The 57,671-nt window shown below is 41.5% G+C and carries 61 protein-coding genes (1 of these 61 only partly in view); 27 read left to right on the forward strand and 34 right to left on the reverse strand.

Features of this window, described 5'->3' with window-relative positions; genetic code table 11:
• The first annotated feature begins 308 nt into the window (after positions 1-308).
• Together ABWV45_RS13960 and ABWV45_RS13965 are read left to right on the forward strand one after the other, a co-directional pair.
• The gene (locus tag ABWV45_RS13960; protein ID WP_353352329.1) at positions 309-863 is read left to right on the forward strand and encodes a MarR family winged helix-turn-helix transcriptional regulator; all 555 of its coding nucleotides are present in this window, start codon (positions 309-311) and stop codon (positions 861-863) included.
• A gap of 90 nt (positions 864-953) precedes the next feature.
• Entirely contained in the window at positions 954-1,475 is a 522-nt protein-coding gene (locus ABWV45_RS13965; RefSeq protein ID WP_353352330.1) for a MarR family winged helix-turn-helix transcriptional regulator, read from the forward strand.
• Between the two features lie 5 nt (positions 1,476-1,480).
• On the opposite strand, the gene ptsP is transcribed toward ABWV45_RS13965, so the two are convergent.
• The gene (ptsP, locus tag ABWV45_RS13970) at positions 1,481-3,727 is read right to left on the reverse strand and encodes a phosphoenolpyruvate--protein phosphotransferase (protein WP_353352331.1); all 2,247 of its coding nucleotides are present in this window, start codon (positions 3,725-3,727) and stop codon (positions 1,481-1,483) included.
• A 382-nt stretch (positions 3,728-4,109) separates the two neighbouring features.
• Here ptsP and ABWV45_RS13975 point away from each other — a divergent pair, with 382 nt between their 5' ends.
• On the forward strand, positions 4,110-4,448 hold the full coding sequence (locus ABWV45_RS13975; RefSeq protein WP_353352332.1) for a PBPRA1643 family SWIM/SEC-C metal-binding motif protein: 339 nt from the start codon (positions 4,110-4,112) through the stop codon (positions 4,446-4,448).
• A 108-nt stretch (positions 4,449-4,556) separates the two neighbouring features.
• On the opposite strand, the gene ABWV45_RS13980 is transcribed toward ABWV45_RS13975, so the two are convergent.
• The 11 genes from ABWV45_RS13980 to ABWV45_RS14030 all read right to left on the reverse strand — a co-directional run bounded on the left by ABWV45_RS13980 (position 4,557) and on the right by ABWV45_RS14030 (position 14,503).
• Positions 4,557-4,928, reverse strand: a complete 372-nt coding sequence (locus ABWV45_RS13980; RefSeq protein WP_353352333.1) for a DUF4345 family protein — start codon at positions 4,926-4,928, stop codon at positions 4,557-4,559.
• Between the two features lie 134 nt (positions 4,929-5,062).
• Complete coding sequence (locus tag ABWV45_RS13985; RefSeq protein WP_353352334.1) at positions 5,063-5,758, reverse strand: hypothetical protein; 696 nt, start codon at positions 5,756-5,758, stop codon at positions 5,063-5,065.
• A 9-nt stretch (positions 5,759-5,767) separates the two neighbouring features.
• Positions 5,768-6,271, reverse strand: a complete 504-nt coding sequence (locus ABWV45_RS13990) for a DUF2878 domain-containing protein (RefSeq protein WP_353352335.1) — start codon at positions 6,269-6,271, stop codon at positions 5,768-5,770.
• A 4-nt stretch (positions 6,272-6,275) separates the two neighbouring features.
• The gene (locus ABWV45_RS13995; protein ID WP_353352336.1) at positions 6,276-7,058 is read right to left on the reverse strand and encodes an SDR family NAD(P)-dependent oxidoreductase; all 783 of its coding nucleotides are present in this window, start codon (positions 7,056-7,058) and stop codon (positions 6,276-6,278) included.
• A 104-nt stretch (positions 7,059-7,162) separates the two neighbouring features.
• On the reverse strand, positions 7,163-8,428 hold the full coding sequence (locus ABWV45_RS14000) for a class I SAM-dependent methyltransferase (protein WP_353352337.1): 1,266 nt from the start codon (positions 8,426-8,428) through the stop codon (positions 7,163-7,165).
• A 28-nt stretch (positions 8,429-8,456) separates the two neighbouring features.
• The gene (locus tag ABWV45_RS14005; RefSeq protein WP_353352338.1) at positions 8,457-9,311 is read right to left on the reverse strand and encodes a DUF1365 domain-containing protein; all 855 of its coding nucleotides are present in this window, start codon (positions 9,309-9,311) and stop codon (positions 8,457-8,459) included.
• The gene (locus ABWV45_RS14010; protein ID WP_353352339.1) at positions 9,308-10,567 is read right to left on the reverse strand and encodes an NAD(P)/FAD-dependent oxidoreductase; all 1,260 of its coding nucleotides are present in this window, start codon (positions 10,565-10,567) and stop codon (positions 9,308-9,310) included. Before ABWV45_RS14010 ends, ABWV45_RS14005 begins: the two co-directional genes overlap by 4 nt.
• A 33-nt stretch (positions 10,568-10,600) precedes the next feature.
• Positions 10,601-11,068, reverse strand: a complete 468-nt coding sequence (locus tag ABWV45_RS14015) for a nuclear transport factor 2 family protein (protein ID WP_353352340.1) — start codon at positions 11,066-11,068, stop codon at positions 10,601-10,603.
• 9 nt (positions 11,069-11,077) lie between these two features.
• Positions 11,078-12,049, reverse strand: a complete 972-nt coding sequence (locus ABWV45_RS14020) for an acyl-CoA desaturase (RefSeq protein WP_353352341.1) — start codon at positions 12,047-12,049, stop codon at positions 11,078-11,080.
• Positions 12,046-13,503 (reverse strand): deoxyribodipyrimidine photo-lyase, encoded by a 1,458-nt coding sequence (gene phrB, locus ABWV45_RS14025; protein ID WP_353352342.1) that lies wholly within the window; start codon positions 13,501-13,503, stop codon positions 12,046-12,048. The genes ABWV45_RS14020 and phrB overlap by 4 nt, the downstream gene beginning before the upstream one ends.
• 4 nt (positions 13,504-13,507) lie before the next feature.
• On the reverse strand, positions 13,508-14,503 hold the full coding sequence (locus ABWV45_RS14030; RefSeq protein WP_353352343.1) for an NAD(P)/FAD-dependent oxidoreductase: 996 nt from the start codon (positions 14,501-14,503) through the stop codon (positions 13,508-13,510).
• Positions 14,504-14,672: 169 nt separating this feature from the next.
• Between ABWV45_RS14030 and ABWV45_RS14035 the strand changes: the two genes are divergently transcribed.
• Together ABWV45_RS14035 and ABWV45_RS14040 are read left to right on the forward strand one after the other, a co-directional pair.
• Positions 14,673-15,269 carry a sigma-70 family RNA polymerase sigma factor gene (locus tag ABWV45_RS14035; protein WP_353352344.1) on the forward strand — a complete coding sequence of 199 codons (597 nt, stop codon included), beginning with the start codon at positions 14,673-14,675 and terminating at the stop codon, positions 15,267-15,269.
• Entirely contained in the window at positions 15,236-15,871 is a 636-nt protein-coding gene (locus ABWV45_RS14040; RefSeq protein WP_353352345.1) for a ChrR family anti-sigma-E factor, read from the forward strand. The genes ABWV45_RS14035 and ABWV45_RS14040 overlap by 34 nt, the downstream gene beginning before the upstream one ends.
• 66 nt (positions 15,872-15,937) lie before the next feature.
• Here ABWV45_RS14040 and ABWV45_RS14045 read toward each other — a convergent pair whose 3' ends face one another.
• Positions 15,938-16,480, reverse strand: a complete 543-nt coding sequence (locus ABWV45_RS14045; RefSeq protein WP_353352346.1) for an adenine phosphoribosyltransferase — start codon at positions 16,478-16,480, stop codon at positions 15,938-15,940.
• Positions 16,481-17,149: 669 nt separating this feature from the next.
• Here ABWV45_RS14045 and ABWV45_RS14050 point away from each other — a divergent pair.
• Entirely contained in the window at positions 17,150-17,980 is an 831-nt protein-coding gene (locus tag ABWV45_RS14050; protein WP_353352347.1) for a mechanosensitive ion channel family protein, read from the forward strand.
• A 13-nt stretch (positions 17,981-17,993) separates the two neighbouring features.
• Positions 17,994-18,734 (forward strand): DUF481 domain-containing protein, encoded by a 741-nt coding sequence (locus tag ABWV45_RS14055; RefSeq protein WP_353352348.1) that lies wholly within the window; start codon positions 17,994-17,996, stop codon positions 18,732-18,734.
• A 70-nt stretch (positions 18,735-18,804) separates the two neighbouring features.
• Here ABWV45_RS14055 and ABWV45_RS14060 read toward each other — a convergent pair whose 3' ends face one another.
• The 6 genes from ABWV45_RS14060 to ABWV45_RS14085 are packed head-to-tail and all read right to left on the reverse strand — an operon-like array spanning position 18,805 to position 26,099.
• Positions 18,805-21,933 carry an efflux RND transporter permease subunit gene (locus ABWV45_RS14060; protein ID WP_353352349.1) on the reverse strand — a complete coding sequence of 1,043 codons (3,129 nt, stop codon included), beginning with the start codon at positions 21,931-21,933 and terminating at the stop codon, positions 18,805-18,807.
• Positions 21,926-23,407, reverse strand: a complete 1,482-nt coding sequence (locus tag ABWV45_RS14065) for an efflux RND transporter periplasmic adaptor subunit (RefSeq protein ID WP_353352350.1) — start codon at positions 23,405-23,407, stop codon at positions 21,926-21,928. Before ABWV45_RS14065 ends, ABWV45_RS14060 begins: the two co-directional genes overlap by 8 nt.
• Before the next feature lie 54 nt (positions 23,408-23,461).
• Entirely contained in the window at positions 23,462-23,809 is a 348-nt protein-coding gene (locus ABWV45_RS14070) for a hypothetical protein (RefSeq protein WP_353352351.1), read from the reverse strand.
• A 58-nt stretch (positions 23,810-23,867) separates the two neighbouring features.
• A complete protein-coding gene (locus ABWV45_RS14075) occupies positions 23,868-24,731 on the reverse strand; it encodes a sterol desaturase family protein (RefSeq protein ID WP_353352352.1) in 864 nt (287 codons plus the stop codon).
• On the reverse strand, positions 24,724-25,638 hold the full coding sequence (locus ABWV45_RS14080; RefSeq protein WP_353352353.1) for a CobW family GTP-binding protein: 915 nt from the start codon (positions 25,636-25,638) through the stop codon (positions 24,724-24,726). The genes ABWV45_RS14075 and ABWV45_RS14080 overlap by 8 nt, the downstream gene beginning before the upstream one ends.
• On the reverse strand, positions 25,638-26,099 hold the full coding sequence (locus ABWV45_RS14085) for a flavodoxin family protein (protein ID WP_353352354.1): 462 nt from the start codon (positions 26,097-26,099) through the stop codon (positions 25,638-25,640). Before ABWV45_RS14085 ends, ABWV45_RS14080 begins: the two co-directional genes overlap by 1 nt.
• Before the next feature lie 88 nt (positions 26,100-26,187).
• Between ABWV45_RS14085 and ABWV45_RS14090 the strand changes: the two genes are divergently transcribed.
• Entirely contained in the window at positions 26,188-26,457 is a 270-nt protein-coding gene (locus tag ABWV45_RS14090; RefSeq protein ID WP_353352355.1) for a GNAT family N-acetyltransferase, read from the forward strand.
• Positions 26,454-26,705 (forward strand): GIY-YIG nuclease family protein, encoded by a 252-nt coding sequence (locus ABWV45_RS14095; protein ID WP_353352356.1) that lies wholly within the window; start codon positions 26,454-26,456, stop codon positions 26,703-26,705. Before ABWV45_RS14090 ends, ABWV45_RS14095 begins: the two co-directional genes overlap by 4 nt.
• Before the next feature lie 20 nt (positions 26,706-26,725).
• Here the strand turns inward: ABWV45_RS14095 and ABWV45_RS14100 are convergent, their stop codons facing one another.
• Positions 26,726-27,418, reverse strand: a complete 693-nt coding sequence (locus ABWV45_RS14100; protein WP_353352357.1) for a M48 family metallopeptidase — start codon at positions 27,416-27,418, stop codon at positions 26,726-26,728.
• The gene (locus ABWV45_RS14105) at positions 27,415-27,648 is read right to left on the reverse strand and encodes a DUF3820 family protein (protein WP_353352358.1); all 234 of its coding nucleotides are present in this window, start codon (positions 27,646-27,648) and stop codon (positions 27,415-27,417) included. Before ABWV45_RS14105 ends, ABWV45_RS14100 begins: the two co-directional genes overlap by 4 nt.
• Before the next feature lie 124 nt (positions 27,649-27,772).
• Between ABWV45_RS14105 and ABWV45_RS14110 the strand changes: the two genes are divergently transcribed.
• The 3 genes from ABWV45_RS14110 (at position 27,773) to ABWV45_RS14120 (ending at position 28,943) form a co-directional block, all read left to right on the forward strand.
• A complete protein-coding gene (locus ABWV45_RS14110) occupies positions 27,773-28,156 on the forward strand; it encodes a rhodanese-like domain-containing protein (RefSeq protein ID WP_353352359.1) in 384 nt (127 codons plus the stop codon).
• A 9-nt stretch (positions 28,157-28,165) separates the two neighbouring features.
• Positions 28,166-28,600 carry an OsmC family protein gene (locus ABWV45_RS14115; protein ID WP_353352360.1) on the forward strand — a complete coding sequence of 145 codons (435 nt, stop codon included), beginning with the start codon at positions 28,166-28,168 and terminating at the stop codon, positions 28,598-28,600.
• Between the two features lie 70 nt (positions 28,601-28,670).
• On the forward strand, positions 28,671-28,943 hold the full coding sequence (locus ABWV45_RS14120) for a late competence development ComFB family protein (RefSeq protein ID WP_353352361.1): 273 nt from the start codon (positions 28,671-28,673) through the stop codon (positions 28,941-28,943).
• Positions 28,944-29,238: 295 nt separating this feature from the next.
• On the opposite strand, the gene ABWV45_RS14125 is transcribed toward ABWV45_RS14120, so the two are convergent.
• From ABWV45_RS14125 to alr, 3 genes are all read right to left on the reverse strand, one after another.
• Positions 29,239-29,862, reverse strand: coding sequence for an acyloxyacyl hydrolase (locus ABWV45_RS14125; RefSeq protein WP_353352362.1), 624 nt, complete (start codon positions 29,860-29,862; stop codon positions 29,239-29,241).
• Between the two features lie 243 nt (positions 29,863-30,105).
• Positions 30,106-31,614 (reverse strand): malate dehydrogenase (quinone), encoded by a 1,509-nt coding sequence (gene mqo, locus ABWV45_RS14130; protein WP_353352412.1) that lies wholly within the window; start codon positions 31,612-31,614, stop codon positions 30,106-30,108.
• Between the two features lie 227 nt (positions 31,615-31,841).
• Positions 31,842-32,915, reverse strand: a complete 1,074-nt coding sequence (gene alr / locus ABWV45_RS14135; RefSeq protein WP_353352363.1) for an alanine racemase — start codon at positions 32,913-32,915, stop codon at positions 31,842-31,844.
• A gap of 226 nt (positions 32,916-33,141) precedes the next feature.
• Between alr and ABWV45_RS14140 the strand changes: the two genes are divergently transcribed.
• On the forward strand, positions 33,142-34,236 hold the full coding sequence (locus tag ABWV45_RS14140; protein ID WP_353352364.1) for a DnaT-like ssDNA-binding domain-containing protein: 1,095 nt from the start codon (positions 33,142-33,144) through the stop codon (positions 34,234-34,236).
• Complete coding sequence (locus ABWV45_RS14145) at positions 34,199-34,810, forward strand: replication protein P (RefSeq protein WP_353352365.1); 612 nt, start codon at positions 34,199-34,201, stop codon at positions 34,808-34,810. The genes ABWV45_RS14140 and ABWV45_RS14145 overlap by 38 nt, the downstream gene beginning before the upstream one ends.
• 5 nt (positions 34,811-34,815) lie before the next feature.
• On the opposite strand, the gene ABWV45_RS14150 is transcribed toward ABWV45_RS14145, so the two are convergent.
• The 3 genes from ABWV45_RS14150 to rnr all read right to left on the reverse strand — a co-directional run bounded on the left by ABWV45_RS14150 (position 34,816) and on the right by rnr (position 39,774).
• Positions 34,816-36,255 carry a sensor histidine kinase gene (locus ABWV45_RS14150; protein WP_353352366.1) on the reverse strand — a complete coding sequence of 480 codons (1,440 nt, stop codon included), beginning with the start codon at positions 36,253-36,255 and terminating at the stop codon, positions 34,816-34,818.
• Positions 36,256-36,407: 152 nt separating this feature from the next.
• Positions 36,408-37,142, reverse strand: coding sequence for a 23S rRNA (guanosine(2251)-2'-O)-methyltransferase RlmB (gene rlmB, locus ABWV45_RS14155; protein WP_353352367.1), 735 nt, complete (start codon positions 37,140-37,142; stop codon positions 36,408-36,410).
• 13 nt (positions 37,143-37,155) lie between these two features.
• Complete coding sequence (rnr, locus tag ABWV45_RS14160; RefSeq protein WP_353352368.1) at positions 37,156-39,774, reverse strand: ribonuclease R; 2,619 nt, start codon at positions 39,772-39,774, stop codon at positions 37,156-37,158.
• 190 nt (positions 39,775-39,964) lie between these two features.
• Here rnr and ABWV45_RS14165 point away from each other — a divergent pair, with 190 nt between their 5' ends.
• Positions 39,965-40,669 carry a hypothetical protein gene (locus ABWV45_RS14165; RefSeq protein WP_353352369.1) on the forward strand — a complete coding sequence of 235 codons (705 nt, stop codon included), beginning with the start codon at positions 39,965-39,967 and terminating at the stop codon, positions 40,667-40,669.
• An 8-nt stretch (positions 40,670-40,677) separates the two neighbouring features.
• On the opposite strand, the gene ABWV45_RS14170 is transcribed toward ABWV45_RS14165, so the two are convergent.
• Genes ABWV45_RS14170 through pomA form a run of 3 tightly spaced genes read right to left on the reverse strand, consistent with a single transcriptional unit; the run spans position 40,678 to position 43,053 of the window.
• On the reverse strand, positions 40,678-41,250 hold the full coding sequence (locus tag ABWV45_RS14170; RefSeq protein WP_353352370.1) for a hypothetical protein: 573 nt from the start codon (positions 41,248-41,250) through the stop codon (positions 40,678-40,680).
• Positions 41,251-41,264: 14 nt separating this feature from the next.
• Positions 41,265-42,254, reverse strand: a complete 990-nt coding sequence (locus tag ABWV45_RS14175) for a flagellar motor protein MotB (protein WP_353352371.1) — start codon at positions 42,252-42,254, stop codon at positions 41,265-41,267.
• 40 nt (positions 42,255-42,294) lie between these two features.
• Complete coding sequence (pomA, locus tag ABWV45_RS14180) at positions 42,295-43,053, reverse strand: flagellar motor protein PomA (RefSeq protein WP_353352372.1); 759 nt, start codon at positions 43,051-43,053, stop codon at positions 42,295-42,297.
• Between the two features lie 137 nt (positions 43,054-43,190).
• On the opposite strand from pomA, the gene ABWV45_RS14185 reads away from it, so the two are divergent.
• The 4 genes from ABWV45_RS14185 (at position 43,191) to ABWV45_RS14200 (ending at position 46,732) form a co-directional block, all read left to right on the forward strand.
• Positions 43,191-43,430, forward strand: coding sequence for an exodeoxyribonuclease VII small subunit (locus ABWV45_RS14185; RefSeq protein WP_353352373.1), 240 nt, complete (start codon positions 43,191-43,193; stop codon positions 43,428-43,430).
• Positions 43,430-44,317, forward strand: coding sequence for a (2E,6E)-farnesyl diphosphate synthase (gene ispA, locus ABWV45_RS14190; RefSeq protein ID WP_353352374.1), 888 nt, complete (start codon positions 43,430-43,432; stop codon positions 44,315-44,317). Before ABWV45_RS14185 ends, ispA begins: the two co-directional genes overlap by 1 nt.
• An 81-nt stretch (positions 44,318-44,398) precedes the next feature.
• Positions 44,399-46,267, forward strand: coding sequence for a 1-deoxy-D-xylulose-5-phosphate synthase (dxs, locus tag ABWV45_RS14195; protein ID WP_353352375.1), 1,869 nt, complete (start codon positions 44,399-44,401; stop codon positions 46,265-46,267).
• An 81-nt stretch (positions 46,268-46,348) separates the two neighbouring features.
• Entirely contained in the window at positions 46,349-46,732 is a 384-nt protein-coding gene (locus tag ABWV45_RS14200; RefSeq protein WP_353352376.1) for a DUF5329 family protein, read from the forward strand.
• On the opposite strand, the gene ABWV45_RS14205 is transcribed toward ABWV45_RS14200, so the two are convergent.
• Complete coding sequence (locus tag ABWV45_RS14205) at positions 46,715-47,326, reverse strand: retropepsin-like aspartic protease family protein (protein ID WP_353352377.1); 612 nt, start codon at positions 47,324-47,326, stop codon at positions 46,715-46,717. The two genes, ABWV45_RS14200 and ABWV45_RS14205, sit on opposite strands and share 18 nt — an antisense overlap.
• 52 nt (positions 47,327-47,378) lie before the next feature.
• Between ABWV45_RS14205 and ABWV45_RS14210 the strand changes: the two genes are divergently transcribed.
• Entirely contained in the window at positions 47,379-48,053 is a 675-nt protein-coding gene (locus tag ABWV45_RS14210; RefSeq protein ID WP_353352378.1) for a zinc metallopeptidase, read from the forward strand.
• Position 48,054: 1 nt separating this feature from the next.
• Here the strand turns inward: ABWV45_RS14210 and ABWV45_RS14215 are convergent, their stop codons facing one another.
• Complete coding sequence (locus ABWV45_RS14215; RefSeq protein WP_353352379.1) at positions 48,055-48,537, reverse strand: phosphatidylglycerophosphatase A family protein; 483 nt, start codon at positions 48,535-48,537, stop codon at positions 48,055-48,057.
• A 130-nt stretch (positions 48,538-48,667) separates the two neighbouring features.
• On the opposite strand from ABWV45_RS14215, the gene ABWV45_RS14220 reads away from it, so the two are divergent.
• The 3 genes from ABWV45_RS14220 (at position 48,668) to ABWV45_RS14230 (ending at position 51,870) form a co-directional block, all read left to right on the forward strand.
• Positions 48,668-49,555 (forward strand): sterol desaturase family protein, encoded by an 888-nt coding sequence (locus ABWV45_RS14220; RefSeq protein ID WP_353352380.1) that lies wholly within the window; start codon positions 48,668-48,670, stop codon positions 49,553-49,555.
• Between the two features lie 64 nt (positions 49,556-49,619).
• Positions 49,620-50,864 carry a glycosyltransferase gene (locus ABWV45_RS14225; protein ID WP_353352381.1) on the forward strand — a complete coding sequence of 415 codons (1,245 nt, stop codon included), beginning with the start codon at positions 49,620-49,622 and terminating at the stop codon, positions 50,862-50,864.
• A gap of 181 nt (positions 50,865-51,045) precedes the next feature.
• Entirely contained in the window at positions 51,046-51,870 is an 825-nt protein-coding gene (locus tag ABWV45_RS14230; RefSeq protein WP_353352382.1) for a DUF6279 family lipoprotein, read from the forward strand.
• A gap of 38 nt (positions 51,871-51,908) precedes the next feature.
• Here the strand turns inward: ABWV45_RS14230 and ilvA are convergent, their stop codons facing one another.
• Positions 51,909-53,420: a threonine ammonia-lyase, biosynthetic gene (gene ilvA, locus ABWV45_RS14235; protein ID WP_353352383.1), complete on the reverse strand. Its 1,512-nt coding sequence runs from the start codon at positions 53,418-53,420 to the stop codon at positions 51,909-51,911.
• A gap of 104 nt (positions 53,421-53,524) precedes the next feature.
• Between ilvA and rpiA the strand changes: the two genes are divergently transcribed.
• The gene (gene rpiA, locus ABWV45_RS14240) at positions 53,525-54,202 is read left to right on the forward strand and encodes a ribose-5-phosphate isomerase RpiA (RefSeq protein ID WP_353352384.1); all 678 of its coding nucleotides are present in this window, start codon (positions 53,525-53,527) and stop codon (positions 54,200-54,202) included.
• Between the two features lie 95 nt (positions 54,203-54,297).
• Here rpiA and ABWV45_RS14245 read toward each other — a convergent pair whose 3' ends face one another.
• Complete coding sequence (locus ABWV45_RS14245) at positions 54,298-54,813, reverse strand: hypothetical protein (protein WP_353352385.1); 516 nt, start codon at positions 54,811-54,813, stop codon at positions 54,298-54,300.
• Between the two features lie 23 nt (positions 54,814-54,836).
• On the opposite strand from ABWV45_RS14245, the gene ABWV45_RS14250 reads away from it, so the two are divergent.
• The 3 genes from ABWV45_RS14250 to nspC form a co-directional block, all read left to right on the forward strand.
• Positions 54,837-55,256, forward strand: coding sequence for an FMN-binding negative transcriptional regulator (locus ABWV45_RS14250; protein WP_353352386.1), 420 nt, complete (start codon positions 54,837-54,839; stop codon positions 55,254-55,256).
• A gap of 615 nt (positions 55,257-55,871) precedes the next feature.
• The gene (locus ABWV45_RS14255) at positions 55,872-57,083 is read left to right on the forward strand and encodes a saccharopine dehydrogenase family protein (protein WP_353352413.1); all 1,212 of its coding nucleotides are present in this window, start codon (positions 55,872-55,874) and stop codon (positions 57,081-57,083) included.
• A 102-nt stretch (positions 57,084-57,185) separates the two neighbouring features.
• Positions 57,186-57,671, forward strand: the beginning of a protein-coding gene (nspC, locus tag ABWV45_RS14260) for a carboxynorspermidine decarboxylase (protein ID WP_353352387.1). It continues 705 nt past the right edge of the window; the window shows 486 of its 1,191 coding nt (coding positions 1-486); the start codon lies at positions 57,186-57,188; its stop codon lies beyond the right edge, outside the window.

Consider the following 57,671-nt stretch of genomic DNA (forward strand, 5'->3'; position numbering starts at 1 on the left):
AAAGGGCTTTTTATTACATTATTAATGTATTAACCAAGAAGCGGTGCATTGGCTTGTATATAAATGCATGGCCTCAAGTACAATTAATAACGGCCATTCCGTGAAATTATGCCCTATGGTAAGGCTTCCTGTGCTTCATGGTGCAGCACCAGAATTGAAAGGCACTATAAGCATTCGTGGAGATGCATGAGTGTGATTAATTGTCACGATATTACGGGGAATGGGGTTGCGGATTAAAAAGGCGCTTGATCTGCCCTCAGAGGTTATACATCGTGACTAATGCGGATATACATAATAAGAAGAACGCTATGAATGAAGCTAAGCTAACCTTTCAAAATCCAGCTCAAAATGGCTTACGCTCACAAGACAAGCAGTTTGATCAGCGCGTTGAAGACGTTCTCATAGCCCTTCGACGTGTGATCCGAGCGACAGACTTGCACTCGAAATATCTGGCAAAAACCACAGGACTAACTGCCCCTCAAATTATGGTACTGCAAAGTATCCGCAATATGGGGCAGGTCACCATTGGTGAGATTGCGCATAAAGTAAGCCTGTCACAGGCCACCGTCACAAGTATTTTGGATCGCCTAGAAAAGCGTCATCTGGTTTATCGAGAACGCTCCCTCACAGATAAACGTAAGGTTCATGCCTATTTATCGGAGGAAGCCGAGCGTGTTTTACACGATGCCCCACCCCCTCTGCAGGATCAACTTGCACGGCAATTTGACCAATTAAAAGAGTGGGAGCAAACGCTACTGATATCATCATTGCAGCGAGTAGCCCAAATGATGAATGCACATGAAATTAATGCCGCACCAGTACTGGATATCGGTAAGCTTGACCGTCATGACGTACACCAATAAACCACTGCTCTTTGGTGGCAAGAGTAATAATTGGTCTAATACCAAGAGCAGGATATAATAACTGCTTACCTGAAATTAAAGGACACGGCTTTGAGTCAAATTGATGAAGTATTGGTTGCTCTGCGGCGTGTTATTCGCGCCACAGATTTACACTCTAAACACTTAGCAAAAACCACAGGCTTAACGGCCCCACAGATATTATTACTCCAAGCCATTCGCAATAAGGGACATGTAACCATTGGTGAACTTGCTAATGATATTAGCCTTAGCCAAGCCACCGTTACAACAATCCTTGATCGCTTAGAAAAACGTGGTTATGTCTATAGAGAACGCTCAACTACCGATAAGCGTAAAGTGCACACTTACCTAACCGATACAGGGGCAGAAGTACTGCAAGATGCACCTATGCCATTACAGGATCATTTCGCCCGTCAGTTTGGTGACCTACAAGAATGGGAGCAAACGATGATCATCTCTTCCTTACAACGAGTTGCACAAATGATGGATGCGCAACACATTGATGCCTCACCTGTATTAGACATTGGCATATTAGATCGCCAAAGCAATCCAACTGAAAGAGCTATCGGTTACGACGAGAAAAAGGCTGACTAACAGCCTTAGCCCTGTTGAGAATGCATATATTCATTAAAACCAATGTCTTCAAGCTTTTGCTCAACCAGTTGTCGAATGGCAATATTGCTGTCACACGCCAGCGCCGCAATGAGCACCTGCTTACTTTGAGATAAAGACATACAGCGAATCAAATACTTAATTTTCGGTAATTTTGCCGCACTCATAGATAGACGCTTAATACCCATGCCCATTAGCAACACCACCGCAATGGGGTCCGCCGCCATTTCGCCGCACAAGCTCACTTTTAAGTTATGATCTTTGGCCAATTTTACGATTCGGTTAACCTCATGAATCACCGCAGGGTGAACGTGATCGTATCGACCAGCGACTCTGGAATTATTTCTATCCAAGGCTAATAAGTACTGACTTAAATCATTGGAGCCAATGGAAATAAAATCAATGTATTTAGCCCATAACGGTATTTGAGAAATAGCCGCAGGGACTTCAACCATGACTCCAACTTTTGGCCGAACAATTGTCAGGCCCTCTTCTATTAGCTGGTTAATCGCATCATCAAGCAACTCAATAAATGTGGTCACCTCACCGGTAGAGATAACCATTGGCAACAATATATGTAGGTTATTATGCCCTTGTGCCGCACGTATCATGGCTCGTACTTGGGTCATCAATAACTGGATGTTATCTAAGGTAAAGCGAATGCCGCGCCAACCAAGGGCTGGGTTTTCTTCATGATGAATAGGAAAGTAAGGTAACTGCTTATCTCCGCCTATATCCAAAGTACGCATGTAGACTGGTTTGTTTTCATAGGCTTGCAGCACACGCTCATAAACCTGTACTTGTTCATCTTCACTTGGGAAACTGTCGCGTACCATAAAGGGAATTTCTGTGCGGTATAACCCTACCCCTTGCGCCCCACTTTTTAATCCCGGACTAATATCAGCTAACAAACCTGTATTGGTAAGAAGCTCAATGGTTTCACCGTCGATTGTTTGAGCCGGTAATTCTTTTAATAATGAGAGCTGCTTGTTAAGGCTTTTTTCTTTTTCAATGAGGGTTTTAAATTCTGTGGCCACCACACTACTTGGGTGCAGGATAATTTGCCCTTCATTACCATCGATAATGGCCGTGTCACCATCATGGATACTTTTTAATGTTCCTGTACCCATAACCGCTGGAATCCCCATGGCATTGGCCAGTACTGAGGTATGCGACAAACTAGAACCTTCATAACACACGATACCAACTAACTTGTTATCAGGTACAGATGCCATATCAGAAACACTAACTTGCGCCCCCATTAAGACAACAGGGCCATCTATGTGATTAACATCAATGCTTTTTGCGCCCCGCCACACGTTATAAAGCTTATTGCCTAAGTGTAAAATATCCTCGGCGCGGGCTCGGAAGTAGGCGTCTTCCATAGCGTGAAAAATGTCATGGTAATGGCCAATGGCAAGTTTTAAGGCATAAGGTAGCCAGTGGCCTGCGCGAATCTCCATAACAACTTTGTCAATTAATGCGTGATCAGCAAGTAGCATTCGATAGGCATCAAAAATAGCCGCTACCGCATCAGGCAGATCAGACCCCAGTGCTTTTTGTTCATGTTCAATATCTTGTTTCACATCTTCTAGAAGTCCATGCCATTTTGTAATGGCGTCTTCTATGTCGTCACATTTCGCATCAGGAACATTGTTTAACTCCCCCGTTAAACACAAACGAATTTGACCAATACTAATACCCGGCGCACCCTTAACACCGTTATGACGATCATTTTGATCTTCAGTTTTTGCCTCTAGGGGAATATCCGATACTATCAAGGCTAACTGCGAAGCCAGTGCCACCAAGAAGCCTTCATTTTCTTTACTGAGTAATTCTTCCTTGCGACTTTGCACAACTAAAACACCGATGACCTTGCCAAACATCACCAAAGGCACACCACAAAAACTGACAAATTTTTCTTCTTGGGTTTGTGGCAGATAATAATAGTGCTCATGAGAGGCCGCATCAGCTACATTTACGGGGTGACGACTTCTGGCTACCAAGCCCACTAAGCCTTTACCCTTTGAAATGGTGATATTGCCTTTGTGCTTTAAGCCATGACTCGCCAACAGCACCATATCTTGCTGGTCATTAGTGCGATATAAACTGCAAACATCCACTCCTGCTACATCACTAATTGAGTCTACAATCAACGACATCTGCGCTTCAGGCGTATCGGCCAAAGCCACCTGCTGCACAATACGCGTTAACTGTAGAATGGTATTACTCATGATTCACCTTACCAACTGAATGAAATTGAAGGGTCTAATTGTAACAGTTTTAGCCCCTTTCTTTTTTAGCAATCACCAAATAACTGAGCTAATACCGCTAAAATTGCGAAACGGATTGTTCCGAAACTGTTTCCAAAAGAGTGTGTACCCAGATATTAGTATTGGTAAATTCGTTACTTCCACCACCAAGGCTACACAGTAGAGCAAACTGGGTATACCACAGCCTAACTCACATCATTTAAAGGTGCATTAAGCATAAATGGTCAAAACCAGTTAGGATCTTTAGCCATAAATACACTACAATGTACGCAAAACAGGCTAAGTCCTCTGCCCGCCTTATTAAGGGCGATTCTGGCCAGAATCTTCTAATAAATGGTGAATCATGTCCAAATTCTTCTACAAAGGTACTCAAATGAAAAAGCCGGCGCACGCAAGCCCAGGCTTTGAAACCAATAAAAATATTCGTTTAGGCACAGATAAAGCACCTGCCAATATCACCGTACCCACAGAAGAGCGAAAACTTGAGCTTATTAGCGTCTTTGAAGAAAATGGCTGGGCCAGCATTATTACGGTAGATGCCAACTCAGAAGAGAACATTCGTGATTTAGAGATCCTGCAGGATCGTAAAGAAGTAACGGCAGCCACCACAACAAAACTGGCTAGTCGTAATGACCCTTGCCCTTGTGGCAGTGGTAAAAAATATAAAAAGTGCTGCGGATAGCAGTCTTTAAATGAGCCGAGACTACTCGGCTTATTCATTAAATTACCCTGTTTAAAGCAATCACCTAAGCTACTTATCACTCAATTGAAACCAAAAAATATCAGCCTTTTAATATTTGTCGCGATTTTTTATCAAATACCACAAAAACAGCATAGAAATACTGAGTTCTAAAAACAGTAAACTCCATATCATCTCATTTGCACCAAAGAATAAAATAGACCCTACTCGAACAACCACTAGAATCGACGAAAAGATAAAACTGAAAAAAACAGCGCCAATTAATAATTTAGGGTTAAATGAGGAAACAATCATGGCCAAGCCCAAGCCCATCTGAAGCCCGCCATATACCGATATAAATTCAACCTTTGCAGAAGCAGTGGTCAAATGCAGGCCAAGCCCACTACTGGATAACTCTGGAAAAACTAAACACCAAAGTGCTGATGTACAGTAAATAAATCCAACTAATCTTAATACCATCATAAAACACTCTATTTTTCAATCTATTGCCTTTAGGCATATATTAAATAATGTTAAAAAGAAAGAATGATTATCTCAGCAAAGCAATATATTAAGAAAACCCTGAGAACAAACTAACAAATAGATTTTTATAAAACTTAATATTGATACTTAATTCTAGCTTTATAATAATCCCCTGTTAATTCACCGTCTGAAATTTTTTCAATATTTGTTAATCCAATATATTCTTTGATTCTTTTATCATATTTACCATACACTAAAGTAATGTCGTCAACTAACAACCTAAATAACCAATTTTCAGGCTGTAAAATAAAGGTTATTACACTTTTATTTATTGATTTTGTTAACAGCCTAAAACTTACCGCCTCTCCACGAGAGGGTACAATGAAATGAAATTTCAATACGTTCCCACTTACTAATAAGTCCCAGTTCTTAATGACTAGCTGATCAAAACCAGCATCCGCCACAAGATAGTCAGACACTTCAAATGACTTACTAATAGACACACCTTCACTTTCATACCGTAAATAGGCTACCCCATTTAGATTCTTAAGGTTAATTTTGGTATGACTGTAAAAATTATCAAAGTCAAAAGAAGGAATTGTAAGAGGGCTAGAAAAAATCAACTCTTTATTAGCAAATTCTTCACCACTAGGATATTTATATACAACATTTGCACGTTTATATTGACCTTCTTTATTAAGTATAACTGTATGATTTTCATAATAAATTATATTTTCTGTATTTAAATCATAGGCGATACCGACAAAATTAAATGCTTGAGAGTTATTAAAATATAATGAATTAATTACAATAACTAAAATGTATTTCATATTAACACCTCAGCCATTTAATTTATTATTAACCAATAAATCATATAGTTTTACTATCAGTACAGAGATAAAAAACCAAGCTAAAATCAGATAAATAACAGCATCATCAGATAGGGCTAAATTGGATAATTTACTACCAAAATAGTAACTCATAGGGCCAAATAATGTCAGGGACACCATAAATAGCATGGGCTTTTCCAGAAGCCATTTTAATGATGAATTAAGTGTCAAAGAGAATGCACCCCAAATACCAACCAACCAAAATGGTATAAAAAAGTAAGTGTTACCTGAAAAATAAAAAACACCAAAAAACGTTAATAACGTATCAACTGTCAAACCCAAAACAACTACACAAAACGACATAATGATATGCTGCTTTTGATACCCCTCAACTAACACTGAATATACAAACATAAAAAATAAGCTTACTAATGCAAGGTAACCTTCATAAATATTAAGTACAAACGAGAACCAAGTTAATTGAAAAAAAACAGCATTAATAATAACCCTCATTTTATCATTCATAATTTGGTAATTTCGATATATCGTGTCTTGATAGTTTATTAATAAGTGAACATTTTAATCCATCAGGTAAAATCGATATTAACTTTAGAAAATATGTAAATCGCTTAGGGAAATGTATATCTAACTTTGAGCCCTCTAAACCGATCATAATACGTTTTACAGCTTCATTTACTTTCATGATAAATGGCATTGAAAAATCATTAACATTTGTTAAAGGTGTTTCTACAAACCCAGGGCTTACTATTCTTATATCTATACTCTCTTGGTAAAGGTCTGCCCTTAATGCTTCTGCGAAATATCGTATAGCGGCCTTAGATGCACCATATGCTCCGGCTCTAGGTAAAGCTAGATACGTTACGCTACTACAGACAAAAACCAGTTGTGGTGATTTTATTTTATACTTACTCTGGCTTTGACGAATAAGAGGCAATACATGAGATACTACTTTTATTCCCCCAAAAAAGTTTGTTTCCATTACCCGTTCAATTTTATCTTGGTCAATTTCATAACTATCTAAATACTCGCACACGCCAGCATTTATGATAATTTTATCAACCGCTGAATTTGAATATTTAATAGCATTAACTGCATCAATAATAGAAGAATTATCAGTCACATCCATAGGTAAAGGGGTTAAGCCTAATTCTTTATTTGCTAGCTCATCTAGAGCAGTTTGATTCCTTGCGCTAATCCATACATTGTGACCAGCTAGCGCGTATTGCCTTGCTAACTCCGAACCAATACCAGATGAAGCTCCGATAATCCAAATATTCATAATTTTGCCACTTTGTTTGCATATAATTATTACGCAAACAATACTTGATCAGATCATAAGGAATATTATCAGGCACAAAAAAGGCGAGTAGTACTCGCCTTAGTTCATACATTGAGTAAACGTTCTTGCCGAAAATGAGGCTTCGCAAATACTAAATGAGATACACCTATTGCTCTTTCTGAAAATCCTGCCTCACAATAACTCAAATAAAATCGCCACATACGTTTAAAATCATCACTATAACCCAACTGTGAAATTTGATTTTCATTATTATTGAATGCTACATGCCACTGACTTAGTGTACGAGCATAATGTTGAGCATAGTCTTGCAATTGAACTAGTCTTAAATCAGTAGATTGTTTAGTGGCATGAGTGATAGCAGCAATGGAAGGTATGCAGCTACCCGGAAATATATAGCGCTGTATAAAGTCCACATCCTTTTTTGCTTTATCAAATCGCTGATCTTCGATTGTTATGGCCTGTATCAGCATGACACCGTTAGATTTAAGTAACGATGCACACTTCGAAAAAAATGTATCGTAAAATTTCCACCCTACTGCTTCAATCATTTCAATCGAAACTAACTTATCAAATTTACCTTCTAAATTTCTATAGTCTTGTTTTAACAGGGTGATCTTGCTCTCTAAACCATTTAACTTAACCTCATTGGCAGCATATATATATTGCTGCTCTGATATCGTAGTGGTTGTAACCTTACAGCCATAATTTTTAGCCGCGTATATGGCAAAACTACCCCACCCAGTACCAATCTCTACAACATGGTCATTTTCATTTAAATTTAATTTCTCGCAAATTGTTTTCAACTTATAGGTAGAGGCTTCCTCCATTGTTGAATTACCTGATGGAAAAATTCCAGATGAATACATCATTGTAGGATCTAAGAAAGACTCAAAAAAATCATTACCTAAATCATAGTGTGCTGCAATATTTCTACGGGAGCCTTTTTCTGTATTCTGGTTCAACCAATGAAAACCCTTGAGGAAAGGCTTTGATATTTTTGCTATGCCTCCCTCTAATCCATTTAATATATCCATATTACGAACCATTACACGCATCAACTTTGTAAGATCGGGTGTACTCCAATCCCCCGTCATGTAAGCTTCTGCAGCACCAATACTACCTGCTGTCATAATATCGCTGTAAGCCTGTGTATCGTGAATAGTTAACTCGCCATACAACTCGTTACTACTATTCAGTTTTTCACCAAATGAATGAATGTTTTTGCCATCATGGATAACAATACAACCAGAATGTAATCTTTTCAGATGTGATAGAACCATTCGCTTAGCAAATTGATTGAATACGGAGATACGGTTTTTCTTAATTTCGATACTGGCTACAGAGTCCATGGTGCCTCCATATAGGGCTTAATTAGATTCATTTACTGTCAGGTAGAGGTTTCTCTAACTTATCTGGATGGTTATAAAAAGGGGCCTTCTTAATCCACAGTTTCAGCGCCTGCCAATATATACCCCATATCACTTTTACGGTGATAAATGGATATTGGATTAAACTTTTCGTAAATCCTGCATGCCAATCTAACCGGTCTAAAATGAGTGTTGCATCAAAGTGTTTATTTGGGCTGCTTTCTGAGATTAACATATTTTCCATGTGTATATTTATGCGCTCATCAGGCTCAGATAGCGTCCAATGATAATTCATATTCATGGGGTTAAATGGCGACACATGAAATTTTTTCTTAAACTCAAGGGAGTGGTATTTATCACCTTTGTTCTCATATGATTTATCTGACGTACTACTGGTTAGCAGCACATAAGTATGGCGTTCTTTCCATGGCGTGTTAGTGATTTCACTCAAAATAGCTAGTAAATTATCGTGTTCATCAAAACAATAATAAAAAGTCACAGGATTAAAGATAATATTAAAATAGCGAACATGAGTAAGCATTGCTACACGAGCAATGCTAGGCATAGTAACACCTTGCTGATTTGCGTAATCATAAACGTTTTTTATGATTACTTGCTTCAAGTTTCCTTCATTGGGTTGATAAAAATCTTTTCTCATCCAACTAACTAAGTTTCGCTTATTAAAACTGCTAAACCAATGTTTACCGAACAATCCGGATATTTCATCTAAATCTAAATAAAGCATGTAAATACTATAATTAAATTCATGTTTAATAGGCTCAAAACGACGATGCCTTACATAACCCTTATATACGGCACTTTTATAAGATACGGCACTTTTATAAGCATTCGAGATTTTCTTCATAGCTGAATGCCAAATGCTTCTGCTACTCTTAGCGCACTATTTACGCCATCTTCATGAAAACCATTTAACCAGTATGCACCACAATAATGACTATTATTATGCCCGCTGATTTCAGCATGCCTTGATTGTGCCTTGACACCATCCATAGTAAATACTGGGTGTGCATAAGAATATTGATCAATGATTTTATTTGGATCTATTTCTGCCGTCCTATTGAGTGTAACCAGTAAGGTTTCTGGAGCATCATTGAAGTTTTGCAACATATTCATATTATATGTCACCATGGCCATATCACTTTTACGTTGAGGGATATGATAATTCCAGCTAGCCCATGCTAATTTTCTTTTCGGCATCAGCTTTTCATCTGTATGAAGTACCACATCATTTTTTTGATAGGGTAAAGCACCTAAAATATCACTTTCTAGCTGCGTCGGTGATTTTAGCATTCTTAATGCTTGATCACTGTGACAAGCAAATATCACCTGATCAAACTCGTGCTTTTCATTATTAACCGTTAATGTAACCCCTTGCCCATGACGTTCAACACATGTAACAGGTGAATTAAGTAAAATTTTATCTTTAAATGAACGAGTTATAGGTTTTATATATGATGCAGAACCATTTGTAAGCACTCGCCACTGAGGTCTTTCATCTACGCTTAACATGCCGTGATTATTAAAGAATTGAAGAAAAAACTTTAATGGGAAATCCATCATCACGTCTACAGACGCTGACCAAATTGCTGATCCCATAGGTACAATATAATGATTTATAAACGATTTAGAGTATCCATGTTCGGCAACAAACTCTCCCAAGGTTTGATCTTCACGAATAATACCTTGGTTTAAGCCTTGAACTGTTTGTTTATTAAACCGCAATATGTCTTTTACCATCTTTAAAAAAGATGGGCGTAATACATTGATACGTTGAGCAAATAAACTATTAAGGCTTGTGCCATTATATTCAATACCGCTATTTTCATCTCGAACACTGAAGCTCATATCTGAAGCTTCACTTTTCACACCTATTTGATTCATTAACTTTATAAAATTTGGGTAGGTCCAATCATTAAATACTATGAATCCTGTATTCACTGGGTATTTTTTCCCACCTAATGCCACATATTTTGTGTGTGTATGCCCACCCAAATAATCATTAGCTTCAAAAACAGTTACATCATGCTCACGATTCAGTAGATAGGCGGATGTCAAACCAGCAATGCCTGAGCCAATTACGGCAATTTTTTGTTTATTCACAATAATTCCTATATCTCTAATTTCTGGATTGATCTACATCATTCGCTTTTTTAAAAAAGAAATAACGGTTTTTAACAATGGAATATGTTCGTACAACAATTCACCTGAATCTACATAATCTTTGTGTTTGTATACTTTTTTATTGAATAAAATCTCAGAACTTCCCTTCACGTAAATCATTTTTCCATTGTTTAATTTTGGATGCGTGTACTCCATTGTCCAGGTTAACATGGCACTATTAGACTTAATGTATTCATCATGAAACTCAAATTGGCAATGCTTAACATTTTCATAAATTGATGCACAATACTTTTTGAAATTTTGTATTCCATTTATATGATGAAAACAATCAATAAATTCAATATCATCGGCATATACCTTATCAATTAACCCATCATCATAGGTATTAGCATTTAAGGTGTTATACAAGAGCTTAAATGACTCTAATAATGCATTTATATGAGCGAGATCTTCTACAGTTTGTGTTTTTGATATACTCATGGTGCACCTTTATGATTTAAAATTTCTATTATTAATTTTCAATCCCTGCTCAAGAATTCGAGCTGGAACTGGATTTAAATCTTTCACTATGCCAATGAAATTTAATACTACTAATATGTAGTATGTTATATCTAATTCCCACCAGTAAAATCCCTGACGAGTGGATACAGCAAACCTATGGTGATTATTATGCCAGCCTTCCCCTAGAGTAATAAAAGCTAGCCAAGGGTTGTTACGGCTATTATCTTTAGTGTCAAAACGGCGATTACCATATATATGACCTAGTGAATTAATGGTAAACGTGGCATGAAAGAGAATCACGGTGGATACAAAAAATCCCCAAATCAACATCTGCCATCCATTTGTTTCAAAGTGTGGATAATAACTTGCTAAAAATTCACCAAACAAATAGGTCAGTACTGCCAACAGTGTAGGTGCTATTATGTCAAAGCGATTTAAAAATTTTAGCTCGGGAAATCTTTCCCAATCCCGTATCACGCTATAGTCAGTTTTGAAGGCTGATTCACAAATAAACCAACCTATATGAGACCACCAGAATCCACTTTTTACTGGTGAATGTAAATCTGTATTTTGATCGCTATGTTTATGATGTTTTCTGTGATGGCTTGCCCACCATAATGGGCCTCTTTGCGCTGAACTATTGGCAATAAATGCAAAAATAAACTGCCAAAATCGATTCATTTTAAAACTTTTATGAGAAAAATATCGGTGATAAAATCCAGTGATTGCGAACATCCTAAGCCAAAATAATAGCAAGCAAACCATAATCGCGATATAACTCACCCCCACCCAAATAACACACAAACATACTACGTGAACTGCAAAAAATGGCAAACACCTTATCCAGTTTATGTTGCGACTATTGGGATCAATTTCATCCCCTGTTTGCGCCTCTGAATCCACCCAGCGTATGACGTTTTGCCACAGTACTTGTACTATTGATGTAGACATATGATTCATGATGCTTGGCTCTCTGGACTAACATAGTAGTTACTATTATCCGATAACTGCTTAAACCAATGTTTTGTTAACTCAACTGCCTGTTTATGATTCACCACGGGCTCCATATAGCCACATTGAATAATTTGCTCTGTACTTGGCTGGTGAATTGAGCTTGCATCTAATGCATTAAGCTCGGTTACATATCGACGTATAAAATCCCCATCAGGATCAAATCGCTGAGATTGCCGAGTTGGATTGAAAATTCTAAAATATGGTACAGCGTCAACTCCTGTAGAGGCTGACCATTGCCACCCGCCATTATTTGACGCTAAATCCCCATCAATTAAGTGCTGCATGAAAAACTGTTCACCTAAACGCCAATCAATAAATAAATGCTTTGTTAGAAACATGGCACTGATCATACGTAGACGATTATGCATCCAGCCAGTTTGTACCAGTTGTCGCATAGCCGCATCCACTATGGGGTAACCGGTTTTTCCTTCACACCATGCTTTAAACAAAGGGCCGCTCTGTTTCCATGGTAGTTGGTCTGTATTGACTTTAAATGGCTTATATCGACACACTTCAGGATACGACACCATTAAATGGCGATAAAAATCTCGCCAGATAAGTTCCACTATCCATGTTTGAGTACCATCATCTTTTACAAGTGATGTCATGGATAACGCCGCTTGGTAGCATTGCCTAACACTAATAATTCCAATAGCTAAATATGCAGACAATTTTGATGTACCTTTTACATTTGGTATATCTCTTTTAACATGGTATTGATCTATATCTTTTTCAACAAATACTGCCAATACATCATGTACATATTGCTCACCTACAGGCCACTTCACTTGCCAAATATTTGATTTTTTATTTTGAGAGTTTATTGCTCTTAGTGCATCTACTGCACATGTAATATTACTCGCTAAAGATAGAGGCTCTTGTTTATTGGGTTTACGATACAACGGCCTCATTTGATGACTCAATTGAGCAAGGTATGCTTTTTTGAATGCTGTAAAAACTTTGTAATAGCCTCCTTGCTTATTGTGGATAGTGCCGGGGGTTATTAAACACTGATCATGAAATCCGTTAATATGTATATTTTTATTAATGCAATGAGTACTGACTAATTCAGTTAATTGATTTTCATTCCACTCGTATTCATGATTAAACATGACTTCTGTAATATTATACTCATCGAATATGGCATCTAATTGCGAAATCACACCAGAAAAATCATGAGAATTGACAACCAATAAAGGCACGTTGATTTCGTTCAAGTCATCTTTTAAAGCGACCAATTGACGAAGGATAAGATTTTGCTTTATTGGTGCTACATCGTGTTTGCGCCACTGATCTTGTGCTAAACAATACACAGCAATTGTTGGCCCAGAACTGATCGCATTAAATAGTGCGGGATTATCATGCACCCTAAGGTCATTACGAAACCACATTAAATTCATAACTTCACCCAGCTCTTTGCAATTGATCAATAGGTTGAAGCATGTAATCACTTAATGCTTTTGCGCTTAAGTACGCGGCTTCTACACCTCCTACTTTTAAATCACTTAATAGGTAATCACCACATACAAATAGACCGTCATCACTTTTATAAAATCCTTTATCCACATGACCATTACTTCCCTGTGAATACAACCAGCGGTGAACATAACTCGCCTGATAAGAAATGTTTTCCCCTAAAATTATTTCAAGGTCTTTTATTAACATTGTTTCTATTTGTTGCTTATCTATATCGAACTTATTTTTTGACCATTGTTGACAAGCCTGTATACAGTAAACGTGCGACTCATTTTGACGCTCAGGTTTACTATTTTCGTAACTAATACGAGCAATACTTTCACCATGGAATTGCTTTGAATAGCTTATTCCTAAAGGTTCTTTTGTGGTTATCATCATCACCCATTGCCCATCTATATTTATGGTCTGTAACGAACTCGACAGTTCATTATTATCAGGTATGAGCGCATAAGTTTGTGCTGCAGGACAAGCCAAAACCACTTGCTTTGCAATGGCTAATTGCTCACTACCTTGTTCTGTTTCTTTGTATATATTCCAGTGATTGTGTTGCTTTTCGATGCGATCAATACGAGTACCAAATTGAGCGCCGACCTTGTCTGCTAACAACCGCGTTAGACTTGAACTTCTTGGTGTACCCACATAATGAATACAGCCCTCTTCCTCAAACCAAGGGGCAATAACACCTAATTTATGCCAATCATTTAATGCTTGTCTAAATTGTGCAGTATGAGCAGTAATACTCTGTGCGCCCAAGTCGAAGCTTATAGTTTTTGCATCATATGATAAGCGTTTTGAAGACAAGCGGCCGCCGCTACCTTTTGCTTTTTCCACACATAAAACGCTCAAACCTTGACGTTTCATTTCATCCGCAAAAACCAGTCCTGCTAGCCCTGCACCTACTACTGCTATATCTATATTAATCATAGTAAAACCTACCTATTTAATAAGGTTATTTACGCACCATTGAATTTGTTAGATCACTTGGCAGTAAGTTTTCGATAATTAATGGTTAAGGCTTTACCATTTTGCTTCATTCCTTTACCTTAACCCCTAGATAAATGGTTACATTTCATGATGTTAAGGGATCACTCACTTGAGTCTTAAAAATGCAAACAATCTGCGTCCCTTAGATCAACTCATTCTTCGTATTGCTAGCGATCAAGATCAGCAGGCTTTTATTCAACTATTTGAAGAGGTTGGATCGAAATTAAAGGCCTACGCTATGCGCTGTGGCGCCTTAGACGGCGAAGCAGAAGACATCGTACAAGAATGTATGCTTACAGTTTGGCGTAAAGCTCATCAATTCAATCCTAAAACCGCCTCTGCTAACACTTGGCTTTACACCATCGTGCGCAACAAACGCATTGATATGGCCCGTAAAACCAAGGCTGATATGGTGGTCTCTGATGATTTATGGCCAGAGCCGGAAGGAGAAGAGCTCGAACTTGGCATTGAGCGTGATCTAAACGGGAGAATAGCCCGTACCTTATTATATGGCCTGCCAGACGAGCAGCGTCAAATCGTTTACAAAGTGTATTTTGAGGGTAAATCTCATAGCGAAATCGCCAATGAACTGGATCTACCTTTGGGCACAATTAAATCAAGGTTACGCCTAGCCATGAAAAAGCTAGATACCTTGGCACAAGAGCAAATGACATGGCTAATTATCATCCTTCTGATGAACTACTGATGGAGTTCACAGCGGGTCAGAAGCATGACCCGTTAGGCATCATGGTGGCTTGCCACTTAGAGTCTTGCCGTGAATGTCAGCAACGCATCCAGATGTTTGAACAACTGGGCGGTGAACTGTTGCAAGAAACAGACCCTCAACCAGTGAGCAAAGACCTCTTAGAAACGCTGCTTTCTCGATTAAACGAACCCGCTAAAGCTGAAGCCAAATATAATGGCGACCCAAGAATACCTCGCCCATTACAGCGTTTTGTCACAAGCTTTTATGATGGCTTGCCATGGAAGGGGTTCACGAAAAATATTAAAGAGTTCACCTTACCGTTTAGTAACAAGCAATATGTAGCTAAGTTCTACAAAATTGCCGCGGGTAAACAACTGCCTGTTCATACTCATAGGGGTAATGAGTATACCCTTGTGATGTCGGGTAAATTCTCGGATGACGCAGGGGATTATCAACAAGGTGACTTCATATTGGCAGACACCAATACACACCATCAACCAAGAGCTGGCATGGAAGAAGACTGCATTTGCTTTGCAGTAATGGACGCTCCTTTGAAGTTTACCGGTTTATTTGGGCGCTTATTAAATCCCTTTATGCGCTAAACCAATACCGTTGCTATGGGGTTACGATTTTGCTTGGCACAATCTGCCCCGTGCTACTTCTTAATTCTAAAGCCCATCAAACTGGCAAATGCTATACACATCAAACCCAGCTTTACGTAATTTTTTACTGCCGTTTAAATCTGGCAAATCAATAATTGCCGCCACTTCCACCACATTCGCACCCAGTTTTTTCACTAACTGGCATGCCGCTAACATGGTGCCTCCTGTGGCGATTAAATCATCCATTACCAGTACGTTATCCCCAACTTTAAAAGCATCTGTATGTAATTCGATTTCAGCACTGCCATATTCTAAATCATAGCTTTGGCATATTGTATCAAAGGGCAATTTACCCTTTTTACGCACAGGAACAAGTGATACACCTAACTCATAAGCTAAAGGCGCCCCCACTATAAAACCACGGGCATCAATAGCGGCTACAGCATCCAACTTTACTCCTTGATATCGATGTACAAAGCTATCTATGAGTTTGCGAAATATCTGCTTATTTTGCAGTAACGGCATAATGTCACGGAACATAACCCCAGATTCGGGCCAATTTTCCACAGTACGCACCGCATTTTTTATTTCATCCTGATAAACAGACATTTTCTTCCAAAGTATTTTAATGATTTATAATAGGTACAAAAAAACAGGTTTGGAAAAATCACTACACAAACCTAATGACATATTATCACTGGCTTCTCTCAATTCCCATGTGGTGGTCAGTTCATATTACCAATACATCACAACAGCAATGGGCACCGAAATATTCATAGGTAACAATATATCGCGTATTTCTGCATGACCAGAATTTAAGGCTAAAACAAAATAGCGAGAAATAGCTGCTTCATATAACTTGGCTCCAGTGAAACCCCTAAAACCTAACTATATGATTAATAAGCAATTATTTTCCAAAACCTAATATTCACCCATGTTTGAAAAACGCTTCAGGTTCAATCAATTTGGCAGCAATAACAACACTGAAATCATGACTAGTGCCACTAGTTGCATCTAAAGTGTCGTAACTAATACGACATAATTTTACCCACAATAGTGATAGGGTTTATTTACTAAAATAGCCCTCATATTTGTCGTACTATCACACCCCTTACTTTATGTTTTACCCATGGTATTATGCGCGCCACCGATGCAGCGGCAAAAGTGCTAAGAGTGAAAAATAATGGATTCAGCACCTGAATATGGGTACTGATCGTAACATTCTTAGCAACCGTTATTGTTGTCGCTTAAATAATTTTAAATCTACTAAGGAATCAAATGGATTTTTTAACCGCGTTTTTCGCCGACAATCAGTTATTGATTCAAGAATACGCCACCCGTTTTATGGTTGCGTTATTTATACTTTGGCTAGGTTTTAAATTAAGTCGCCTTGTCACTCATGTTATTGGAAAGTCATTCGAGAAGCGTTCGATTGATCCGGCCATCACTGGCTTTGTAAAAAGTTTAATTCGTGTACTCATCCTTATCGCGACTTTTATTGCTTCCTTGAGTCATCTGGGGATTCAAACCACTACCTTTGTAACCATAATCGGTGCTGCGGGTTTGGCTATTGCTTTGGCTTTACAGGGCTCGTTATCAAACTTCGCTTCCGGTATTTTAATTGCGGCATTTCGCCCTTTCAAAGCCAATGATTATATTGAAGCCGGTGGCGTTGCTGGTGTCGTTAAAGAAATTCAGATATTTTCCACCATTATGATCACCCCTGATAATAAACGAGTAATATTACCTAATGCGCAAATCACTGGTGGTTCCATTACCAATTATTCATCTAATGACACTCGTCGAATTGATTTAACAATTGGTGTTTCTTACGATGCCGATTTAAAACAAGCTGAAGCACTATTTAAATCCATATTAGATTCACACCCAATGGTACTAAAAGAGCCTGGACATACTGTTGGCGTACTAGAGCTTGGTGACTCGTCTGTTAACTTTGTTGTGCGTCCTTGGGTTAAGACAGAAGATTTTTGGACCGCAAAATTTGATCTAACAAAAATCATAAAAATGTCACTTGATGAGGCAGGAATTGGTATTCCTTATCCTCAAATGGACGTACATTTTCATCAAAATTCAACTACAAATAAATAATTAAGGGATAATAATGTCTGTTACTAAAATCCTAACCGCGGCCTCACTTTTGGCTGCATCACAACTAACTTTAGCGGCTGAGCCTATTACTGGTGAAGCAGAGTTAGGTTTTGTTTCAACCACAGGTAATACCGAAACGACTTCAGTAAAGGCCAAAGTGTCTGTTACTCAAGATTTAGATAATTGGAAAAATACCTATTTATTAGATACTCTATTTAAAGAAGAGGAAGTAGTAATAAATGGCAACAAACAAAACCAAACCAGTGCTGAGCGTTATTTTGCTTCTGCACAGGGTGATTACAAACTGAATGAAGATCATTCTGCGTTGTTTGTATATGGCTCGTATGAAGATGATCGCTTTTCAGGCTATGAATATCAAAGCTCTATCGCAGCTGGTTACGCTGATCAAATGTTTAGTGATGAAACATCATTTTTAAATTATAACGTTGGTCCGGGTTATTTTTTCAGCGAGCAAAATGATGGTGAAACAACTGATGGTGCAATATTGCGTTTAGCTCTAGATTATCAACTAAGCCTAAGTGAAACTGCAAAATTTAAGCAAGCTTTAAGCTCAGAAATTGCGTTTGAAAGTGAAGACAATACTAAAACACGATCTGAAACATCCATTTCTGCAAGCCTGATGGGTAACTTAAGTATTAAAGCTTCTTATAATATTATCCATAATACAGAAGTCCCTGCTGGTAATGATGATGTTGATACCACAACTAGTGTATCAGTCTTGTATATTTTTTAATTAAAAAATATACCCAATGAAAGCTCAGCTAGAAATAGCTGAGCTTTTTTTATTAATACAGATAATCATTTCATAGAGAGCGTTTAGATTTAAAGCGCTTAATCAAATAAAACAACACCGGCAATAACAACAAAGATAATATCAAGGTAGACACCATGCCCCCTATCATGGGTGCAGCAATGCGCTGCATCACTTCAGAGCCTGTACCTGAGGTAAACATAATCGGCATTAAACCCACAATGCTTGATAGTGATGTCATCAAGATAGGCCGTAATCGCGCACTGGCTCCTTGTTCTACCACTTGTTTTAAGCCTGTCATTGTTATCTTATTTTTATCTTGATCATTTGCCTGTTGGAAATCTTGCCATGCATGATTTAAATACAGCATCATCAGTATGCCAATTTCTACAGATACTCCAGCCAAAGCAATAAAACCCACACCCACTGCCACACTGTATTGATAATCCAATAAATAAATTAAGCCTATACCGCCAATTAATGAAAACGGCATGGTTAATAAAATCAGGGCCACATCTTGAATCCGCTTTAAGCTGAGATATAGTAATACTGCAATCACAAATAATGTAATTGGCATGACAATGCTAAACTTCTCTTGGGCACGCAATAAATACTCATACTGCCCCGTCCAATTTAATGCATAGCCTGATGGTAAATCTAATTGCTCAGATACTGCTTGCTGCGCTTGTTTGACATAGCCCGAAAGATCTCGGCCTTGTATGTCAATATAGGTCCAACCATTTAAGCGCGCATTTTCGCTTTTGATCATGGCCGCCCCTTCATCAATACTGATGTCCGCCACTGCTGATAACGGAATGTAGTTTTGAGTTTCGGTGAGTATGGGCAGGGATTTTAATTTTTCTACATGATCACGATAATGCTGCGCATAACGCACATTAATTGGATAACGCTCTAGGCCTTCTACGGTTTGTGTCACATTGACTCCACCGATAGCCGCTTGTGCGGTATTTTGCAGCGCCTCAATATTTAAACCATAACGGGCAGCCTTGCCGCGATCTATTTTAATATTAATGTAGCGCCCACCTACTACACGCTCACTATAAACCGACAGGGTGCCGGGTAACACACTCAGAATGCCTTCAAGTTTTTCGCCTAATTCTTCAATGATACCTAAGTCTGGCCCCGATACTTTTATCCCCACAGGGGTTTTAATACCTGTGGCTAACATATCAATACGGGTTTTAATGGGCATGACAAAGGCATTGGTTAACCCGGGGAAATCAATCAGTTGATTTAACTCTTTTTGCAAAGACTCACTCGTAACACCTGCGCGCCATTGTGATTTGGGTTTAAACTGAATCACTGTCTCTATCATGGTTAAAGGTGCTGGGTCGGTGGCGGTTTCGGCACGACCAACTTTACCAAATACGGTTTTTACTTCTGGAATGGTTTTAATGAGTTTATCGGTTTGCTGTAATATTTGCCTCGCCTTACCAATAGAGACTCCAGCATACGTAGTAGGCATATACATTAAATCCCCCTCATCAAGGGGCGGCATAAACTCACTGCCAGTGTTAGACAAGGGATACCAAGTACTGACCAGTAACACCACAGCCAGTGCAACCACCGTTTTTGGAAAACTTAAACAAGTGCGTAATACTGGCAAGTAAAGCTTTAGAAAAAATTGATGCAGCGGGTTATCCTTTTCATCACGAATATGGCCACGAATAAAATACCCCATTAACACTGGCACTAACGTAATCGCCAATGCCGCAGCCATGGCCATAGCATAGGTTTTGGTCAGAGCTAAGGGCGTGAATAAACGACCCTCTTGTGCTTCTAACGTGAAGACGGGTAAAAAACTTAAAGTAATAATAAGTAGCGAGAAAAATAAAGCTGGGCCCACTTCTTTACTGGCCTTGGCAATAATTTGCCAACGGTTTTCTGTGGTTACTGTTTGTCGTGAAAAATGTTTGTGTACATTTTCAATCATTACAATGGCGCCATCCACCATGGCACCTATGGCAATAGCGATGCCTCCTAACGACATGATATTGGCGCTGACCCCTTGTAAATACATAATGATGTAAGCGCATAAGATGGCCATAGGTAAGCTGATGAGCACCACCAGTGACGAGCGAAAATGAAACAAGAACAACATGCAAATCAGAGAAACCACCACAAACTCTTCAAGTAATTTAGACATCAAATTGTCTATGGCATTTTGTATGAGTTCAGAACGATCATAAGTCACCACCAACTCAACCCCTTGCGGTAAGCTGGCTTTTAGTTGATTTAATTTTTGTTTTACTTTTTCAATAGTGGCTTGTGCGTTTTCGCCGTATCGCATGACGACGATACCCCCCACCACTTCGCCTTCACCGTTCAACTCGGCGATGCCGCGGCGCATTTGTGGCCCAACACTGACGCGCGCAACATCGCCCAGTAATAACGACGTGCCTTTAGTATTCACCCCCAGAGGAATATTTTTTATGTCTTCAATGGACTCTAAATAACCATGAATACGCACCATGTATTCGGCCTCTGCCATTTCTAATACTGAGGCACCCCGTTCTTGGTTGCCTTGACGGATGGCTGTATTCACATGATCCAAAGGAATACCATAAGCCCGTAGTTTTAGCGGATCAATTTCTACCTGATATTGACGTACCATCCCCCCTACAGTCGCCACCTCAGAAACACCGGGAACCGTTTGCAATTCAAATTTCAAAAACCAATCTTGAATAGACCGCAGTTCGCTTAAATCATGATTACCGGTTTTATCCACCAATGCATAATTAAACACCCAGCCTACCCCTGTGGCGTCCGGCCCCAGCTCAGGTTGCACCCCATCCGGTAAACGACTACTGACTTGCGACAAGTACTCTAACACCCGTGAGCGTGCCCAATACATATCTGTGTCATCTTCAAAAATAATATACAAATAACTGTCACCAAAAAAACTAAATCCACGCACGGTAACTGCTTTGGGTACGCTTAGCATGGCAGTACTGAGGGGATACGTAACTTGGTCTTGCACCACTTTTGGCGCTTGCCCTGGATAGGCTGTTTTAATAATCACCTGCACATCGGATAAATCCGGAATGGCATCCACAGGGGTTTGTTTGATGCTGAACCAACCCGCCAGTATTAACGCTACAGTAAGCATTAAGACCCATACTCGGTGGCGTATGGATAAGTCTATTAAGCCATTAATCATGCTGCATACCCTCATGATTCATTTGACTGTGATCCATGGCTGAGGCTTGTTCTTTTTCAATATGCGTAATTACATAACGCTTATTTGCAAACTCATCTAAACAAAAACCGATGGCATCCCCTGAATTTAATTGTGAAAGATCTAATTCACTATCCACTGCTAAATCCATGGTCATGGCTGGCCAATGCCACTTATCAACCGGCTCATGACGTAAAGTTAAACTTTGCTTACCCACTTTTTTAACCGTACCCAGCACCCATACTCGATCAAGGCTTTCTTCTGACATGTCCATACGTGCTAACTCAGCTGCCGCATTTGATTCGCTATCAATTAAAAATTGAGCGGACGTCACCACTTGCTGACCTTCATCTAAGCCTGCCATGACTTGTGTCTGACCATTTGCTTGCAAACCCGTGGTTACCTTGACCGAACGGTACTGGCCACCACCTAACGCCAACACCACACGCTGTTCATTACCTGTGTCGATAATGGCATTACTGGGCACCAGTAGCGTATGCGCCAGTGGTTTTGTATCTAAGGTCAATTGTGCAAACATATTGGGTTTTAACAGTAAGTCATGATTGTTAAACACAATGCGCACCTGCAGCGTACGATTACTGGCATTAACATTAGGGAAGATATAATCCACCTTGCCTTGCCAGCGTCGATTAGGAATCGACTCCACTGTCATAGTTACCGGAAAGTCCTTTTGTATCCACGCCCATTGCGATTCAAACACTTCTGCTATCACCCAAATACTAGAAAGATCCGCACTGGCCAGCACTTCAATTGAAGGCTGAATAAACATGCCTTCACGCACATTTAAATGGGATATGTAACCGGTTTTTTGCGCATAAAATGAGAGGTTTTGTTTAACCGTTTTAGTTTTTTCTAACTGCTTGATTTGTTTTGGGCTCACACCTAATGCATCTAATTTTAAACGAGACGATTGCAATAACGCGTGGTTTTCGGTTTTGACCGCAGCGACAAATTCTTCTTGGGCGTAGACCAATTCAGGGCTATACAAGTCGTAAAGTTTTTGCCCTTTTTGAACTTGGTCACCCACACTAAATACATACAGTTTTTCTACCCAACCACTGGTGCGACTATGATAATGCTGCACGCTGGTGTCGTCATATTGTAAAAAACCTGCCACGTTTAGTTGTCGTTTCAGCGCCCCTTTTACAACAGGCGCGGTTGTGACGCCAAGTTGGTTTTCTATTTGAGAGTTAATGCTGACAGTGCCCATAGCAGCTGATTGGTTTTCTTCTTCATATACGGGCACTAAATCCATGCCCATTGGCGACTTGCCCGGTCCATCACGGCGAAAGTTGGCATCCATGGGAGCAACCCAGTACAAGGGGGCTTTTTCAGCGGATTCCGACGATACTGTATTTTGATTCAATACAAATTGATTCAGCACAACACCCAAAACAAAGGCGCATACCACTAACAATAGAGAGTTCTTATTCATTTTTCTTACTCAACAACTTTTTAAAACGCAAATTTTAGGCGTAACTAGAGTGTATTAAGCAAAAATCGGAGGGCGATAAAGGTTTTGAGACGTGTAAGAGAGAAAGGTTTGATCCGCCTCAGCAAATAATGCCGTAGGTTTAACCGCTTTAGCGACAAAACCATGTTGAGTCATGGCAGAAAATAAAAAGTGACACTGGCAATCTTGCTCGCAGCAATCTTGCATTTGCTTGTCTGATTCAGAAGCGTTAGTTGCTTGATGACAAGGCATATCACTCATTTCAGGTTGTGCATCCATACTGCTTTGAATGCTCATGTTCATCATCATTTGCGCAGCATAAGACTGGCTAATACCTTGTATTAGCACCAACATGCATAGCAATGTGATTTTAATGGCGTTCATAAAATTCCAACCGTTTATGGGTTCAGTTTAACCCAGTATGGGGCATTATTAAACCGTGTTACCTTTTGGTGCCATTGCCTTCATTAGGTCCCAAGTTATCCACTTCTTGATCTGGCAACACACGAGCAAACGGCAGGTACAACATTCCGGGTAGTATTTGAATTTGTTTAGGGTTGTTATAACCACGAACCCCAATGTGCATGCCGTCATGTCCTAAACTGGGCTGAGCGATATAACTACCAAATAGGCGATCCCAGACACTTAGGTTAAATCCATAATTAGAATTACTTTCACGTAATATTGTTGAGTGATGCACCCTGTGCATATCCGGCGTCACCAGCCAAGGGCGTAACACCCCATCAAGCTTTTTGGGTAACGCAACATTGGCATGATTAAACATAGCCGTGCCATTTAAAATGATTTCAAACAGCATCACCGCCAATAATGACGGCCCCAGTAATAACACCAGCGCAAATTTAATCAGCAACGATAATATAATTTCTACAGGGTGAAAGCGGGAACCCGTTGTCACGTCTATGTCTTGGTCCACATGATGCATTTTATGTAAACGCCATAATACAGGCACCACATGGAATAATCGATGCTGCCAATAAATGGCCATGTCAAACAACACCACCGTTAATACAACCACCCATATTGGATGCAACTGAATTTGATTAAACAAGCCCCATTCATGTTGCTGCGCAAACTGAGCCACGCCCACAGTTGCCAACGGCAGTATCAAACGCACCACTAGGCTATTAAAAAATACCAACCCAAGGTTATTAGTCCAACGCAGTAAACGTGTATGAAGACGCTGACGCTTTGGTTTGACCCCCTCCCAAATCATCATCACCACAAGAATGGAAAAAAAACACAAACTGCGCACCCAAGCTTCGTTTGTTACGACCCATTCATTCATGCTGGCTACTCTCGTTTAATAAGACTTCAATGGCGCGGGCATCAATTGGGCCATCGTGTATCACTTCTATGACACTGTCTTGTTGCATAGGTTGTTTCGCAAAGTATTGAATGCGGGTTTCCCCTTCTTCACCTTCATTCATGTTCACTGCGATCACTTGCTCACCTTCAATCAACAAACCTTTGATTCGCGCATATCCAAATGGTTTCAATCCTTTTATCAAGGTTTCTATTTGCCAGTTTTGCCCTTGATGATAAATCACACTTGATTGAAAGCTCGATGATTGCTGTCTAATCCCTTGCATGGGATTTTGATGCTCAATCCTAGGCACCTGTATTTCGGTTAATGATAAATCACCATGGGCAATTTCCGCAGACGGGCGCTTGAAATCACTCACTAACTGTTCAAACAATTGCAAATCATCCTCACTAGATAAATCTATTTTATTTGCCACAAGTTTATCCGCTGCAAATAACTGGCGAATATAGAGTTCATGGTAGCGATATTTGGGCTGGGATAAGTGTCTTGGATCAACGACACACACAACAGCATTAAGTGTCAGACGTTGTTGATAATCGCTTTCTAATAATCGTTTAACGATGTTATCCACATGGCCTAAACCACTGGGTTCAATAAAAATACGATCCGGGGTATCAAAACGAATAAGTTCATTTAACGCCGTTTGAAACGGCAACAAAGCCGCACAACAAGCACAACCGCCAGCCACTTGTTTTACGATCACTTGCCTTGAATCATACAAAGCGCCATCGATACCTTGCTGGCCATATTCATTCACCAGCACCGCCCAACGTTCGTTATCTGGTTTATGTTTAATTAATTCTTGGATGCAGCTGGTTTTCCCCACCCCTAAAAAACCCGTAATAATATGTACGTTGATCATGGCCATTAAATCATTCCTTCACTTAAACCCACCGCCATGGCCGCCGCAACCTCTTCACACTGCCCGATAAATTCTGCCTGCCATGGGCCGCGGCACAATACAATATCCTGCACCCAACGCCATTTAAGGCCTGTTAAAATGGTGTTTAAAGCACGACAGGTGCCCGTACCATCATGGCCAGCACGCACCACCGCTACCACAGGGAGACCTTGTTTTTCTTCAAGGCATGGGTAATAAATGCGATCAAAAAAATCCTTTAACGCACCGCTCATATATCCGAGGTTTTCTGTGGTTCCAAGGACAATGCCATCACAAGCCAGAACATCTTGTGCTTGAGTTTCAAACGGGGTTTTCAGTACCACGTTCAGGTTTTCTAGTGCTTGGCCTTCTACCGCCTTTAGCATGGCATCCGCCATGGCTTGGGTATTGTCTGACGGGGTATGAAACACAATTAACAGTGTTTTCACGTCTTCTCCTATGTTCATAACACTTATTACAAGAGTACAATGTTTGGTAAGATTTACGAACCCTTTACGTCAAACATAAGGCCCGCATATGTTTACCGTTGAACACCAACCAGACCAGCAGCGCTTTGTGGTAAATCAAGTGAATGGCACCTCCATTGAAGATAATCCAGCGGTTTTAGAATATGTCTTTTTAACTGAGCAATCGCTGGATTTTACCCGCACCTATGTGCCATTTCGCCAACGGGGCAAGGGCCTAGCCGAAGCCTTGGTAGAAAGTGGATTAAAATGGGCTAAACAGCATGATTATCAAATGCAAGCCAGCTGCTGGTATGTCGATAAATTTTTAAAAGCTGAATGATGAGCTGGTTTACCTACATTGTTCGCTGTGCAGATGACACGCTTTACACTGGTGTGACCACTGATTTACAGCGCCGCTTGAAAGAACACAATCAGTGCGATGAAAAGGGGGCTAAATATACTCGTACCCGTCGCCCTGTAAAGCTCATTCATAACGAAACATTTGAGAATCGCTCCCAAGCCTGTCAGCGTGAAGCGGCTATTAAAAAGTTGAGTCGTCAGAAGAAACTGGAATTACTTGCCACTTAATTAAAACATTGTGTACAACGTTAACACCAACTTAACGCTACGCTGTTTTGCTTAAGCCAAGCCTGCTGGGTTTTGTAGTCTGGGCACATGGTTTCAACATGCTGCCAAAATGCTTTGGAGTGATTTGGGTGGATTAAATGACTTAGCTCGTGGCAAATAAGATAATCAATCACACTCACTGGCGCACCCATTATCAGCCAGTTATATTGGATTACCCCTTGCGAGGTGCAATGGCCCCATTTGCTTTTTGTGCGCCTGAAACGCACTTGCTGCAATAAATGATCGAGACCAAATTTTTCAGCCAATAGTTGCGTGCGCGTTATCATATACACCCGCGCTTGCTGTTTAAAAAATTGCTGTAGCTCTGCTATTGCTTGTTCCGCTTTATTACATCCTAGTCTTATTTTCTCGCCTTCTAAGTGGATGCCTTTATGGGCAGGCACAAACGATAATGTCATTGTTTGGCCTAACCATAATATTTGAGAACCGTCTTTTATTTGTGGAATTAGCTGGGATTGCTGCTGTTGCTGAGCTAATTTACGGCGCACCCACGGGGCTTTATTACATAAGAAATCCAGCGCCCATGCATCATCCACAAAATACGGAATGCGCACCTGCACCGTATTCGCCTTCACATGAATGGCTGCACTTTTGCGCTTTGAGCGAACAATATCGTAGGTGAACCCTAGGTCATCAAGCACATCTTGGCTCATTCATTCACCACGTAATGCTTGCCTCGTAACGGATTCAAAATAGGCTCTAGGCCGTTTATTTTTATTTCTAAACATAAACCCAATAACATGCCTAAACGCCCCGCTGGCCAACCTTTGTGCTGGAACCACAATAGGTATTCTTCTGGTAAATCCATCAATACTTTACCTTGGTATTTGCCAAAGGGCATGGGCATATTGGCTAGGGCCAATAAATCTTTTTGGTCAAACATATTATGTCCTCTGGAGGCATCTTAACACGAGGATTTATCTGCGGCAGCTACACTTGATATTACCCCAATCATCAAATATATTAGACTTATCTAATATTAAGATTAAATAAAAAGGTATTCCAATATGGCTACTACTAAAGAAGAACTACTCAATCAAGCTAGGCAAAACATTAACATCATTGATGCACAACAAACCGAACAATATATGGCACACGGGGCGACTATTCTAGATGTACGAGAGCCCAGTGAATTTGATATGGGCCACCTGCCTGATGCGGTGCATATTCCCCGAGGCTTATTAGAATTTATGGTGGGTAATCACCCTGCATTACAAGACAGCAGTAAAACATTGGTGGTTTATTGTAAAAATGGCGGTCGCTCCACCCTAGCCACCGATTTATTGCAACGCATGGGTTTTAGCGATATTCACATGCTGGCCGGTGGTTTTGATAATTGGAGTGGCACCATACATAAAGTAGAAATCCCTGATAACCAATACCTAGGATAGGAGCCACCTATGAGTGAGCACAGAGCCCAAATTCACTGGCAGCGCCAAGGTACTTTTAATCATGAAGGCTTTGAGCGGGCTCACGAGGCTGCAATTTCGGGGCATATTTTACCTATGGCTGGCGCCAATACTGAGGGTTACGCAGACCCAGAACAAATTTTAGCCGCCAGTTTATCCAGCTGTCATATGCAAACATTTTTACTACTGGCTGCCAAAAAACGCTTTCAAGTGGAAAGCTATGAAGACATTGCCATTGCGCGGCTAGATAAAAATACAGAGGGAAAACAATACGTTAAAGAAATTGAGCTCTCGCCAAAGGTGGTATTTTCAGGGGATAAACAGCCAACCACAGAGGAAATAGAGAAAATGCACCACAAAGCCCATGCATTTTGTTTTATTAACAACTCCCTAATCAGCCACGTGATGGTTACGCCTATTTTTTAGTTAAGATGCGTTGTACTCGATCAGCTGTTCTTGACCTATACTTAATAAACGTCTCAATAAGGATGCAAAGATGTCAATCAGTGATCAAATACGTAATTATTATGAGAACAAAGTGGTTGATGCCATTAACCACCAAGTAATAGAGAAAGGGTTTTCCCATGAACAGCTAGTGGATCTTGCTTGTTTGGCATTAAACAATTTGCCCACCCGCTATTATCGTCATGAAGTGGACCTTGCATTTTATATGTCAGCTCAAGAGCATGAAGAGATTAATACAAAAGTGCATAAGGCGGTAAAAGAAGCGATTGCCTATTTAGATGAACAAATCAAGGTCAGTAAATAGCCTCATCACTTGGGGCGATATATTCATGTTCTTTAAATACCAGAAGATCACTTCTGAAATTTTCTTTTAATTGAATGATCGATTTTAATTTATGGTCCTTCATACTATCACTTAGGACCCTCAGTACTTCTTACCACACTGGCAGCAGTACCCTCTTCATTTTTTAAAACCAAAATAATTAATCTACAATCAGAAAACGAACAAAAGGGGCATCATTAATTGTGATGTGGTGCTGCAACTCCAGCTTGATGCACTGAAGAAAACAGGTTTTGATTAAATCAAAGACGAGCAAAAATCAGTAACGATAAGCATAATTAAAGTTATAAAAATTAATCCCATTATTAGGCAATTTAATACTATTATTTGAGAAGTGTTGCAGCTGAAGAGACCAACTTGATTTCGGCGTAATATACCCACCAAAAGATAATGAATCGGTAAATTGGAAATTCGTACTAAAACGTTTGTCATTAATGCCCGAGCGAGACAAAACCGATAAACCAACAGAGGTTTCTAAATAGCTTAACCAATTCGAATAGGACCAATTAAAACGAAACACAGGGACAAATTCTACCGCATTCACCACACCTTCTTGGCCATCTATATCCAAACTTTGCCAATAGCTATAACCCAATAAATAATAATGGGTAACTTCTGCGCCAAATAAATCAAAAGATAAGTCATCTTTATGCCACTTAAAGCCAAACTTTACCGCACCAACATCCTCATCTTCCGACATCATTATTGACGCATTGTATTCGTCAGCACCTAATGGGTTCATCGCCAAGGATAAAAATAAACTGGAAAACAAAGCGGTACGCCAGCCCCAAGTCTCCGTGTCTTCCTCCGTCAGCTCTTCCGCTACAGCATAAGCCCATTGGGGAGATGATAAACACAAAACTAAAACTAACGTACGAAACATGCCGTTTTCCACTTAATTTAATTATATGGATATAATAGAAGCAATCTATAGACCAAAAAACTAACTAAGAGTTCCACCGAAAGAATTTGACTTAACTAGTCTAAAAACTGCAATAAAGTAATCCGATATTTTTTACAGACTGTTTAAAAAAGATTAATACAATAACAGTTAAGGCTAGATTAGTGGAATTTAAAATATAAGAGACAAAGAATTGCCCTTAAAGAATTTAAGGGCAATATAGATTTAAGGATTTAAATTTAAGGTAGATAATGTTTGTTCACGTACACGCTTAAGTAATTCAGCGTCATCAATCAATGATTCGCCATAAGATGGAATCATTGTTTTCAATTTTTCTTTCCAGCCATCGCTTTCTAAACGACTTGCAAAACAACGCTCGATCACATTAATCATAGCGTGAACTGCGGTAGAAGCACCTGGTGAAGCACCTAATAGAGATGCGATAGAGCCATCTGCAGCGGCCACAATCTCTGTACCGAATTCTAGTTTGCCATCGCCATTTTTATCTTTCTTGATAATTTGAACACGCTGACCGGCATCTGCTAGCCGCCAATTGCCGTCTTTTGCCTGTGGGAAGTAATCCCTAAGTGAACTCATACGCGAACGATTTGATTGAAATACTTCACCGATTAAATATTTTGTTAAATCCATGTTATTAATACCAACAGACATCATGGGCATTAAATTATTCCCACGAATGGAGCTAGGCAAGTCAAACATAGATCCCTTCTTCAAAAATTTCGTGGTAAACCCCGCAAACGGCCCAAATAATAATGCTTTTTTACCATTGATAACACGGGTATCTAAATGAGGCACTGACATAGGTGGCGCACCTATGGCTGCTTTACCATACACTTTAGCATGGTGCTGATCCGCCACTTGGGTGTCTTCACATACTAACCACTGGCCACTAACTGGAAAACCACCATAGCCATCGCTTTCAGGTATTTCAGATTTTTGTAATAGCGGTAAAGCACCACCACCAGCACCAAGAAATACAAATTTAGAACGAATACGTGTTTTACCGCTAGTATCTCGGTTTTCTAATTGAACCGACCAGCCACCTTCGCTTGAGCGTTGTAAGTCATCTACGTCGTAATTTAAGATCAACTCAAAATCTTCTTGCTCGACTAAGTGGGCCATCATGTAACGCGCAAGTGAACCAAAGTCCACGTCTGAGCCTCTTGCCATATACGTGGCAGCCACAGGCTCTTTTGGATCACGCTCACGCATAACAAGTGGCATCCACTTGCTCAGAACTTCGCGATCTTCCGAGTATTCCATACCAGAAAACAAATGATGCTGACTCATTAACTCGTAACGTTTTTTCAAAAACGCCACGTTTTTCTCGCCCCAAACAAAACTTAAATGCGGGGTACGGTTAATGAATTCTTTTGGGTTGGGTAATACAGCGCTATTAACTAGATAGCTCCAAAATTGAAGGGATAATTCGAATGAAGAGTTGATGGTTAATGCTTTAGATATATCCACATTGCCTTGGCTATCTTCTGGGGTATAGTTCAATTCACAGTAAGCAGCATGGCCAGTACCAGCATTATTCCAACCATCTGTGCTTTCTTTAGCAACACTTTTTAAACGCTCAACAACACATATTTTTAAACTAGGGTCTAATTGTTTTAATAACATGGCAAGGGTGCTGCTCATTGCACCTGCACCAACAAGTAAGACGTCTACAGTTTTGACTTTGGCTGTCATGGTTTCCACGCTCTTAATTAAATGAAAACGGACCCGCTACCTGTATTGCTTGTCACGCGCTTACTTTTTGTAAAAGTAAGAGGTAGGGTCGCTATATCGTTTTTTGACGACATTGCAAAAATGGGGGGCACATTATAGCAAAATCAATAAAAAGATCGTGCCCTTTTTATTGGCAATTATGCATCACGCCTATGCATTGACTATTTTTTACACTAGCAATTGCACAATGTTAGTACATAAGTTAATTAACTGCCTAAGTAATGGCGATTCACTCGATTAGTTAATTGGCAAAATAATTCATATGCAATGGTACCGCAGTGTTCAGCTACCACATCCGCACTTAGCCCTATCCCCCAAAGGGTGGCTCTATCACCTAGTTGAATATCTGACCCTGTCACATCAACCGTGATCATATCCATAGAAACCCGACCCGCTAACGGCCAGCTCTTACCTTTGATCAAGACGGGAGTACCATTTTTGGCGCTACGAGGATAACCATCACCATAGCCAATAGCGACAACCGCAATAAGACTATCTTGCTGAGCAATAAAGCCCTGCCCATAACCCACACTTTCCCCTGCCTTGATTTGATGAATCGCGATCACTTCACTTTGCAAAGTCATAACAGGCTGTAAATCTAAATCTGGACCATATTGGCCCAACAATGGGCTAGCCCCATAAAGCATAATTCCAGGGCGAATTAATTGATGATGACATTGGGGCAAGCTAAAGATAGCCGCACTATTAGAAAGACTCATGGGTAGCCCCATGGCCATCAAACCATCCATGTTTTGAATTTGCTCAGCTGTAAACACATGATTCGGATCATCCGCACAAGCAAAGTGGCTCATTAGCTGAATATCATTAACCACCCTTAGTTTATGTAATTGGCTAATAATACTGGGGACTAATTGAGGAGAAAACCCCAAGCGATGCATACCACTGTCGACTTTAACATGAAGATGTAGATCACCTTCATCAAGCTGAGACAACCATTGAATTTGTTGTTCATTATGAATCGCGATTTGTAGGTCTAAATCCAGCGCGCTTTGGCACTCATCTGGCCCCATTGGCCCTTCTAACACGAGAATAGGTAATAACACCCCCATTTCTCGCAATAACACGGCTTCATCAACACACGCCACGGCAAATCCATCCACCACAGATACCAGACTATTAGCCACCTGAGTTAAACCATGACCATACGCATTGGCTTTAATCACCGCATACGCCAAGCTATCAGGGGCCAAAGACTTAGCTTTTTGATAGTTTTCTTTTAACGCGTGTAGATCAATGAGTACTTGAGTGGCTCTTGCCATACTGCCTGCCAGATAAATATGCGCTATACTCGCGCATTGAAAATAATAGTGATGAGCTCGTGATACATAGAGTATAACGAATACATCCGCCGCCGTGAGGCTAACTCGCTTTTTACTCTATGTGCTCAGTTAGTCCTAGGTCAATACATACAAATGCTTTAGCCTAGTAACGCGCCCTGCAAGTTCCCCGGCATTGTACCGTTTTTTAGATGAATACGTAGTAAATATGGGTCATAGTTTAATTCCAGAACGCATGCTAGTGGTTTCCCCTAGCCTAGCGGCCACCATTGGCCTTGAAGAAGCCATTGTGCTTCAAGCCCTTAATGATGGCGCACAACCCCATGATGCTGATTGGCAGTTCATCAATAAATCTACCCTGCGTAACTGGTTACCCTTTTGGGACGATAACCAAATTAAGCGCATATTAAAGAATTTAAGCGATAAAGGTGTGGTGCATTACAACAGCCCCCCATTTGGTCAAAGCGAGCAGCTATTTTACAGCTTTCAGGCTAAGGCTCCTGCCAGTAGCCAGCAAAGCAAAACTCAACAAGCCTATAAAGAATCACAACAGCAATATAAAAATGTGATTCCAGCTAATTGGCAACCAGATACGGAAACCCTGCGCTACATCAGTGAAACCCTAGGCATTGCCAAACGTTATACACAAGCACAGGTGAAAGAGTTTGTTTACCACCACCAAAGCCAAGGGACACTAGCCGCCAGCTGGTCCACCATGTTTATTCGTTGGGTCAATAAACGCAATAAAGAAGATCAAAGCCACCCAGCGGTATTTCAAGGGGATGCTAACCGTAAGCAGCAAATGAGCCACGAATGGCAGCCTGAACCCACTACTTTGGATATTTTACATAAAGCCGGTGTTGACCCCAGCTTTATCCAAGACTGCATCAGTGAGTTTATTTTATATTACAAAGAAAAGGGCGAGGCCCACGATACTTGGAATACCAAATTTGTTGCTTGGGTTCGTCGTCAATGGGCACGCTTTAGTGCCAGTCTGGCCCACCCAAGTGATCCTATACCAATGAAAGATGGCTGGATGCCCTCAGAGGATGTATTTGAGATACTGGCCATGGCCAATATTGATCGAACATTTGCCCAAAGCATCGTACCGGAATTTGTTTTATACTGGCGCGATAGCAATCAGTTGCATACCTCATGGAACAGCAAATTTTTACAACACGCCAAACACTTATGGAGCAAGCGCTTAAATGGTCAGCAAGGTAACGGAGCAACTTCTCAACGAGATTACATTGCAAGTACAACCCTTGAAGAGCGACTCAGCGACACCAGCTGGGCAAACTGAAACTCAGTTCAGTCCACAGCTAATTAGTGCCGTAAATGGGGTATTTGAGGTATTGGCGGCCGGTTACGGTAATCAGTACCATGCAGCCTACCCAAATGCCGAGCAATCCAGTTTAGCTAAACGTCTATGGGCTAAACACTTAAGCCACTATCCCGCAAATTTGGTCATGAAAGTCGCCGACGACATCATCGCCCAAGAAACTTTTTTACCTTCTATTGCTAAATTCAAAGAGTATTGCGATAACGCCTACGATGTATTTGGCCTGCCTAATGTGAACAGTGCTTATATTGAAGCTTGCCGTGCATCTCAACCTAAAAAAGGTTTTAATTGGAGCCATCCGGCAGTGTACTTTGCAGGCTTAGCAACGGATTGGTTCTTTTTATCTAGCGAGTCTCGTGATCAGGTTTTTCCTGTATTTAAACGTAATTACGAGATGCTGTGCGAGCGTGTCATCAAAGGCGAAACATTAGAAATACCACTGGAAAAAGCCTTGCCTGAAACCATCAGTAAGCCTTTAACAAAACAAGAGAATCAAGACCATTTGAAATCGTTACGGGCATCGTTAAAGCTTTAATGAGTTCAACTTTGCTTTAAATTGCCCAGTTTAATATTTACCCGAATGCCATGTGGTTGATTTTCTTCAAACCACCACTGACCACACCACTTGTTACATATTCGATTTACAATCGCCATACCCAAGCCAATGCCTTCGTTGCTTCGATCTAGCCCTTGTTCGTGCTGATTAAATAAACCGTCTTTAAAGTTTGATAATGTTGACGCTTCCATTCCCACACCGGTATCAATAATATTAATCAATACATCACCGTCATCGGCTTCCTTTGCTTGAATAGTAACGCTCCCTTGAGCCGTAAATTTAATGCCATTTGAAATAAGTTGCCGCACCAGTACATTTAATCGTTTAGGGTCCCCATTAAGTATTAGGCTACTATCTACATCGAACTCTAGCGCCAAACCCTTTTCTTGTGCTTTAGGTTGTAGCTCTTTGTAAGCAGAAGAGAGTGCATCATGCACTGAAAACGTTTGCAGGCTTAACGGTTTACTGTCTAAATCTACATAATCAATTATGTCATTCAGAAGTACCAGCAAGCCTTGACCTGCTTGCTCAATACCATCAATCAATAATTTATCTTTATCAGCTAAATCCCGTGTTTTCAAAATAGCTGAAAAACCTAGCACACCGTTTAAAGGGGTACGTAACTCATGAGTCATTACATTTAAGAAGTCGGTTTTTGCTCGATTAGCCACTTCTGCATCATCGATTGCTTGCTGTAACGCTTGAGTTCTTTGTGTGACTTTATCTTCTAGCGCACGATTGAATTCCTTCAATAAAATCATCGCTTGTTCGTTGTCTCCGAAATGCTCAACCAATTCAGTCAGTATTGCTTTTATACTTTGCCTAAGTGAGTTTATTTCATCTAATGCTCTCACATCATCAAGTACTTTAATGTCGGCTTTAGTAAATGACTTAATGTTAATTCTACTCACAATATTAGAAAGCGATTCAATGGGTTGAGTCACAATAAAATTCACAATTATGTACAACAAGCCAAGGGCTAAAAGTCCAATGAATGAAGTTAAACCAATCACCCGCAGAATCTCAGCCATGGCTTTTTCGTCAATAATTGACATATTCACCAGAACAACTAAATCGCCAACCTTATTATCGTTATAGATTAATGGCCATGTGACCTCTTTATTATACTCAGATGTTGGCCCATTAATTCTCACCCACACTCCCACTTCTGAATTCTCTTGATCCAACAGCCAAGCACCAGAAACAACATCATATGAGCGAAATGTTTTAAGAATTTCATTTGATAAATTTTCGTCAAATTGAAATAACGAGAAAGATAACGCAGGCTTTAAACTACTCACAAGGTGATCTAAGTCTTCAACGCCTTGTTTCCTAGCATTGGGGATATCAACCGACAGGCGATAAAGCCCATGGACTAGCTGAATCAATACCGTTGCAGCCACCATCAGAATGGCTAAACGCATGGATAACCCACGAAGCCTCATGTAAGGCTCTCACTTGGGTATAGACAAACACTACGATAATGGGAAGTGTGGCACAAATGCAGGTCTCACTCTTAATCCAGACTATGTATTAAGAGTAGACAGATATTGCAGATTTGCAGGTTAAACTAGGGTTATAATCGCTGACGTAGGGCTTCAAATAAGCACACACCAGTGGCCACTGAAACATTCAAAGAGCTAACATCCCCTTGCATGGGAATATGTATTAAATGATCACAGGCTTCTCGGGTTAAACGGCGTAAGCCCTTGCCCTCGGCCCCCATTACTATGGCAATAGGGCCTTTAAGATCGGTTTTAAACACAGATTCACTGGCCTCTCCGGCTGTGCCATATAACCAAATACCGCGCTCTTGTAATTCTTTTAAAGCACGCGCTAAATTAGTCACTTGATAAAACGGCACTGTTTCAGCCGCACCACAAGCCACTTTACTCACCGTAGAGGTGATTCCCACGGCTTTATCCTTAGGTGCTATCACCGCATGGACGCCAGCTGCATCTGCAGTTCGCAAACATGCACCTAAGTTATGTGGGTCGGTAATGCTATCTAAAACCAACAAAAAGGCTGGTTCGTCTAAGGCATCCAATTGGCGCAATAATTCGTTTTCGCCTTTTACTTGTAACGGCTTTACACGCAATGCGATGCCTTGGTGATTACCTTCCGCTTTTTCATCTAAAAAAGGCTTTTTAACCACTTGCACCGATATGCCGTTTTGCTTGGCTAAACTGAATAGTTCTTGCAGACGCTCGTCGTCACGACCTTGCTGTACATACATTTCACGCACACGCTCGCTGGAGCGTTTTAAAACATTACTAACGGCATGGATACCAAAAACAATTTCATCACTCATGTTGTACTAATCTCTACTTTTTCTTCTTTGCCGTTTTTTTACTGGCATTCTTTTTGGCGTTATTTAGTTTTTGGCGCTTGCTGGGCTTTTTCTTTTTCGCCGCACTTTTGGCTTCGTCCATGAGTTTTTTCTTATCGGCTTTCGCTTTAGCGTAAGGGTCTTTTTTATCGCTGTCGCTGTTACCCTCAGGCGCTTTTAATTCCGGCTTGCGTTTGCGCACCGTGCCAATACTGCGTTTACCGGATGTTTCACCTTGCTTGCCGCTTCGACGATTTCCACGCTTAGAAGGATTTGCGGCACCCTGAGCACCATTGCTATCGGCACCTTGCATGACAAAATCAATTTTACGATCGTCTAAATCAACACGACTCACTACCACTTGTACGGTGTCGCCCATGCGGAGTACACGGCCGCTGCGTTCACCGCGCAATAACATGCGCACTGGATCAAACTGGTAAAAGTCACTGGTTAAATTAGTTACATGCACCAAACCTTCTATGTATAAATCGCTCAGCTGAACAAAAATACCAAAGTTGGTAACCGTGCTGATTACCCCTTCAAATTCTTCACCTAAATGATTGCGCATGTACTCACATTTCAAAAAGTCCATCACATCACGGGTAGCGTCATCAGCACGACGTTCGGTTAACGAGCACTGCTCACCAAACTGTAACAATGCAGCCATGTCGTATGGGTAGATCTCTTTCTTCGCAAGTGGCTTAGCCCCTTCTGCACGGCGCACAGTTTTTAATAAACTGGCGTCTTCACTTTCGCTGCGAATCAACTGCCTAATGGCGCGGTGCACCAATAAATCTGGGTAACGACGAATAGGAGATGTGAAATGTGTATAAGCGGGATAAGCCAAACCGAAGTGGCCTTCGTTGTCTGGCTGGTAAACCGCTTGGCTCATAGAACGCAGCAACATGCTTTGAATCAAGTGCGCATCAGGGCGGTCCTTAATTTGATTCATCACTTGTAAAAAGTCTTTTGGTGTTGGCTTGGTGCCGCCGGTTAACGATAAACCGCTTTCATTTAGATACTGCTTTAAGTTCTCTAATTTCTGCTCACTTGGCCCTTGGTGAACACGATACAAACTTGGCTGCTGGTGTTTTTCCATAAAGCGTGCGGTGGCCACGTTGGCACACAACATACATTCTTCAATCACCTTATGAGCGTCGTTACGAGTTACCGGTACGATGTCTTCTATTTTGCGATCCGAATTAAATACAATGCGAGTTTCGGTGGTTTCGAATTCAATTGCACCACGCTCACTACGGGCACCACGTAATACCTTGTATAAGTCGTATAAGGTGTCTAGCTGAGGCACAATGTTAGCGTATTGCTCACGTAACACTTGGCCTTCATCGCCGTCTTTATCTTCTAGGATTTTACCTACCAATTTATACGTAAGACGGGCATGACTGTGCATCACCCCTTCATAAAACTGGTAGCCGCTAATATTACCTGCGGCACTGATGCTCATCTCACACACCATGCATAATCGGTCCACATGAGGGTTTAATGAACACAGCCCATTACTGAGTTTTTCAGGCAACATAGGCACCACATGCTCGGGAAAATACACCGAGTTACCACGATTTTGCGCTTCTACATCTAATGGCGAATTAACTGGTACATAATGGCTCACGTCGGCAATGGCCACATATAAGCGCCAGCCCTTTGTTTTCGGGTTGTACTGGGCCAATACCGCATCATCAAAGTCGCGAGCGTCTTCACCATCTATGGTGACAAACGGTAAATCCCGTAAATCGATTCGATTATATTTATCCGCTTCGGTGACTTCGTCAGCAATGGCGGCTACTTGAGTTTCTACCGCTTCAGGAAAGACAAACGGTATTTCATGGCTGCGAAGCGCGATGTCGATTTCCATACCCGGTGCAAGGTGATCACCTAAAACTTCTGTGATGCGCCCAAGGGCCAATTGGCGGGTATCCGGCTGCTTAGTAATATCCACCACCACAAACTGGCCGTTTTTGGCCGCGCCCATTTCTGAGCCCGGAATCATAATTTCTTGCGTAACGCGACGGGCATCTGGCACCACATAGGCGCTGTCACCTTGGGTGTAAAAACGCCCAACTAACTGGTGAGTATTGCGCTGTTGAACTTCAACAATAATCGCCTCTTGCTTGCCGCGGTTATCAGCGCCAGCTAAGCGCACTGTAACCACATCACCATCAAATACTTTACGCATTTGCTTCATGGAAAGGTGCAGATCATCGCCCCCTTCGTCTTTAATTAGAAAGCCATAACCGTCTTTATGACCTTGCACACGACCACGAATCAACGGCACTTGGCTCATAGGCATAAAGCCACCACGGCGATCTTCCACCAATTGGCCATCGCGACACATGGCAATTAAGCGTCTGCGCATGGCTTCAATTTGGTCTTCCCCTTCAACATGCAAGCGATCTACAAGCTGTAAATGGGTCAAAGGTATGGGGTGAGTTTCAAGGGTTTCGAGGATTAATTCACGACTGGCGACGGGGTTGTCGTACTTTTGCGCTTCACGGTTGGCAAAAGGATCGGTAAGGGTGTTAGCTGGTTTTGATGTTTTGTTTTTCTTCATAAGGTGATTATACACATATAGGGTGTATTCGGTGTTTTTTTTCATCTAACCAGTAAAGACTAAATGGGATATTTTTTCATAATAATCCCAGCCTAAACCCTTGAACCTTAGGGATCAATACACTCTTACAGCTTAATTAATACCTGCCTAATTTGATGTAATTGGTCATTACAAATAATTGATCACAATAAACCATTCAGATACATTAAAGAGCTCAATACTCAAGGATGAACTCATGTACGCACCTGCCTACCCACATGACACCCTCACTACCATATACCCTAATATATACCTGTTGCATGGCAGCATCAAAGTGGGGCCAGGCATGCGCATGAACCGTAACATGGTGGTGCTGAAGAACGATGACGAGCTAACTCTCATTAACCCAGTGCGTATGGATGAAGAAGAGCTTGCCTGTCTTGATAAGTTGGGTAGGGTAAAACATATTTTACGCCTTGGTGATTTTCATGGTTTAGATGACCCATTCTACCTTGACCGTTATCAGTGCGAATTTTGGGCGCAAGCAGGGCAAGATACGTATAAAACACCAACGCCTACTCAAGTCATACAAGCCGAATCTATTAGTCCTTTCCCGAATTCCGAATTTTTTATTTTTGAAAATTCGTGTTATCCAGAAGCTGCCTTACTAATAAAAGAACACAAGTTATTAATTACAACCGACAGCGTGCAATACCATAGTGACTGGAGCTACTTCACTTGGTTTACTAAAGTCATATTTAAATTATTAGGATTCAAGATTGGTTTAAATATCGGCGGCCCTTGGTTAAAACGTGTGACTAAAAAAGGGGAGTCGTTGAAATCAGATTTTGAAAAATTATTAACTTTAGATTTTGATGCTATTATTGCTGCTCACGGCACGTTGATTGATAGCAAAGCAAAAGATCTATTGAAACTAGAAGTAATTGAAACGTTTAAGTGACATCAAAACTAATTATTTGAATCGAATTTTTTACGCAATTGATGCCCTTGCCTTTGCACCACATGCTGAATAAGTACTTCTTGAAACGCTTGATGCATCTCATTAAAGTCTAAGCGTACAATATACGCTTCTTCTGATTGTGTAGGGTGGTCCGGATTATTATCCACCGCCGCCACATGGGCTTCGGCACGTACTAATTCATGGTTGGGTTGAAGATAAATATTAACCATTAATGTTTGATTAATTGGCAATTTATCCCCCCATGTAAATGCAATACCACAAGCACTTAAGTTAGCTTTTTTAAGTACAGGTGCCTCCTCCACTAAAGCTTCATTAGCATGCAACAAATTGATTTTTTGATTCATTAAATCAAGTAGCGGCGCTAACTTAGGGTACTGGGACCGCACATCCACCATGGCTTGACGAATTTGCACCTCAAGGCTCACATGAAACTCTTGCTGCATATCTTGCATGGTGTGCAGATCATCGCTGTCCTCACCACCGTATTCGTCATCAATAAGATGGAAACTTAATGCAACTTCATCGTCTATGCGAAAAAAACGACGGCGTTCTTCTGACATATCATTACTTCCATTTAAAATACTTCATCTGGATCTAGGCCAAAATCTTCTGGCGCAGCATTTAATTGATCCGAGAAGGGGTTATCTGAATCACTTATTTCTGGTTCGTCATCATTATCTCTTTCATCACTTTTTACAATAATGATTTCAACTCTACGATTCTTTTCTCGGTTTTCTGCGGTGCGATTGTCCACCAATGGACGCACACTACCATGACCTACTACCATGAACCGTTTTTCATCCATTTCTGGGGCAACAAACAAATACTGAGCAACCGACGCTGCACGTGCTGCGCTTAACTCCCAATTTGACCGATACTGGCCACCGCCACCTAGTGGTGTGTTGTCGGTATGGCCTTCCACACTAATGCGTCCCGGTAATTCGACCAATACTTCTCGAATTTTATCTAACACAGGTAGGAACTCATCTTCCACATAGGCGCTTCCCCCTTTGAACGAACTATTTTCTGTTATGCGTATGATGATTTTATTGCCTTGGGTTTCTAGCTCAACTTTGCCTTTTGATATTTCTTGTTCAAGTTCGCTGGCCATTTCGAGTGCCGCATCTTCCACTTGTTCTTGGGTCACGGTTTGTTCGGTTGGTACAAACACTTCTCTGGTTTTTTTACCTGTATCCCCTTGTGCCTCGGTTTGTGCGGTGATCGCATCTTGGCAAAGAACTTCTAACGAGCTTTTAGTCACATCCGATGTTTTCTGACGGATCTCGTTAATTGGGGTTGGCTCTGGAATCGACGGACTAAAGTGCTTGGCAATAACACTGGTACCTTTTGGTGGGTCATCCGCATTAATCACCGTTTGCACACCAAACGCCATGCGCAACTCACCGGCCAAGCGCTTAAATTTCAGTGCGTCCATCTCTGCAAACGAGAGTAATAACACAAAGAAGCACATTAACAACGACATTAAATCGGCAAAGGTGGCTAACCAACTAGGGGGGCAGACGGGACAATCGGGACAGTCCGGAGCTTCATCTTCATCAGCCATGAATCTGCTCCTTTATTCTTCCATGAACATTAAGAGACGCTTATTCATCTTCGTCTCCACGTTTCGACTCTGGCAGGTAAGTACGTAATATGGACTCAATCACTCTGGGGTTTTGTCCAGCCTGAATAGCAAGCAGCGCATCAATTACCATGCTCTGTAAGCGACCTTCTTCATCTGCCCTTAACGCACACTTATCCGCTACGGGCAAACAGAACATATTGGCCATCATAGCCCCATACAATGTGGTTAACAGCGCCACCGCCATAGCAGGGCCAATGGCTTTAGGGTCATCCATATTCGCCAGCATTGCCACCAATCCAATTAGCGTACCTATCATGCCCATGGCCGGTGCCACATCACCAAGCTGAGCAAATATCTGTGTACCCATTTTATGTCTGTCGGTGCTTAGACGTACGTCTTTACTCAGTAGAGTTTTAACAACATCAGGGTCATGACCATCCACCAGCAATTGAATGCCTTTAGCAAGAAAATCATAACTCACCTCTTTACCTTCAAGAGCAAGCAACCCGTTTTTACGAGCTTCACCAGCTAGCTCCACAATCTCTTCGATCATGGCATCAGGTTTTGGAAGTTTAAAAGAGAATGCTTTACCGGCTATTTTACCGGCTGCCAAGAACTGGCCTAACTCAAATTTCATAAGCACGGCAAAAATAGCCCCGCCCACTACGATTAACATAGAAGGAATATTGACGAACATGGCCGGATCGCCACCCATCACCATGGCCATTATAACAATGACCCACGCCCCAATTACCCCAACTATCGTCGCTAAATCCACTGTATTACCCTGACTTCCTTAATAAATTGGGTTACCACTTATATTGAGTCTAGACAGAGTATTTCAGTTTGCACGACCTTATAGGATACAATTGCGCAAAACATCTTATCGGCATTAAGCACGTTGAAGGTATTGAAATGGCAGAACAAAAGAACACCATGGACTTTGAGCAATCACTGGCTCAACTAGAAGGTCTGGTGGAGAAATTAGAAAACTCAGAGTTTACCCTTGAGCAGTCTCTTGAGGCCTTTGAACAAGGGGTCAAGCTCACTCGCCAGTGTCAGCAAGCACTGAGTCAAGCAGAGCAAAAGGTTCAAATTCTAATGGAAGAAAGCGGCCAATCGAGCGCTGTTCCATTTGAAGGTGATGCACAATAATGACGTTTCAGCATTTTCAAGAAACGGCCATTACTCGCTTTAATGATTTTTTTGGCTCTCCTGATATTCTTCCCCCAGCTAAAGCGAAACGTTTATTAGCGGCCATGGAATACAGCCTGTTAAACGGTGGAAAGCGCATTCGACCTTTATTAGTGTATGCCAGTGCACAGGCCTGCCAATGCGACTTAGCATTAGCCGACTACCCCGCTTTAGCCATCGAAATGGTTCATGCATATTCACTGGTACATGATGATTTGCCCGCCATGGATGATGACGACCTAAGACGCGGAAAACCCACCTGTCATATTGCGTTTGACGAAGCCTGTGCCATTTTGGCCGGTGATGCCCTACAAACCGAAGCCTTTAGTTTACTGAGTCAGCCCATTAAAGGACTAAGTGCCACACAACAATTAACTATGCTGCATACACTAGCCACTGCCAGTGGTGTTTACGGTATGGCAGGAGGTCAAAGCCTTGACCTAGGCGCAGTGGATAAAGACGTTGATTTAGCATACTTAGAAACCATGCATAACCATAAAACCGGCGCCTTAATTAAAGCCAGCGTACTAATGGGGGCTCTATGTCACCCTCAATTAAGCCAAGAGACAACACAAGCATTAAGTGATTATGCGGATGCCATTGGCTTAGCGTTTCAGGTGCAAGACGATATTTTAGATGTAATCAGTGATACCCAAACCCTTGGTAAAACCCAAGGGGCCGATGCCGCGCTAAATAAGCCCACTTATGTCTCGCTGTTAGGGCTTGAAGGAGCAAAAGCAAAAGCCAAGCAATTACATGAGTCCGCTCTACTAGCCATTGAGCCACTGGGTGAAAACGCTCAGACTTTAAGGCAAATTGCCGATTACATCATTCAGCGAGTGAATTAGCGCACTCGCTTCCATTACTTTTTATGCATTAGGGGGTAGAATAGCGCCCCTTATTTTATTGCAACAAGCTCTGGGTAACAGATGTTCCAGCAAATCCCCACAAGCCGCCCACAAACACCCTTACTGGACAGCCTCGATCTGCCCAAGCAAGTGCGTGATTTAGCGGCCGACCAGCTACCTCAGCTCGCCAATGAACTGCGTGAATATTTATTGTACAGCGTAGGACAAAGCGGTGGGCATTTTGGTGCCGGTCTTGGGGTAGTTGAACTGACCATTGCCTTGCATTATGTATATAACACGCCAGACGATGTATTGGTGTGGGATGTTGGCCATCAAGCGTATCCGCACAAAGTGTTAACAGGCCGTCGCGAGCAACTGCCTAGTATTCGCCAAAAAGACGGGTTATCCCCTTTTCCTAAACGCAGTGAAAGTGAATTTGACAGCTTTGGTGTCGGCCATTCGTCTACGTCTATCAGTGCGGCACTTGGTATGGCCATCGCAGCAAAAAGTACTGGCAGCCATAAAAAAGTGGCCGCCATCATTGGCGATGGAGCGATGACCGCAGGGCAAGCATTTGAAGCGTTAAATCATGCAGGCCACACCGATACAGACATGTTGGTCATCCTAAACGACAACGACATGTCCATCAGTGAAAACGTAGGTGGCTTAAATAAATATTTAGCCAAGTTATTAAGCTCTAAAACCTACAACAATATGCGTGAAGGCTCGCGCAAAGTGCTTAGTACCATTCCCCACATTTGGGAGCTGGCAAGTAAAACCGAAGAACATGTAAAAGGTTTTTTCACCCCAGGAATTTTCTTTGAAGAATTGGGCTTTAACTACATTGGCCCTGTGGATGGTCACGACCTAGAGGCTCTTGTGCGTACTCTTGGCAACATGCGTGATCTAAAAGGCCCGCAGTTTTTACATATTATCACCAAAAAAGGCAAAGGCTTTGCCCCTGCCGAAAAAGATCAAATCAAATACCACGCCCTGTCACCGGTTGGCGCCAGCGCTAAAAAAGCCAAAACCTTTAGTAATATTTTTGGCAAATGGGCCTGCGATACGGCCACCCTAGATAACCGTTTAATGGCCATTACCCCCGCCATGCGCGAAGGCAGTGACCTTGTTAAATTTTCTGAAAAATTTCCTGATCGCTATTTTGATGTGGCCATCGCCGAGCAACATGCGGTGACAGTAGCAGCAGGCATGGCGTGCGAAGGAGCCAAACCTGTTGTAGCCATTTACAGTACATTTTTACAACGGGCTTACGACCAATTAGTACACGATGTGGCCTTACAAAATTTAGATGTAACTTTTGCCATTGACCGTGCAGGCGTGGTGGGTGCGGATGGGCCAACCCACGCAGGGGCATACGATATTAGTTTTATGCGCTGTATTCCTAATATGGTGATTGCTTGCCCATCTGATGAAACTCAGTGCCGTTTAATGCTGAACACCTGTTATGAATTTAATGGCCCAGCAGCTGTGCGCTACCCAAGAGGCAACGCCAGCGAAGACGAAGTTACCATCACCAATGAAACCGTAGAGATTGGTAAAGGTGAGGTACTGCAACAAGGTGAACACGTTGCAATTTTGTGCTTTGGCCCATTACTGCACGAAGCTAAAAAAGCCGTGGCCATGTACAAACAAGCCTCCAGCAAACAAGTGACATTGGTGGACATGCGGTTTGTAAAACCCATTGATGAAGCTTTATTACTGAGTATTGCTCAAAACCACCAGCACATCATTACATTAGAAGACAACGCCATCATGGGTGGAGCAGGCTCCGCTATAGATGAGTTTTATGCTGCTAATCATATTCAACCAAACCTAGTTAACTTAGGCATACCGGATGCGTATATTGAACATGGCTCCCAAGCTCAACAATGGGCAGAAATGGGCATAGATGCAAACGGCATATTGGCTCAGCTGAATAAAATCGATTAATTTAAAACGCACCCATTAGTGCGTTTTTCTTTTTCATTCTGTATTTTAAATGCAAACTCATCATCAGTGAGGTGCGTCAGCTTGGCTCATTCATATATACGCTTAACAACTTGTTTAATCCTTTATTTATCTTGCATATGCCACAGTCATGGAAACACAACTGAGATTCAGCACTTACTGACATTTGTTAAAAACACTCAGTGTAGCTATATCCGTAACGGCACCCAACACACAGGCAAAGACGCAGTAGAGCACATTAAAAAGAAATACGATTATTTTGCAGATGACATTGAAACAACAGAAGACTTTATTCGCTTAAGCGCCACCAAAAGCACCATAAGCGGTAAACCATACCGCGTCATCTGCGACGGTAAAACCACCAGCAGTGCTAACTGGCTATTAAATGAATTAGCGGCATTTCGTCAAAGCCAAGGGACAACGCAATCATCATTCACTGATCACTAACTCGCCATTATCTTGCTGAATTTTAAGCTGACCTAAAAAGCTCATGCCCAATAAAGGGATATCAGGGTGGGCACCTTCAATTACGCTCACTGGTACGTTATAACGTTTGATGCCTTGCATATTTAACTCGTTCACACGAATCATAAAGTTATTCACTATGCCGCCTGCGGTTGCACTTCTTCCCTTACGACCATTAGCATAGGCTATGCCTAATCTGCGGGCGGTTTGCCCGCTCATGGCCACAGTGGTTGCCCCTGTATCCACCAGCATTTTTACAGGTTTGCCATTCACATTTACATTCGTGAAGTAATGGCCACGATAATCTTGTTGCAGGCGCACTTCCTTTCCCTGTGTCACGGTATAACCAGAAGCCAAAGAAGCGCCGAGCATGAGGGTTTGACGCTGGCCGTTAATTTCCACCAAGCATTGCTGGCTGTCCGCGCGTATTAAAGTGATGCCCTCTTTTTCTTCTCCGGCTTTAATGATTAAACGCTGGCCGTCTTTCTCTAGAATAGCCATGCCCGGCATCAACCCTACCGCTTGAATATTGGCTTTTACCATCATGCTTAGCATGATTAAAACAACAGTAGTCATTATTTGCTGAACTCTCACGTATACTTATCCTTATGATTACTTGAGGTGCCACATGATTTGGATTGTGCTATTGGTCATATTAGTTGGCCTAATTTATTTACCCCAGTTTTGGGTGCAACGGATTCTCAACAAACACAGTGCCATTCGCTCGGATTTCCCCGGTACAGGTGGTGAGTTTGCCCGTCACTTAATCAAACAACAAGGGTTGGATGTTAAGTTAGAAACCACAGAGCATGGGGACCATTATGACCCCACTAGCAAAACCGTAAGGTTAAGCAGCGCAAACTTTAACGATAAATCTCTCACCGCAGTTGCAGTTGCCGCCCATGAGGTAGGCCACGCAATTCAGCATCAACAAGGGATGGCGCTGTTATTATTACGTGCGCCTCTGGCTAAGTTTGCGTTTTATGTGGAGAAATTAGCGCAAATAGCGTTGATCAGTACCCCTGTATTTTTAAGTTTTGTGCCAGCGGTTGGGCGAATATCCATTATCGTCGCGATTGTGGGAATGCTAGCCAGCACATTAGTGCACCTAGTGACACTACCTGTGGAGTTTAATGCCAGTTTTTCAAAAGCATTACCCATTTTGAAAAATGGCCAATACCTGCAAACGAAAGATTATAAAAACGCCCGTAAGATATTGCTGGCCTGTGCGTTAACCTATGTATCCGCAGCATTGGCTAGCTTATTGAATATTTGGCGTTGGTTACGCTTTATTAGGCGCTGATTTACATCAGCGCGATCAAGTACACACTGGCCTGTAGTACCAACCAAGCTGCCACACCGGCCAGTACATCGTCAATCATGATGCCAAAACCGCCACCCACTTTTTCGTCAAACCATTTGATGGGCCAAGGTTTTAAAATATCGAAAACCCTAAATAACACAAAACCCCATATCATCCATTCAATGCCTTGTGGGGCTAAAAATAGGGTAAGCCACATGCCCATCCATTCATCGATGACGATGCCGCCGTGATCATGCACCCCTAAATCTTTAGAAGTACGGTCACACACATAAGTACCCACCAACATAGTGATAGCAAGTACTAACAAATAAGCCCATACCGATAAATCCTGCATGGCAAACCAATAAATGGGCAAAGCTGCAATGGTGCCTGCGGTACCCGGAGCTTTTGGCGATAAGCCACTGCCTAAACCAAAGGCCAGCATATGTACGGGGTTTGCATAAGAGGGTTTTGGTAAATTCATAATAAACTCAATATAAAGATGCCCAAAGTATATCGAACGCTGGCGCATTTTGCGCGGCACATGTCTTAAAATGACATTGTGAGCCTGCCTTATCTCTTTACACTGGGTACTGTTGATTCAGGATGTGATTATGACATTTTCTATACAATATATTTTATTGGCCTTTGCCCCCCTATTTTTACTGTGTATTGCCCTAGAGTTTATGTATTTACGCAAACAAGCAAATATGGACAGTGCGCGCTACACATGGATAGACACCATCAGTAACGGCACATTGGCCCTGTTACATGAAGTCAGTGACGCTTTGTTTAACGCACTTTTTGTCATGGGCATTTATTACGCTTTATATGAGTATCGGATTTTCAATATTGAAAAGTCATGGTTAAGCTTTTTAGGCTTATTTTTAATGCAGGACTTTTGTTATTACTGGTTCCATCGCGCCCATCACCGTATTCGTTATATGTGGGCCAGCCATGTGGTGCATCACAGCTCCCAACACTTGAATCTCTCCACGGCGTTTCGCCAAAGCTTTACCTATCCGTTATCCGGAATGTGGTTATTCTGGGTGCCTATCGTATTAATGGGATTTGAACCCGAGTTGGTTTTAGGCTCAGTGCTGTTAAGTTTGGCCTATCAGTTTTTTATTCACACCCAAACCATTAAAACCCTTGGGCCTTTAGAGTGGGTTCTTAATACTCCTAGCCATCACCGCGTACACCACGCTCGTAACCCAGAGTACATAGATAAAAATTACGCTGGGGTGTTAATTATTTGGGATAAGTTGTTTGGCACATTTGTGAAAGAATGCGCTGACATTAAAATTGACTACGGCATCACTCGTCAGATTCATAGCCATAACCCTATTCGTCTCACCTTGCATGAGTGGAGCGATATGTTTAAAGATATATTCAGCGGCCATAAAACCTTGTGGCAGCGCATTGGCCACCTTTGGCGCCCACCAGAATGGCAACCCAATCCTACTAAGCAAACTGACAAGCAACCCAGCACCCATTCTTAATTTTTAACCGATTATTTTGCCATAAACGCAGTTTTCACCTGCGGTTATGGCTATAATCCGCGCCATGAAAACCCTACTTGTCATTGGCTATGTATGGCCAGAACCTAAATCATCCGCGGCCGGCAGCCGCATGTTGCAGTTAATTGAATGCTTTCAACAAGCAGGTTTTAAGGTCACCTATGCCTCACCTGCTGCCCCCAGTGAGCACGCCATTGATTACCAGCAGCATCAGATAAGCACCTGTACCATTGAGCTTAATAATGAAAGCTTCGATGAATACATCAAGCAATTACAACCCAATGTGGTGATGTTTGACCGCTTTATGATGGAAGAGCAATTTGGCTGGCGAGTAGAGAAACATTGCCCACAGGCTATTCGTATTTTAGACAGTGAAGACTTGCACTGCTTACGTTTTGCACGCCAAACCTTGGCAAAGCAACATCCTCAGCAAGTAATTAAACACGTCAGTGATCAGAATTTATTTACCGATCAAGCTAAGCGTGAAATTGCCGCCATTTATCGTTGCGACCTGACTCTTACTATTAGCCAGTACGAAATGCAGATATTGCAGCAGCGCTTTGGCGTACCCGCTAATATTTTGCTGTATATGCCGTTCATGTTAAAACAGATTAACGTCAACACCGATATTCCATTCCATGAACGTACGCACTTTGTCTCTATTGGTAATTTCCGTCACGAACCCAATTGGGATGCCGTACTGCAACTCAAACAAAGCATTTGGCCGTTAATTCGCAAACAATTACCACACGCTCAGCTTCATATATTTGGTGCGTACCCGCCGAAAAAAGCCACTCAACTGCATAACGAAAAACAAGGTTTTTTAGTTAAAGGTTGGTGCGAAGACGCGTTTAAAGAATTAAGTAAAGCCCGTGTATTACTGGCCCCATTGCGCTTTGGTGCAGGACTAAAAGGCAAATTACTGGATGCCGCTCAATGTGGCTTACCTGCGGTCACCACCTCAATCGGAAGTGAAGGTTTATTCGATAACAATCAACCTTCCACCGCGTTAGTCAGTGACAACTTTGATCAATTTGCACAACTGGCCGTGGATTTATACCGTCATGAAACCACATGGCAACAAGCGCAAAACGCCTGCCTAACATTTTTAACAGACGGATTTGCGTGGAAAACCTACAGTCAGGCAATGATAGAGTCTTTGCATCACCTTGCTAACAACCTAGAAACTCACAGGTTAAATAACTTCACCGGCAGTATGTTGCGCCACCATACTATGAAGTCGACTCAGTACATGGCACAGTGGATAGAAGCAAAAAATAAATTAAACTAGCGCGTTTTTCGGTTACTAAATCGCGTTTCATAAATTAAATGCTACCGGCTGTAAATTTACCCTTTATTTCCCCACCCTAGCCCATGCTGGACTATAATCTTAATAAGCATGATATGAGTCGGTTTGGCATGATCTGCTACACCTTGTTGTACGTATCAATAGAAAAGCTAACGGAGGGCTCATGCGCATTATCTTTCTATTGATCATTTGTCTGTCAATCACGAGCTGTACTTCGCAATTTGCTTATCGGCATTTAGATTGGATTATTCTATGGTACAGCGATGACTACCTAGAGCTCACGAATCAGCAAGAATCTGTGCTTGCAAAACACGTTGAAGAGTCTTTGATTTGGCACAAATCCTCAGAGTTGCCCAAGTATCGACAGCACCTTATGGACATATCGCAAGATTTAACAGCGCTTCCGTTATCAGCCTATACTATTAATCAACATGCTCAACGCTTGCATGGTTATTGGTTTTCCCTTCGTCAACACGTGAGTGATCAATATGCACCTCTAGTCGAGAACTTATCACCAGACCAAATCGAATATTTATTTATTAAGCTTGAACACAAAAACCAAAAGCGGCTTGACCATCTATTAGAAAACAATGCTCAAACGATACAACAAGAACGTTTAGAAAAATGGCAAGAGATACTAGAAGATTTTTTAGGGGAAATAACAACAGTTCAAATAACATTATTACAAGAATATTTAGAGCAAAAAACTGACACTACCGAATTACGCACTGAATATTTACGTGAATACCAAAGCCAATTAAAGCAAACCATGTTAGTAGCAGACAATTCTACCGACCTAGCTAAACTTTTAAATAATCCAGAGTCATTTAAATCAGCCGATTACCGGCTACTAGAACAACAAAACCGAATTCTTACACATCAGTTTTTTAGTAATTTCAGCGTTCACTTAACACCGAAACAAATTGCTTTTTTACAGCAGAAAATCCGAGACTATATTTTATTTATTGATGAGGTATCTAAAACGTAATCATAAAAAAGGCGGCTCAAATATGGCCGCCTTGTCATTTATTTTAAGAAAAGCTGATACGCAGGGTTATCGCTTTCTTCCCAAAAAGGGTAAGCCACTTCATCCAAATACGATTGCAACTCTTTCTTTTCATGTTTAGGTACTTGCAAACCCACCAATACACGACCATTAGCCGCACCATGGTTGCGGTAATGAAACATAGAAATATTCCAACGCCTACCTAACTTTTTCAAGAATATTAACAATGCACCGGGGCGCTCTGGAAATTCAAAGCGATACAGAATTTCATCACTGACAGACTCTGGTGCATGGCCACCCACCATATGACGAATATGATATTTAGAAATTTCGTTTTCGCTTAAATCTACTACGGGATAATCTTTTTGTTTCAGTTCATCCAGTAAATCTTGCTTGCCGCCATCTGTCACTTTAACGCCAACATAAATTTGAGCGGCGTCATCTCGGCCGTAGCGATAATTGAATTCAGTAATTGGGCGACGACCCAAAACATTACAAAATGTTTGGAAACTACCCGGTCTTTCAGGAATGGTCACCGCCATTAACACTTCACGACCTTCACCCACTTCAGCCATTTCGCTCACATAACGCAAACGATCAAAGTTCATATTGGCACCGGATTCAATAGCAATCAGTGTTTTACCTTCAATGCCAGTGCGCTCCACGTATTTTTTCAAACCTGCCACACCTAAAGCCCCTGCTGGTTCGGCCACACTGCGGGTATCATCAAAAATATCTTTTATAGCAGCACACAGCTCATCTGGCGTCACTGTAATGCACTCGTCTATATGATCTTTACATACCTGCCAAGTGTGTTTGCCAATTTGCGCAACGGCCACACCATCGGCAAAAATACCCACATGGGGCAGAGTCACACGACGGCCAGCTTTCATAGCAGCATGAAGGCACGCGCTTTCGGTACTTTCTACCGCTATCACTTTTATTTCTGGGCGTAGGTACTTTACATATGCCGCCACACCCGCAGCAATACCACCGCCGCCAACAGGCACAAAAATAGCGTGTATATCACCCGTACACTGACGCAGCATCTCCATGGCAATGGTGCCTTGACCAGCGATGACATCTGGGTCGTCATATGGGTGAATGTAAGTCATGCCCTTTTCTTCTACCAATTTTTGGCTATGGGCGAAGGCTTCGTCAAAGGTATCGCCATGCAATACCGCTTTCGCACCGCGAGCCCGAACTGAAGCCACTTTGATTTCAGGGGTTGTACGTGGCATGACGATAGTGGCTTTGATACCAAGCGTTTGCGCTGATAAGGCCACCCCTTGAGCATGATTACCCGCACTGGCGGTCACCACTCCTTTTGCTAATTCTTCAGGGGTTTTCTTAGAGATACAGTTATAGGCACCACGACACTTGAAGCTGTAAACCGGCTGTTCGTCTTCACGCTTAATCAGAATGGTGTTTTTTAGGCGATCACTAAGAAACTGCGCCTCAGACATGGGGGTTTCCACCGCCACATCGTACACATTGGCTTCTAATATGCGTTTTATGTAGTTATCCGCCATTACAAATCCACTTACCTATTTTAAAAAGTGCAATATTGTACCCATTTTGCCCTGTGCTTAGATATAATCACACCTAAATTTCGTGATTATATCTAGGTAATGCCATGAACCAAGATCAACTTAAGCAGGCCGTAGGCCAAGCCGCAGCGGATTACATCCAACCTCACCTTGAAGAAGATAGCATCATAGGTGTGGGCACAGGCTCTACAGCCAACTGCTTTATTGATGCTCTGGCCAAGATTAAACACTTATTTGATGGTGCCGTGGCCAGCTCAGAAGCCACCGCGCAACGCCTTAAAGACCATGGCATTCCAGTTTACGATTTAAACAGCGTTGGCTCGCTCGAATTTTACATTGACGGGGCCGATGAAATTAACGATCACCTGCAAGCCATTAAAGGGGGCGGTGCCGCCCTCACCCGTGAAAAAATTGTCGCCGCTTGCTCAAAAGAATTTGTATGTATAGCCGATGACAGCAAATTAGTGCCAATATTAGGCACCTTCCCACTGCCTGTTGAAGTGATTCCCATGGCACGCTCATATGTTGCCCGTGAATTAGTTGCCCTAGGTGGTGACCCGGTATACCGCCAAGGTGTCACCACAGATAACGGCAACGTGATTTTAGATGTGCACAACTTGAACATACAAAGTGCTACCGCGTTAGAAGAGCGCATTAATGCCATCGTAGGCGTAGTAACAAATGGTTTATTTGCCTGTCGCCCTGCAGATGTGTTTTTGATGGGCACGCAAGAAGGTGTGAAAACGTTGAAGGCGAAGGATTAATTGATCAAGCAAACACCCAAAGGGTATCAATGTCTCTTTGGGTGCCATATCCGATAGGCTTCTAAAAAAAACTTTAAGTTTTTCAGTTTAAATTTTTAATAAATCAAATCATAAAACCAAGAAATATCATTATAGAGTTCTTCTTGATCTTTAATCTCAATCTCATAGCGATTAAGCGGAAACTCATCAATCACATACTCCACTTCATGAGAGCACTTACACGCTAAAAAACTCCCCAGAATAGGACGATACTTTAGAATAAGTTTATTCTGATGTATTTCATAATCACCAAGCATCCAAATCGTACCACAATTTGGAGCTACTCCTGCTTTAATAACAATTTTATTATCTGTTCTTATTGCACTTAAAACCTGATCCTTTCGATATTTGTTTTCTTCGTCACAACTAGAAAAACTAAAATCTAAATTCTCTTTAGGTTGATGCTTGAGAACTTCTTTAATAACGAGCGAACCACCTGCTAGGTGAAATGCAAAACCAAAAAGCAGAGAGAGAATCATCCCAATTACAATGACTATTTTCTTAAACACCGTACCTACCACCTTGTCCCCTGCGTTCCATGCTTTGTATTGTGCCTCATCTAAAATAAACAATCGAATACAAGCAAGGACGCCCCATGTATATCCAAAAGCCCCTCGCCGAAACCAAGCCTGAAACCCTAAAAAAATTTATGCTAGATCATAGTTTTGCTGCATTAATTGTTACTGGCGAACAAGGCATGGAGGCAAACCATTTGCCATTTGAATGGGTGGATGACGGCAGCGAGCTGGGGTTATTACGTTGTCATGTGGCCATACGCAACCCAGCTTGGGAGATAGCCATGGGCAATCCAAATGCGTTAGTTATGTTTACTGGCCCTCACGGTTATGTCTCACCAGACTTACACCCTGCCAGTAAGACGCACGGCAAGGTGGCTCCCAGTTGGAATTATGCTGCGGTGCATGCCTATGGCGAGGTAAGCGTTCCTAGCAATAAAGAGTTGATTAGTATTGAGCAGTCCACCCTTTATCTAACTTTAGAAGTATTCCCTGAGTAATTGAATCACAGCTCGTTCTTGGCGGTTTAATGCAAGCAAGGACACGCTGTTAATTTACAACAAAGGTGCTTAAACCAGATAAATCACCTTTGTTGTTTATTTAGCAATAACACACAAACCCGAATAATAACTCGAAACGCCACCTCATCGAATTTACCACACCATTTCAGTGATCATTAATTGATGCATATTGCATAAAAAAACCTTGTATTTTGAAAGTCAGAGCCTAAAATGCGATCAAATTAGTGACTCCTGAAGAGGATTTATGCAAGTTTAGCTCAGGCGTTTTCTCTATGTCAGAAAGCGCATAAGCATGTTAACAGCGCTGACAATTACCACAGCATCGAGAAAGATTAGCAGGTTGTACTTGCTCTTATTATTGTTCCCCCATAAGGCTGACTTATCAGGGATAACAACCCTTCTGTGTTTGTGTGAGCCATAAATTCACATCCGTTATTACAGCGCTTTCAAAAGCTTGGTTAAACCAGTCTATACTGTCAATGTCTAACGCTAAACCAGCATATCACTATAATTTACAATATGTTTGCATCCTGCAAATTTAAGGTAATGGCTTTGAGCCTATAAGGTAACTAGCTTTTCCAACAGAGAGACATGATGAGCAAAGTAATGATCATTGGTGCCGGCGGTGTCGGTAACGTAGTAGCACAAAAATGTGCACAACTTTCAAATGTATTTACCGATATTATTTTAGCAAGCCGTACTGAAAGTAAATGTATTGCCATTGCCCAAGGCGTTAAAGAAAAAACAGGAACCTCTATCCGCACCACTCAAGTGGATGCCGACAATGTACCCGAGCTTGCAGCATTGTTAAAAACCGAACAACCAAAACTTGTGATTAACGTAGCGCTGCCTTATCAAGACTTAACCATTATGGATGCTTGCTTAGAAGCAGGGGTTCACTACATGGATACCGCCAACTACGAGCCTTTAGATACCGCTAAGTTTGAATACAGCTGGCAATGGGCATATCAAGATAAATTCAAGCAAGCAGGCTTAACCGCACTGCTAGGAAGTGGATTTGATCCCGGCGCAACCAATGTATTCACCGCATATGTGGCTAAGCATTATTTTGATGAAATTCACTATCTAGACATCATAGATGTAAACGGCGGTGATCACGGCTACCCATTTGCAACCAACTTCAACCCAGAAATCAACATTCGTGAAGTAACAGCAGAATGTCGTCATTGGGAAGACGGCGAGTTTGTGACTACCGATGCCATGAGTAAAAAAGCTCGGTTTACCTGCCCTGACAATGTTGGGGAATATGACATCTACCGCATGTATCATGAAGAACTGGAGAGTCTTTCTAAACACTTTCCAACCCTAAAACGTGCTCAGTTCTGGATGAGTTTCTCTGATAACTATCTAAAACATTTAGAGGTATTGGGCAACGTGGGTATGACTGGTATCGAAGCAGTTGAGTTTGAAGGCCAGCAAATTGTGCCTATCCAGTTCCTTGCCAAACTATTACCTGACCCATCTTCATTAGGACCACGCACCAAAGGCAATACCTGCATCGGCACTGTAGTACGTGGCATAAAAGATGGCAAAGAAAAGATTGTTTACTGCTATCAAATTTGTAACCACGAATCCTGTTGGGAAGAAGTAAAGTCCCAAGCTATTTCTTACACCACAGGTGTGCCTGCCATGATTGGAGCCAAAATGATGGTGGAAGATAAATGGTTAGAGCCTGGTGTGTTTAATATCGAACAGTTTAATCCTGACCCATTCATGGAAGCCATGAACCAATATGGCCTTCCTTGGAACGTGATCGAATTAGATGAATTTAACTTAGATCAGTAATTTCAATTACATATCCTTCAAAAAAAACTGATGGGTTACGCTCCTTGTGACACGCGCTAACCCATCTTACATTTTATTGTTTGTCTACTCAGAGAAAAATCCATGCAATTTACTGATTTTTCAAAACTGGATTTAAACCGTGTGCCTTCTCCTTGTTTTGTGGTTGACGAAGTAGCGGTTGAACGTAATTTAAAAATTTTAAACGACGTACAAACCCGCAGCGGCGCCAAAGTATTACACGCACTTAAAGCATTCTCTATGTTTTCTCTGGCCCCCTTAACTACAAAGTATTTATCTGGAACCTGCTCCAGTGGTTTACATGAAGCCCTATTAGGCAAAGAATATTATGGTGGCGAAGTGCATGTTTTTTCAGCCGCCTTTACCGAGAGTGATTTTAAAGAGCTGCTGACCTTTGCTAACCACATTGTATTCAACACCCCTAGTCAGTTGGTGCGCTTTGCCCCGCTATGTGAAGCGGCGTTAAAAACACGTAACGACTTACAATTTGGTTTGCGTATTAATCCAGAGCACAGCGAAGGTGACGTGGAAATTTACGACCCCTGTGCCAAGGGTTCTCGTTTAGGCACC

This window comes from Oceaniserpentilla sp. 4NH20-0058 (genome assembly GCF_040371755.1).
GTDB lineage: Bacteria > Pseudomonadota > Gammaproteobacteria > Pseudomonadales > Oceanobacteraceae > Bermanella.

What these genes read in the sequence shown, in the direction of transcription:
- ABWV45_RS14110 (WP_353352359.1), top strand. Translation starts at nt 27,773, where the DNA reads ATGGCTACTACTAAAGAAGAACTACTCAATCAAGCTAGGCAAAACATT.
- ABWV45_RS14020 (WP_353352341.1), bottom strand. Translation starts at nt 12,049, where the DNA reads ATGAATCATATGTCTACATCAATAGTACAAGTACTGTGGCAAAACGTC.
- ABWV45_RS14230 (WP_353352382.1), top strand. Translation starts at nt 51,046, where the DNA reads ATGCGCATTATCTTTCTATTGATCATTTGTCTGTCAATCACGAGCTGT.
- ABWV45_RS14255 (WP_353352413.1), top strand. Translation starts at nt 55,872, where the DNA reads ATGAGCAAAGTAATGATCATTGGTGCCGGCGGTGTCGGTAACGTAGTA.
- ABWV45_RS14095 (WP_353352356.1), top strand. Translation starts at nt 26,454, where the DNA reads ATGATGAGCTGGTTTACCTACATTGTTCGCTGTGCAGATGACACGCTT.
- ABWV45_RS14060 (WP_353352349.1), bottom strand. Translation starts at nt 21,933, where the DNA reads ATGATTAATGGCTTAATAGACTTATCCATACGCCACCGAGTATGGGTC.
- ABWV45_RS13995 (WP_353352336.1), bottom strand. Translation starts at nt 7,058, where the DNA reads ATGAATATTTGGATTATCGGAGCTTCATCTGGTATTGGTTCGGAGTTA.
- dxs (WP_353352375.1), top strand. Translation starts at nt 44,399, where the DNA reads ATGTTCCAGCAAATCCCCACAAGCCGCCCACAAACACCCTTACTGGAC.
- ABWV45_RS14100 (WP_353352357.1), bottom strand. Translation starts at nt 27,418, where the DNA reads ATGAGCCAAGATGTGCTTGATGACCTAGGGTTCACCTACGATATTGTT.
- phrB (WP_353352342.1), bottom strand. Translation starts at nt 13,503, where the DNA reads ATGAATTTAATGTGGTTTCGTAATGACCTTAGGGTGCATGATAATCCC.
- ABWV45_RS14070 (WP_353352351.1), bottom strand. Translation starts at nt 23,809, where the DNA reads ATGAACGCCATTAAAATCACATTGCTATGCATGTTGGTGCTAATACAA.
- ABWV45_RS14125 (WP_353352362.1), bottom strand. Translation starts at nt 29,862, where the DNA reads ATGTTTCGTACGTTAGTTTTAGTTTTGTGTTTATCATCTCCCCAATGG.
- ABWV45_RS14175 (WP_353352371.1), bottom strand. Translation starts at nt 42,254, where the DNA reads ATGGCTGATGAAGATGAAGCTCCGGACTGTCCCGATTGTCCCGTCTGC.
- ABWV45_RS14005 (WP_353352338.1), bottom strand. Translation starts at nt 9,311, where the DNA reads ATGAAGAAAATCTCGAATGCTTATAAAAGTGCCGTATCTTATAAAAGT.
- ABWV45_RS14250 (WP_353352386.1), top strand. Translation starts at nt 54,837, where the DNA reads ATGTATATCCAAAAGCCCCTCGCCGAAACCAAGCCTGAAACCCTAAAA.
- ABWV45_RS13975 (WP_353352332.1), top strand. Translation starts at nt 4,110, where the DNA reads ATGTCCAAATTCTTCTACAAAGGTACTCAAATGAAAAAGCCGGCGCAC.
- ABWV45_RS14090 (WP_353352355.1), top strand. Translation starts at nt 26,188, where the DNA reads ATGTTTACCGTTGAACACCAACCAGACCAGCAGCGCTTTGTGGTAAAT.
- ABWV45_RS13985 (WP_353352334.1), bottom strand. Translation starts at nt 5,758, where the DNA reads ATGAAATACATTTTAGTTATTGTAATTAATTCATTATATTTTAATAAC.
- ABWV45_RS14225 (WP_353352381.1), top strand. Translation starts at nt 49,620, where the DNA reads ATGAAAACCCTACTTGTCATTGGCTATGTATGGCCAGAACCTAAATCA.
- ABWV45_RS14140 (WP_353352364.1), top strand. Translation starts at nt 33,142, where the DNA reads ATGGGTCATAGTTTAATTCCAGAACGCATGCTAGTGGTTTCCCCTAGC.
- ABWV45_RS14210 (WP_353352378.1), top strand. Translation starts at nt 47,379, where the DNA reads ATGATTTGGATTGTGCTATTGGTCATATTAGTTGGCCTAATTTATTTA.
- rpiA (WP_353352384.1), top strand. Translation starts at nt 53,525, where the DNA reads ATGAACCAAGATCAACTTAAGCAGGCCGTAGGCCAAGCCGCAGCGGAT.
- ABWV45_RS14065 (WP_353352350.1), bottom strand. Translation starts at nt 23,407, where the DNA reads ATGAATAAGAACTCTCTATTGTTAGTGGTATGCGCCTTTGTTTTGGGT.
- ABWV45_RS14040 (WP_353352345.1), top strand. Translation starts at nt 15,236, where the DNA reads ATGGCTAATTATCATCCTTCTGATGAACTACTGATGGAGTTCACAGCG.
- ABWV45_RS14015 (WP_353352340.1), bottom strand. Translation starts at nt 11,068, where the DNA reads ATGAGTATATCAAAAACACAAACTGTAGAAGATCTCGCTCATATAAAT.
- rnr (WP_353352368.1), bottom strand. Translation starts at nt 39,774, where the DNA reads ATGAAAAAAAACACCGAATACACCCTATATGTGTATAATCACCTTATG.
- ABWV45_RS14045 (WP_353352346.1), bottom strand. Translation starts at nt 16,480, where the DNA reads ATGTCTGTTTATCAGGATGAAATAAAAAATGCGGTGCGTACTGTGGAA.
- ABWV45_RS14120 (WP_353352361.1), top strand. Translation starts at nt 28,671, where the DNA reads ATGTCAATCAGTGATCAAATACGTAATTATTATGAGAACAAAGTGGTT.
- ABWV45_RS14205 (WP_353352377.1), bottom strand. Translation starts at nt 47,326, where the DNA reads ATGACTACTGTTGTTTTAATCATGCTAAGCATGATGGTAAAAGCCAAT.
- ABWV45_RS14150 (WP_353352366.1), bottom strand. Translation starts at nt 36,255, where the DNA reads ATGCGTTTAGCCATTCTGATGGTGGCTGCAACGGTATTGATTCAGCTA.
- ABWV45_RS14050 (WP_353352347.1), top strand. Translation starts at nt 17,150, where the DNA reads ATGGATTTTTTAACCGCGTTTTTCGCCGACAATCAGTTATTGATTCAA.
- ABWV45_RS14185 (WP_353352373.1), top strand. Translation starts at nt 43,191, where the DNA reads ATGGCAGAACAAAAGAACACCATGGACTTTGAGCAATCACTGGCTCAA.
- alr (WP_353352363.1), bottom strand. Translation starts at nt 32,915, where the DNA reads ATGGCAAGAGCCACTCAAGTACTCATTGATCTACACGCGTTAAAAGAA.
- ABWV45_RS14105 (WP_353352358.1), bottom strand. Translation starts at nt 27,648, where the DNA reads ATGTTTGACCAAAAAGATTTATTGGCCCTAGCCAATATGCCCATGCCC.
- rlmB (WP_353352367.1), bottom strand. Translation starts at nt 37,142, where the DNA reads ATGAGTGATGAAATTGTTTTTGGTATCCATGCCGTTAGTAATGTTTTA.
- ABWV45_RS14165 (WP_353352369.1), top strand. Translation starts at nt 39,965, where the DNA reads ATGTACGCACCTGCCTACCCACATGACACCCTCACTACCATATACCCT.
- ABWV45_RS13990 (WP_353352335.1), bottom strand. Translation starts at nt 6,271, where the DNA reads ATGAGGGTTATTATTAATGCTGTTTTTTTTCAATTAACTTGGTTCTCG.
- ABWV45_RS14115 (WP_353352360.1), top strand. Translation starts at nt 28,166, where the DNA reads ATGAGTGAGCACAGAGCCCAAATTCACTGGCAGCGCCAAGGTACTTTT.
- ispA (WP_353352374.1), top strand. Translation starts at nt 43,430, where the DNA reads ATGACGTTTCAGCATTTTCAAGAAACGGCCATTACTCGCTTTAATGAT.
- ABWV45_RS14215 (WP_353352379.1), bottom strand. Translation starts at nt 48,537, where the DNA reads ATGAATTTACCAAAACCCTCTTATGCAAACCCCGTACATATGCTGGCC.
- ptsP (WP_353352331.1), bottom strand. Translation starts at nt 3,727, where the DNA reads ATGAGTAATACCATTCTACAGTTAACGCGTATTGTGCAGCAGGTGGCT.
- ABWV45_RS14080 (WP_353352353.1), bottom strand. Translation starts at nt 25,638, where the DNA reads ATGGCCATGATCAACGTACATATTATTACGGGTTTTTTAGGGGTGGGG.
- ABWV45_RS14030 (WP_353352343.1), bottom strand. Translation starts at nt 14,503, where the DNA reads ATGATTAATATAGATATAGCAGTAGTAGGTGCAGGGCTAGCAGGACTG.
- ABWV45_RS14220 (WP_353352380.1), top strand. Translation starts at nt 48,668, where the DNA reads ATGACATTTTCTATACAATATATTTTATTGGCCTTTGCCCCCCTATTT.
- ABWV45_RS14170 (WP_353352370.1), bottom strand. Translation starts at nt 41,250, where the DNA reads ATGTCAGAAGAACGCCGTCGTTTTTTTCGCATAGACGATGAAGTTGCA.
- ABWV45_RS13960 (WP_353352329.1), top strand. Translation starts at nt 309, where the DNA reads ATGAATGAAGCTAAGCTAACCTTTCAAAATCCAGCTCAAAATGGCTTA.
- ABWV45_RS13980 (WP_353352333.1), bottom strand. Translation starts at nt 4,928, where the DNA reads ATGATGGTATTAAGATTAGTTGGATTTATTTACTGTACATCAGCACTT.
- ABWV45_RS14055 (WP_353352348.1), top strand. Translation starts at nt 17,994, where the DNA reads ATGTCTGTTACTAAAATCCTAACCGCGGCCTCACTTTTGGCTGCATCA.
- ABWV45_RS14075 (WP_353352352.1), bottom strand. Translation starts at nt 24,731, where the DNA reads ATGAATGAATGGGTCGTAACAAACGAAGCTTGGGTGCGCAGTTTGTGT.
- ilvA (WP_353352383.1), bottom strand. Translation starts at nt 53,420, where the DNA reads ATGGCGGATAACTACATAAAACGCATATTAGAAGCCAATGTGTACGAT.
- ABWV45_RS14000 (WP_353352337.1), bottom strand. Translation starts at nt 8,428, where the DNA reads ATGGACTCTGTAGCCAGTATCGAAATTAAGAAAAACCGTATCTCCGTA.